We start from the raw sequence: 57,171 nt of genomic DNA, 5'->3' as shown, positions 1-57,171 counted from the left end.
CGCTCGGGAACCTGATCCCGGAGTGGAACGACTTCGCGTACCGCGAGGACTGGACCGCCGCGTCCGAGCGCCTGCACGCCACGAACAACTTCCCGGAGTTCACCGGCCGCCTGTGCCCGGCCCCGTGCGAATCGGCGTGCGTGCTCGGCATCAACCAGCCGGCCGTGACCATCAAGAACGTCGAAGTCTCGATCATCGACAAGGCCTGGGACAACGGCGGCGTCACCCCGCAGCCGCCCGAGCGGCTCTCCGGCAAGACCGTCGCCGTCATCGGCTCGGGTCCGGCCGGTCTGGCCGCGGCCCAGCAGCTGACGCGGGCCGGTCACACCGTTGCCGTGTACGAGCGGGCCGACCGCATCGGCGGTCTGCTGCGCTACGGCATCCCCGAGTTCAAGATGGAGAAGGTGCACATCAACCGCCGCATCGAGCAGATGCGCGCCGAGGGCACCAAGTTCCGCACGGGCGTGGAGATCGGCCGCGACCTGGACGCCGCGCAGCTGCGCAAGCGCTACGACGCCGTCGTCATCGCGGCCGGAGCCACGGTCTCGCGCGACCTGCCGGTGCCGGGCCGCGGCCTCAAGGGCATCCACTTCGCGATGGAGTACCTGCCGCTCGCGAACAAGGTGCAGGAGGGCGACTTCGTGGCGCCCCCCATCACCGCCGAGAACAAGCACGTGGTCGTCATCGGCGGCGGCGACACCGGCGCGGACTGCGTCGGCACCGCCCACCGCCAGGGAGCGGCCTCGGTCACGCAGCTGGAGATCATGCCGCGTCCCTCCGAGGACCGGCCGGCCGGCCAGCCGTGGCCGACCTTCCCCATGCTGTACAAGGTCACCTCGGCGCACGAGGAGGGCGGCGAGCGGGTCTACTCCGTCTCGACCACCCACTTCGAGGGCGACGAGGACGGCAACGTCCAGTCGCTGCACCTGACCGAGGTCGAGTTCGCCGACGGCAAGCTCGTCCAGAAGCCCGGCACCGAGCGCGTCCTGCCGGCGCAGCTGGTCACCCTGGCCATGGGCTTCACCGGCACGGACCAGGCCAACGGCCTGGTCCAGCAGTTCGGCCTGGCACTGGACGCGCGCGGCAACATCGAGCGCGACGCCTCGTACGCGACCAACGTGGACGGCGTGTTCGTCGCCGGCGACGCGGGCCGCGGCCAGTCGCTCATCGTCTGGGCCATCGCGGAGGGCCGTTCCGCCGCCCGCGGCGTGGACCGCTTCCTGACCGGCACGAGCGCGCTGCCGTACCCGGTCAAGCCGACGGACCGCTCCCTGACCGTCTGACCCACGGCCGGCCCGCGCCCCCGGCGCGGCCCCTCCCCCCGGGGAGGACCCCTCATACGGTCCGTACAACGGCGTACGGAACTCTGACACGGCGCCCGCCAAGTCCCCGACCAGGGATGGCGGGCGCCGTGGCGTCCCCTGCGCCTCGTGTACGGCCGGCGTCTTCCCACTCAGCCGGCCGGGCCGCCGGGAGCCGGTTCACCGCCGGGTGCGCCGGCGGACGGACGTGCGCCCGGCTTCCCGGCGGCCGGTTCCTCGGGTGCCGGTTCCCCTCCCGCCGGATCCTCGCGCACCGGTTCGTCGTCGTTGCCGCGTCGCAGGGTGCGCAGACCGTGCGACGGGGTCCACGACCGCACGACCAGCTCCTCGCCCTCCACCCCCACGTGGACGACCTCCGTCAGCTCGGCGTGGAACAAGTGGAAGGGGTGCGGGGTCTGCGTCTCCTCCGCGTACCGGTGCAGCTCGGGCGGGTCCACGAGCTCCACCGCGTGCCCGGAGATCCGTACGTCCCCGTCCGGCATCGTCTCGCCCGGACCCGGATTGGTGTGCAGGGCGAAACGGGGGTCGCGCTGCAGGTCGCGGGCCTTCATCGAGCCCGGCATCATGCCGAGCCACAGCTCCCCGCCGCGGATGTCGACGTTCAGCCCGGCCACCCGTGGGGAGCCGTCCTTGCGGAGGGTCGCGAGCACGTGGTGCGGGTACTGCGCGAAGCGGGCCCGGACGGTCGCCGCGAACTGCGGCTCCGTCGTCTCGAAGGCCGCCCAGTTGTTGATCGTCATACGTCCATCAAAGCGCCCGGGCCGGGCGGCCGCCGCTCAGACGCGCACAATGCCGGCGCCGCGCGCCGCCGCCAGCCAGGCCGGGAACTCGCCGACCAGGCGGTCGTACAGTTCCGCGTCCGACACCGCCCGCGGATCCGCCCCCGCGTGGAAGTAGCCGGCGTTGTCCACCACCCGCCGGGACGGCACGGGCAGGTCGTCCAGCCTGCGCAGGAAGTCGAACTGCGTGCTGCGCGTGTTGCCGAATCCGACGAACTGCCAGAAGAGCGGCAGCCGCGCCGCCTTGCACAGGTACTTCTCCGCCGCGAGCTTGTTCACGGGCCCGCCGTCGGTCTGGAAGACGACCAGCGCAGGGACCGTGGACCCCGAGTCCAGGTAGTGGTCGATGACCGCGTCCATCGCCGCGTGGTAGGCGGTCTTGCCCATGTGCCCGAGACGGGAGGCGATCTCGGTGACCCGGCCCTCGTGCCCGGCGAGGGAGATCTCCTCCACGGCGTCGACGTCCGTGGAGAAGAAGACCACCGGTACGCGGGCGTCGTCGTCCAGGTGCGCGGACAGTCCCAGCACCCGGTCGGCGAGGGCCTGCACGCTGCCGTCCTCGTAGTACGGGCGCATCGATCCGGAGTAGTCCAGGACCAGGTAGACCGAGGCGCGGCCGCCCGCCAGGCCGTGCTTGCGCAGACAGACCCCGGCGCTCTTGTAGAGGCTCACGAGCCCCGGAGCCGTTTCCTCGACTTCGCGGAGGTCCGTCGCGCTGTCCGTCATGGGCCCGAGACTACGTCAGCGCCCGTGTCCGCCGACCCTGGTGGGGAGGGCGATGTTCCGCACCGGCCCGCCGCGGGGCCTCCGGTCGCACGGGCGGCCGCCAGGGCATGACCGCCGATCGCGAAGAATGGGCGCATGACGACACGGGCCCGCTCCTTCGACGCCGCAGCCGCCCTCTACCAGGCGCACCGCCCCGCGTACCCCGCCGCGCTCTTCGACGCCGTCGAGGAGCTCACCGGGCGGCCGCTCGCCGGCTCGCGGGTGGCCGACATCGGCGCGGGGACCGGCATCGCCACGGAGCTGCTGCACGCCCGCGGAGCCGAGGTCGTCGCCGTGGAGCCCGGAGACGGGATGGCCGCCGAATTCCGGCGCTCGCACCCCGGCATCCCGCTCGTGCGCGGGGACGGCGACCGGCTGCCGCTGGCCGGCGGCGCCTTCGACCTCCTCACCTACGCCCAGGCATGGCACTGGACCGACCCCGCCCGCTCCGTGCCCGAGGCCCGCCGCGTGCTGCGTCCGGGCGGGGCGCTCGCGATCTGGTGGAACGACCTGGATCCGGCCGTCCCGTGGATCGCCGAACAGGGCGGGCGGCTGCGGGACTTCTTCGAGGGCGACGGAAGGCTCGGGGCCGGCGGGGCCGGAGGCGCCGGCCGCACCGGTGCGGACTTCCGCACCCTGCCGCAGGGGCTCGACGGCTTCACCACCCGCTCCGTACCGTGGTCCCGGCGCATCCGGCTGGAGGACCACCTCGCCAACCTCGCCAGCCACTCCGCCTTCCTGCTCCTGGGGGAGGCCGGCACCCGCGAGTTCACGGACGCCGAACGCGAGCGCCTGCTGGCGCTCTTCCCCGACGGGTCGGTCGAGGAGCGGTACGTGGTCGGCCTCAGCGTCGCCAGGGTGTGACGCCGCCAGGGTGTGACGCCGCCAGGGTGTGACGCCGCCAGGGTGTGACGCCGCCCCGGGGTGTCCACCGTCCTCGGAGCGGCGCGGGCCGCCTCAGCCTCAGCCGCCGGGACCGCCGGTGAGCGCCGCTCTCGCTTTGGACCGCCGCTCCCGCCGCGGACTACCGCTCCCGCGACCGGAGGACCTCCGCCCGGCACGCCGACGGCGTGCCCCACGCGTCCCGCAGCGGGCGGGCCTTGCGCAGCCACAGGGACAGGTCCAGCTCATCCGTGTAACCGATCGCACCGTGCAGCTGCAAGGCCGTCCGGGCCGCCCGGTACGAGGACTCTCCGGCCGCGAGCTTCGCCGCAGCCACGTCTCCCGCGGCCGTCGTCAGCGCCGCCGCCCACACCAGCGGCCGGGCGAACTCCAGACCCAGCAGAGTGTCCGCCAGCCGGTGCTTGACCGCCTGGAAACCGCCGATCGGCATCCCGAACTGCGTGCGCCGGCGGACGTGTTCCACCGTCCCGGCCAGCAGCGCCTCGCCCAGACCCAGGCACTGGGCCGCCGTCAGCAGCCGGGCCCAGCGCCCGGCGACCGCCGCCGCCCGGGCCACCTGCGGTCCCGCGGCCAGCAGTTCACCCCCGTCCGCCGGAAGGGACAGCCGCCGCGCCGGGTCCGTCGACGCCAGCACCGGGCCGCCCGCGCCGCCGGCCAGGCGCAGTTCGGCCGCCTCCGACACCGTGAAGCACCAGGCCGCCATGTCCGCGTCCAGCGCGTACGGGCCTGCGCCCGGCAGCGTCAGCGTCGCCGGGGCCCCGCCCGCGCCCAGGGCCGGCAGGAACCGCTTCGCCAGCGTCTCGTCACCCAGCTCCGCCAGCAGGACCGAGGCGGCCGCGGTCTCCACCACCGGCCCCGGCACCCCGGCCCGGCCCAGTTCCACGAAGCCCAGGGACAGCTCCGGCAGCAGTGGCCCCAGCCCGTCGTAGGCCTCCGGCACGGCCAGCGCGAACAGGCCCGTGGCGGCGAGCCGGTCCCACAGCGCCCGCCCCGGGCCGTGACCGCCCGCGGCCCAGGCCCGTACCGCCGCCGGGACGTCCGCGGCGCCCAGCAGGGACCGCAGCGTCCGCGCGAAGTCCGACTGCTCCTCGGTCGGCAGGAAGCGCATCAGCGGCGGCCCTTCGGAAGGCCGAGCAGCCGCTCGGCGATGATGTCGCGCTGGATCTCGTTCGTCCCGGCGTAGATCGGCCCGGCCAGCGAGAACACCCACGGCTCGGCCCACTCGCCCCCGGCCAGCTCCGCGTCGGCGCCCAGCAGGTCCAGTGCCGTCTCGTGCAGGGCGATGTCGTACTCCGACCAGAACACCTTGTTCAGGCTCGACTCCGCGCCGATCGTCCCGCCCGCCGCGAAACGGGAGGCGTTGGCCCAGGTGAACAGCTCGTAGGCGCGCGCCCCGACCAGCGCGTCCGCCACCCGGTCCCGCAGCGCCGTGTCCGCCGGATCGCCCGCCGCCCGCCACAGGGCGAGGAGACGCTCCGAGGCCGCCAGGAACCGGCCGGGGGAGCGCAGGGTGAGGCCCCGCTCGTTGCCCGTGGTCGACATCGCGATGCGCCAGCCCTGCCCGGGCGGGCCGATCACGTCCTCGTCCGGTACGAAGACCCGGTCCAGGAAGAGTTCCGCGAAGGCCGGCTTGCCGTCGAGACGGCCGATGGGCCGCACCGTCACCCCGGGAGAGCGCAGGTCGAACATCAGGTACGTCAGCCCCTGGTGCGGCCTCCGCGCGTCCGGATCGCTGCGGAAGATGCCGAAGGCGCGGTCCGCGAAGGCCGCCCGCGAGGACCAGGTCTTCAGTCCGGACAGCAGCCAGCCGCCCCCGGTGCGCACCGCGCGGGACGTCAGCGAGGCCAGGTCCGAGCCCGCCTCCGGTTCCGACCAGGCCTGGGCCCAGACCACCTCCCCGCTCGCCATGGAGGGCAGCACCCGCGCCCGCTGCTCCCGACTGGCGTGGTCGAACAGCGTGGGGGCCAGCAGGCTGATGCCGTTCTGCGTGACCCGGCCGGGCGCGCCGGCGGCCCAGTACTCCTCTTCGAAGACCAGCCACTTCACGATGTCCACGCCCCGGCCGCCGTACTCGCGCGGCCAGGACACCACCGACCAGCGCTCCGCGTGCAGGAGCGCCTCCCACGCGCGGTGCGCCGCGAAACCCTCCTCCGTCTCCAGGGAGGGCAGGGACTCGGCGGGTACGTGGGCGCGCAGCCAGTCCCGCGCCTCGGCACGGAAGGCCTTCACGTCCGCGCTCTGGGTCAGGTCCATTGGGACATCCTTCCCTAACAAGTGTTTGGTAGGTTAACGTACGGCCATGACCAGCGTCGAGGAATCCCGCACCGCCACCGCGCCCCGGTACGTCGCCGGGCACGGGCTGCTGGAAGGCCGCACCGCCGTCATCACCGCGGCCGCCGGCGCCGGGATCGGCGGCGCCACCGCCCGCCGCTTCCTGGAGGAGGGCGCCCGGATCCTGATCGGCGACGCCCACGGCCGCCGCCTGAAGGAGACCGAGGACGCCCTCGCCGCCGAGTTCGGCGCCGGACGCGTCACCTCCCTGCCCTGCGACGTCACCGACGAGGAGCAGGTCCGCGCCCTCTTCGCCCGCGCCGGGCAGGTCCACGGCGGCCTCGACGTCGTCGTCAACAACGCCGGCCTCGGCGGCACCGCGGCTCTCGCCGACATGACCGACGAGCAGTGGTCCCGCGTCCTGGACGTCACCCTCGGCGGCACCTTCCGCTGCACCCGCGCCGCCCTGCGCGCCTTCCGGGCCGCCGGCCGGGGCGGGGTCGTCGTCAACAACGCCTCCGTCGCCGGCTGGCGCGCCCAGACCGGCCAGGCGCACTACGCCGCCGCCAAGGCGGGGGTGATGGCGCTGACCCGCTGCGCCGCGCTGGAGGCCGCCGGCCTCGGCGTGCGGATCAACGCGGTCGCCCCCAGCCTGGCCATGCACCCGCACCTGGCGAAGGTCACCAGTGAGGAACTCCTGGCCGAACTCACCGCCCGCGAGGCCTTCGGCCGCTACGCCGAGCCCTGGGAGGTGGCCAACGTCATCGTCTTCCTGGCCAGCGGCTACTCCTCGTACATGACCGGCGAGACCGTCTCGGTCAGCAGTCAGCACGCGTAGGACCACAATGGGTGCGTGCCAACGAAGAAGCCGACGAAAAGACCCGCGGACGAGCTGCCGGGCAAAGCGCCCGACCGGCCGACCACTCAGAAGAAGCCGCAGGTGAGCGCCTCACCCGAGCGCCGCAGGGAACTCCTCGCCGTCGCCGCCGACGTGTTCGCCGCGCAGGGCTACGACGCCACCACCGTCCGCAAGATCGCCGACGCCGCCGGGATGCTCGCCGGCAGCCTCTACTACCACTTCGATTCCAAGGAATCGATGGTCGACGAGATCCTCTCCGCCTTCCTGACCGAGCTCTGGGAGGGCTACGACACCGTCCTCGCCGCCGGCCTCGGTCCCAGGGAGACCATCGAGGCCCTGGTCACCGAGTCCTTCCGGGAGATCGACCGGCACCGTGCCGCCGTCGCGATCTACCAGAAGGAAGCCCGCACCCTGTGCGTGCAGCCCCGCTTCCACTACCTGTCCGACTCGCAGCAGAAGTTCGAGAAGGCATGGCTGGGGACGCTGGAGCGGGGAGTCGCCGCCCGGGTCTTCCGCGCCGACCTCGACGTGCGCCTCACCTACCGCTTCGTGCGCGACACGGTGTGGGTGGCGGCCTCCTGGTACCGGCCGGGCGGACAGCACAGCCCCGAGGAGATCGCCCGGCAGTACCTGTCGATGGTGCTGGACGGGATCGCCCTGCGTACCTGACGCGCAACCGACCGGAGGAGACCGCGATGCCCGAGGCCTACATCGTCGATGCCGTACGCACCCCCGTGGGGCGGCGGGGCGGCGGCCTGTCCGCGGTCCATCCGGCCGACCTCGGCGCACACGTGCTGAAGGCGCTGGTCGAGCGGTCCGGCGTGGACCCGGCCGCCGTGGAGGACGTGGTGTTCGGCTGCCTCGACGCGGTCGGACCGCAGGCGGGCGACATCGCCCGCACGGCGTGGCTGGCGGCCGGCCTGCCGGAGGAGGTGCCCGGTGTCACCGTCGACCGCCAGTGCGGTTCCTCCCAGCAGGCGGTGCACTTCGCCGCGCAGGGCGTGCTCTCGGGGACCCAGGACCTGGTGGTGGCCGGCGGCACCCAGAACATGTCGATGGTCCCGATCGCCTTCGCCTCGCGCCGGGCCGCGGAGCCCCTGGGCCTCACGCAGGGCCCCTACGCCGGATCGGCCGGCTGGCGCGCCCGGTACGGGGACGCCCCGGTGAACCAGTTCCACGGCGCGCAGCTGATCGCCGCGAAGTGGGGCATCACCCGCCGGGACATGGAGGAGTTCGCGCTCTCCAGCCACCGCCGGGCCGTGCGCGCCATCGACGAGGGCCGCTTCGCCCGCGAGACGGTGGCCTACGGGGACGTCCGCGTCGACGAGGGTCCGCGGCGGGACACCACGCCGGAGAAGATGGCGGCGCTCGCGCCGGTGGTGGAGGGCGGCACCATCACCGCCGCGGTCTCCTCGCAGGTGTCGGACGGCGCCGCCGCGATGCTGATCGCCTCGGAGCGTGCGGTACGGGAACACGGGCTGCGCCCCCGGGCCCGCATCCACCACCTCTCGGTCCGCGGCGAGGACCCCATCCGCATGCTGTCCGCGCCGATCCCGGCGACGGCCCACGCGCTGAAGAAGACGGGCATGTCCCTGGCCGACATCGACCTGGTCGAGATCAACGAGGCGTTCGCCCCGGTGGTGCTGGCCTGGCTGAAGGCGACCGGAGCCGACCCCGCCCGGGTGAACCCCAACGGCGGCGCGATCGCCCTGGGCCACCCCCTGGGCGCCACCGGGGTGAGACTCATGACCACCCTCCTGCACGAACTGGAGCGCACCGGCGGCCGCTTCGGCCTCCAGACGATGTGTGAGGGCGGCGGCCAGGCCAACGTGACGATCATCGAGCGGCTGTAGCCGCCGCAGCCCCTTCCGGGGGCGCCCGTCCGGGTGAATCCGCCGCGCCCGGCCCCGCCCCCGCCGCCTCCTCCGCCTGCGTCCGCACCCGCCGACGCGGGCGGACGGACACGCGCGGGTACCACGAAGGACGCAGGTCACACGCCCGATTCGACAACGAGCCGTCGACATGTGCTAGCGTTTGAGGCGTTGCAGTTGTGGTACCCATGAACTTTATGTGCGCCTGACGGGAATGCTCCGCAGGCGCTTTTATTGTTTTGCCGGAATCTCCGGATGGGGCCCTTTGCCGCCTATTCAGGAGATTTAAAATGGCACTTGGCACCGTGAAGTGGTTCAACTCGGAAAAGGGCTTCGGCTTCATCGAGCAGGACGGTGGCGGCCCGGACGTCTTCGCCCACTACTCGAACATCGCCACCCAGGGCTTCCGTGAGCTCCAGGAGGGCCAGCGCGTGTCCTTCGACGTCACCCAGGGCCAGAAGGGCCCCCAGGCGGAGAACATCCTCCCCGCCAACTGACGTCACAGCATGCCGGGGTCCGCACCGTGAAGGTGCGGACCCCGGCTTGTCTGCTGTCTCGACTGTTTGTTTTACCTGCCGGTTTCAGGAGGGCATTTCCGCATGACCAGCTCCAGCTCCGCACGACCCAGCCGCCGCCCCACCCGGGGTCGAGGTGCGGCCCAGGGACGTCCGAAGGCTGGCGCGGGACGGCAGAAGTCCGCCCCCGTTGCCAGGCCCCAGGAATTCACCATGCCCGAACCGCTGACCCCGGCGCTCCCGCCGGTCCCCGCGTTCGAGGACATGGACATGCCCGAGGCGCTGCTGAAGACCCTCGCCGCCCAGGGCGTGACCGAACCGTTCCCCATCCAGGCCGCCACGCTGCCGAACTCCCTCGTCGGCCGTGACCTGCTCGGCCGCGGCCGCACCGGCTCCGGCAAGACGCTGGCCTTCGGCCTGGCACTGCTCTCCCGCACCGCCGGCCGCCGCGCGCAGCCGAAGGCGCCGCTCGCGCTGGTCCTCGTACCGACCCGTGAGCTCGCGCAGCAGGTGACCGACGCCCTGACCCCGTACGCGACGGCCGTCAACCTGCGCATCGCCACCATCGTCGGCGGCATGTCGATCAACCGGCAGTCCGGCGCCCTGCGCCGCGGCGCCGAGGTGCTCGTCGCCACCCCCGGCCGTCTCAAGGACCTCATCGACCGCGGTGACGCCGACCTCTCGCAGGTCGCCATCACGGTCCTCGACGAGGCCGACCAGATGACCGACATGGGCTTCATGCCGCAGGTCACCGCGCTGCTCAAGCAGGTCGAGGCCGGCGGCCAGCGGATGCTCTTCTCGGCGACGCTGGACAAGAACATCGACAAGCTCGTCAAGATGTTCCTGCACGACCCGGTCGGCCACTCCGTCGACCCCTCCGCGGGCGCGGTCACCACCATGGAGCACCACGTCCTGTACGTCATGGACGAGACCGACAAGAAGGCCGTGGCGACGCGTATAGCCGCCCGCGACGGCCGGGTGATCATGTTCGTGGACACCAAGCGTGCCGTGGACCGCATGGTCAAGAAGCTGCTGGCGGACGGCGTCCGCGCCTCCGGCCTGCACGGCGGCCGCTCCCAGCCGCAGCGCAACCGCACCCTGGACTGGTTCAAGACGGGCGAGGTCACCGCACTGGTGGCCACGAACGTCGCGGCGCGCGGCATCCACATCGACGACCTCGACCTCGTCGTGAACGTGGACCCGCCCACCGACCACAAGGACTACCTGCACCGCGGCGGCCGTACCGCGCGCGCCGGCGAGTCCGGCAGCGTCGTCACCCTGGTGCTCCCCGACCAGAAGCGGGACATGACCCGTCTGATGTCGGACGCCGGCATCTCCCCGCGCACCGCCCAGATCAAGTCCTCCGACGCGGAGCTGTCCCGGCTGACCGGCGCCAAGGAGCCCTCCGGCATCCCGGTGGTGCTGGACGTCCCGCAGCCGACCCCGCCGAAGCAGCGCAACGGTTCCGCGGCGGGCTCGGGCTCGGGTTCCGCCTCGCGCCGCCGTTCGGGTGGGCCCCGTACGGGCGCGGCCACGGGCGCCGCTCCGGCGGGCGGGGGCCGCGGCCGCCGTTCCGGCGGTGGCGCCTCCGGCCAGGCCCCGGCCCCGTCCGGTGCGGGCCAGGCCCGGCGCGGCCAGGGCGGGGGCGGCGCGGGTGCCGGTTCCGCCGAGCGCGGCCGCCGGGGCGGGGCGGGAGCCTCCGGCGGCGCTGCCGCGGCTTCCGCGCGCAGCCGGGTCGGCTCCGCCGGCCAGGGCCGCCGCCGCGCGGTCTGACCCCTCACGCCGTACCCCTGCGCCGGGCAGCTCACGAGCTGCCCGGCGCAGTGCTGTGTCCGGGCACGGCGCCGGTCACCACCACGGCCGGGCTGCGGCTCCCGGACCGCGGTGCGCCGCAGGCCGCCAGTGTCCGCAGGTCCGGCCCGGGCCCTCGCCCCGGGGACGGCCGGCGCGCGCAACAGCACGTGGCTCAGCCGGCCGGCGCGGTCCCTGCCCGAGGCCGCCGACCGGGCGGGGAACGGGGGAGAGCCAGGGAGGTAGCCCGACCCCCGGAGGACCCGACCCCCGGAGGACCCGGCCCGCGGCGGACCCGGCCGCCGGAAGGGCTCACTCCGGTGGGGGCAGGGCGTGGAGCGACTGCAGGGCTTCGAGTGTCTGTCGTGCCTCGGCCATGACGCGGGAGACGAGCTCCGCACAGGACGGGAGGTCCTCGATCACTCCCGCTACCTGGCCCGATGCCATGACCCCGAGGTCCGTACGGCCCTGGACCATGGACGCCTTCAGGAGCACGGGGGTGTTCGCGGCGAGCAGGACCTGGCTCCAGGACAGGTCCTTGCCGTGTTTCATCGCGAGGCCGTCCCGCACCATCTGCGCCCAGCTCAGACCGGAGGTCCGGCGGAAGCCGGCCGCGTGCCGGACCGCCCTGGCCAGCGTGCGGGCCCGCCCCGCCCGCTCCAGGGAGGCGACGAGCTCGGTGCGGAGCATGCGGTGCGGCAGGCCGTCCACGGCCGTGGTGACGGTGATGTCCTTGACCGTCGCCCGGAGGTAGTGGGCCTTCACGGCGTCCGGGACGGTGGAGTCCGAGGTCAGCAGGAAGCGGGTGCCCATGGCGATCCCGGCGGCCCCGTAGGCCAGGGCCGCGACCAGGCCGCGGCCGTCGCGGAAACCGCCCGCCGCGACCACCGGGATGTCCACGGCGTCGACGACCTGGGGCAGCAGCACGGTGGTGGCCACCTCGCCGGTGTGGCCGCCGCCCTCACCGCCCTGCACGATCACCGCGTCGGCGCCCCAGGCCGCCACCTTCTCGGCGTGCCGCCGGGCCCCGACCGACGGGACGACGACCACACCCGCGTCCTTGAGCCGTGCGATCAGCTCCCGGGAGGGTGCGAGCGCGAAGGAGGCCACCCGGACCCCCTCGTCGACGATCACCCGGACGCGCTCGGCCGCGTCCCCGGCGTCCGCGCGCAGGTTGACCCCGAAGGGGGTCCCCTCCGGGACCCGGGCCCTGACCTCCCGGACCGCCGCCCGCAGCTCTTCCACGGTCATCGTCGCCGAGGCCAGGATCCCCAGGGCTCCCGCATTCGCCGCGCCCGACACCAGACGGGGTCCGGCGACCCAGCCCATGCCCGTCTGCACGATCGGGTACCGGACCCCGACCAGCTCGGTGAATGCCGTCTCCACGGCCTCAGCCCCGCACTTCGCGCTCGCGCAGCCCCGCGGGATCGATCACTTCGCGGAGCAGCCGCAGCTCCTCGGCGGTCGGCTCCCGGGTGTACGGGACCTCGCCCTCGACCACCAGCGCGAAGCCGGTGGCCGCCCGCACCTGCTCCACGTCCACCCCGGGATGGAGCGACACGAGCCGCATCGTGCGGCCGGGCCCGGTGAAGTCGAAGACGCCGAGATCGCTGACCACCCGGGGCAGGCGGTGGTAGCGGGTCACCCCCGCCGCCTGCGCGCGGTCGTGGCCGACGCCGCTGACCATGTCGACGCGCTCGACGAAGACCCGGGGGGAGTGCCGCGGGATCCAGTAGCTGACCGGGTTGTTCAGGGTGTTGACGGGGGCGCCGCGCACGCCCAGCAGCTGGCGGGTCGGCCGTTCCCACGCGCCGATGCAGGAGATGTTCTGGTTGCCGAACCGGTCGATCTGGGCGGCGCCCATCATCACGTGCCGCCGGCCCCCGGTGACCATGGTGAGGTGGCGCCGGTAGGGGAGCCAGCCCTCCACCGTGCCGTCCAGGCCCACCAGCATCGCCTCGCCGTCGGTCAGCAGCAGGTCGGGGGCGAAGGTCCGCTTCGCGAGCCGCGCCCCGAAGGAGGGGATCAGGCCCATCGGGCTGGCGAGCACCTCGCCGTTGTCGCGCCAGGCCTCGGCGCAGGCGATCACGCAGTACTCCGGACGGCCGGTCACCGCTGTCCCTCCTGCCAGGTCCGCACGGCGGACAGGTAGTCGTGCTCGCTCGCCCCCGACAGGAACCGCTCGGCGAACTCCGGCCACGGCGTCGTCGCGTAGAGCCTCTGGAAGCCCTCGTCGCGGTCGTAGTCGGGGACGCAGGAGGTGAAGTGCGCCCCGCCCGGGGTCTCGACGACCCCGGTGACGCTGTGGCGGCTCACCAGGAGGGACTGCGGGGGTCCCGCCTTGGCCAGCTCCGCGCTCTCCACGAGCTGCTCGCAGCAGACGTAGGCGGTATCGGCGGCCTCGCAGAAGAGGTCGTCGAAGTACGGGTCCGGGCCCAGGTACTGGGCGTTGCCGCTGCGGTCGGCGCGGTTGAGGTGGACCAGGGCGGCGTCCATGCGCAGGGCGGGGACGGCGACGAACTCCTCCCCGTCGTCGTAGGGGGAGGTGACGGTGCGCAGCTCCGGATTGACCCGCATCACGTCGGAGCCGAGGCCGGCCCGGACGGGGAGGAAGGGGAGCCGGTTGGCGGCGGCGTGCAGGCCCCACATGAACATGGCCTCGTCGAGCTCGGTGAGGGCGAAGGCGGCGCGCTCCCGGGCGGCCCGGAAGTGGGGCTCCAGCGGGATCGAGTCGAGGGTGGCGAAAGGGGCGACGAGCCGGCGGATGCGGCCCGCAGCGGCCAGCAGCCCGACATCGGGGCCGCCGTAGGAGACCACGGTGAGATCGGTGATCCCGGACCGCAGCAGTGCCCGCACCAGGGCCATGGGCTTGCGCCGCGAGCCCCAGCCGCCGATGCCGATGGTCATCCCGCTGCGCAGCCGCCCCACCACCTCCTCGGGGGTCATGGTCTTGTCGCTCATGCGCGCTCTTCCTTCCCGAAGGTGTCGCGGACGCGGCCGGCGACCCCGCTGAGATTGGCCTCGAAGGTGAAGCCCTGCTCGAAGCGGTAGCTGCGGCGCACGTCGACCGGGTCGATGCCGTTGATGGCCGCCTTGGCCAGCCGGATCAGGGAGCCGTCCTTCTGTGCGATCTCCGCGGCCAGGCCGAGGGCTGTGGCGCGCAGTTCCCCGCGCGGGACCACCCGCCAGACCGAGCCGTGCGCGTGCAGTTCGGCGGCGGTCGCGGTGCGCGACGTGTAGTAGAGCGCGCGCATCAGGTGCTGCGGGACCAGCCGGGCCAGGTGCGTGGCGGCGCCGAGGGCGCCCCGGTCCAGCTCGGGAAGCCCGAAGGTGGCGTCCTCGGAGGCGACGATGGCGTCGGCGTTGCCCACCAGGCCGATGCCGCCCCCAAGGCAGAAGCCGTGGACGGCCGCGACGACCGGGACCTCGCACTCGTACACGGCCGCGAACGCCTCGTAGCAGCCCCGGTTGGCGCCGATCAGACAGGCGTGGCCGGTGTCGCGCTGCATCTCCTTGATGTCGACCCCGGCGTTGAAGCCCCGGCCCTCGGCGGCGAGGACCACGCAGCGGACCTCGGGGTCGCGGCCGGCCGCGCGCACGGCGTCGGCCAGGTCGTACCAGCCCTGCACGGGCAGCGCGTTGACGGGCGGGAAGTCGACCGTGACGAGGGCGATGCCCTTGCCGGGGCCGGAGGTGGAGACACCCATGGGCGGATCAGCTACCTTTCCACCAAACATTTGTTAGGTGAGGAAGGTAGCAGCCCATGGAGCTGGACGGGAGGGTCGCCGTCGTCACCGGAGGGACCCGGGGGGTCGGCGCCGGGATCGCCCGGGCGTTCCTCGCGGCCGGTGCGCAGGTCGTCGTCTGCGCGCGGCGGCCACCGGAGCAGCCGGTGGCCGCCGCCGGTCGGAAAGCGTCCTTCACCCCGGTCGACCTGCGTGACCCGGCCGCCGTGCACGACTTCCTCGGCGCCGTCGCCGGCCGCTACGGGCGGCTCGACTGCCTGGTCAACAACGCCGGCGGGACCCCGTACCGGCTGCTCGGGGAGGCGCAGGCGCAGCGGCACGCCAGGGTCGTCGAGCTCAACCTGCTGGCGCCGCTCACCGCCTCCCTCGCCGCCCGCCCGTGGCTGCGCGAGGCCCGCGGCTCGGTGGTGATGATCGGCAGCGTCAGCGGAACCCGGCCCTCGCCGGGGACGGCGGCGTACGGGGCGGCCAAGGCGGGGCTGGAGAACCTGGCCCGGTCCATGGCCGTCGAGTGGGCGCCCGAGGTGCGGGTGAACTCGCTGGTCCTCGGCATGGTGCGGACCGAGCTGGCGCACCTGCACTACGGGGACGAGGCCGGGGTCGCGGCGGTGGGCGCGACCGTGCCACTGGGGCGGCTGGCGGAGCCCTCGGACGTGGGGGAGGCGGCCGTCTTCCTGGCCTCCGAACGGGCGCGGTACGTGAGCGGCGCGAGCCTGCTCGTGCACGGGGGCGGGGAGCGCCCCGCGTTCCTCGATGCGGCAACGGCGAACAAGGAGAACTGAGATGACCGCAATCGCTGGACTGTGCACGGGGCGGGTCGTCATCGTGACGGGCGCCGGACGCGGGCTCGGCCGGGCGCACGCGCTGGCCTTCGCGGCGGAAGGGGCCCGGGTCGTCGTCAACGACCTGGGGGTGGGGCTGGACGGGCTGCCGGAGGCGGACGGGCCGGCGGCCCGGGTCGTCGCGGAGATCGAGGCGCTCGGCGGGCAGGCGGTGGCCCACGCCGGGGACGTCGCGACGGGCGACGGGGCCCGCTCCCTGGTCCGGTGCGCGCTCTCCTCCTTCGGACGGCTGGACACGCTGGTCAACAACGCCGGCTTCCTGCGGGACCGGATGCTGGTGAACCTGGAGGAGGACGACTGGGACGCGGTCGTGCGCGTCCACCTGAGGGGCCACTTCCTGCCGCTGCGCGAAGCGGCGGCGTGGTGGCGGGCGGAGGCCAAGGCCGGCCGCCCGGTGGCGGCCCGGGTCGTCAACACCTCCTCGGGGGCGGGCCTGCTGGGCTCGGTCGGCCAGGGCAACTACAGTGCGGCGAAGGCCGGGGTCCTGGGGCTCACGCTGGTCTCGGCCGCGGAGCTGGGGCGCTACGGGGTCCAGGTCAACGCGATCGCCCCGGCCGCGCGGACCCGTATGACGGAGCGCGCCTTCGTGCAGACCATGGCCCTCCCGCCGGAGGGCGGCTTCGACGTGATGGCCCCGGAGAACGTGTCCCCGCTGGTGGTGTGGCTGGGCTCCGACGCCTCGGCGGGGGTGACGGGCCGGGTCTTCGAGGCGGAGGGCGGCCGGATCACGGTGATGCAGGGCTGGCGGCCCGGCCCCAGCGCCGACCGGGGGGCGCGCTGGACCCCGGCGCAGGCGGGGGAGGCTGCGGCGAAGCTGCTGACCGCCGCCGAGGATCCGCTGCCGGTGTACGGGGCGTAGCGGGCGGCGTTCGGCCGCCGCCGGGGGGTTCAGGTCAACCTGACCCCCCTTCGCTCTGTCCGCGGGCGGGCGGGAAAGGGGAGCCGGGCTGATGGGCGGTGTGCCGCGAAGGGGCGGGGCATTGGTGAAACCGGCCAGCGAAAGAGGCCGGGGCCCATTGGCCACATCGAGTCCTTCCCAGTCCGCAAAGGCCGTGATGGGCTGTCCACGTCGAATTCCGCACGGTCGCACGGATGGAGAAACGAAATGCTCCGCAGACTGACCGTCGGCGCGGCGGTCGTGGCCTTGTCGGCCGTGGCCGCGCCCGCTCAGGCCGGCGGCCTTCCCACGCCGCCCGGCCGAATGACCGTCGATGTCGCCGGAATCAACGGATCGGGCTGCCCCCAGGGCACCGCCGACGTCGCCGCGGCCTCCGACAGCACGGCCTTCACCGTCACGTACAGCAACTACCTCGCCCAGGCGGGGGCGGGCGCCGGGGGCACCGAATTCCGCAAGAACTGTCAGCTCGCGCTGAGGATCCACGTACCGCAGGGCTTCACCTACGCCGTCGCCCGGGCCGATTACCGGGGCTTCGCGCACCTCCAGCGCGGGGCCTTCGGCCAGGAACGCGCGAACTACTACTTCCAGGGCGACGCGCAGACCGCCCGCACCACCCACCAGTTCAGCGGCCCCCACTCGGACAACTGGCAGGCGAGCGACCGGACCGAGTACGCGGACCTGGTCTGGGCACCGTGCGGCGAGGAGCGCAACCTCAACGTCAACACCGAACTGCGCGTCTACGCCGGGACGTCGAACCCCCAGGCCCTGAGCTTCATGAGCATGGACTCGACGGACGGCAGTGTCAGCACGGTCTACCACGTCGAGTGGAAGACGTGCCCGACGGGCTGAAGCCCGTCCCGCCCGCCACGGCGCGGGCGCGTCGAAGTCCGTCCTCGCCCGGCACGCGCGGGCGCGTCGAAGTCCGTCCTCGCCCGGCACGCGCGGGCGCGTCGAAGTCCGTCCTCGCCCGGCACGCGCGGGCGCGTCGAAGTCCGTCCTCGCCCGGTACGGCGCGAGCGCAGGAAACCCGAACCCACGGTCAGGAGTGACGCCCATGTCTCCTTCCCTGTCCCGCTCCCTCCTGGCGGCCGCCGCGGCCGCCACTCTGCTGGTCACCGCGCAGCCGGCCGGAGCCGTCGGCCACGGCCCGCTGATCACGGTGCCGCCCGACAAGATCGTCATCGAGCTCGCCACGGTGAACGGTTCCGGTTGCCGGGAAGGCACCGCCGAGGTGGCCGTGGCGCCGGACAACACCGCCTTCACCGTCACGTACAGCGAGTACCTCGCCCAGGTCGGCCCCGGCGCCCCGCCGACGGCATTTCGCAAGAACTGCCAGCTGAACCTCCGGGTGCACGTGCCCTCGGGATTCACCTACGCGATCCTCCAGGCCGATTACCGCGGATTCGCATTCCTCCAGCCCGGCGCGTGGGGTCAGGAAAAGGCGAACTACTACTTCCAGGGAATGTCGCAGACATTCCAGCGAACCCATCAGTTCAACGGTCCGCTCAATGACAACTGGCAGTCGAGCGACCGGACGGAGTACGCCGACCTGGTCTGGGCGCCGTGCGGGGAAAAGCGCAATTTCAACATCAATACCGAACTGCGCGTGAACGCGGGAACTTCCGGTCCGCAGACCGCCACCAGCTTCATGGCGATGGACTCCACCGACGCCGGCGTCAGCACCCTCTACCACCTGGCCTGGCAGGTGTGCCCGAGGCCGTAGCCGGGGCGCCGGGGCAGGAGCGGGGGGCCGGGGGAGGGGGTGTGTCCGCACCGGGCGCCCCTCCCGGGAACGGAAGCGGGCCCGGCCCCCTGGCGAGGGGTCGGGCCCGGCTCACTCGTGCGATGGGGTATGACTACCCGCTCTCGCCCCCGGTTGAACCGCCGCCGGCCCATCTGTTCGTCCGGCGGCCGGGTGAGTCCGGTCCGCGGGGGCGGCGGGGCGGGCCGGGGGCCTTCTGCCGCAGCGGTCAGGAAAGCTTGCCGTCGTAGTCCGGCAGCTTGACGGTCAGTTCGGCGTGGCCGCCCACCAGGTCGCCCGGGTTGTTCCCGATGTTGGCGATGACCGTGTAGCCGCGGGCCTCGATCTCGGCGCGCTTGCCCGTCTTGTAGGCGCTCACCTCGTCGAAGAGGTCGGGCAGGTCGCGGACGTAGAGGCCGGAGACCGGGTAGCCGACCGCCTTGAGATTGTGCTCCGTGAGCGAGTAGACGATTCCGGGCCGGGCGGTGACGAAGAAGACGGCCACCCCGCGGGCGTCGGCGTACCGGGTCAGCTCGCGGACCTTGGCGACGGCGGGGGTCGGGAAGGTCCAGAACCAGTGGAAGTCCGTCTCCAGCGAGGTGTTGTCGATGTCCAGCACGATCGCGGGCCGCTCCCCGGCGGGCGAGGTGGCGATGCGCCGTTCGATGGCGGGACGGGCGGCGTCGACGGCAGCGGCCACGTCCCGCTGCCAGCCGCCGTAATCGATGCCGAGGACCGCCGCGTTGCCGCCGGGCGCGGAGGCGGACAGCGGGCCGGGGGCGGGAGCCGGGGCCGACGCGGCGGACGCCTGGGCGGGCGCCGGTGCCGTGGCGGGGGTCGCGGCCGCCGCGGTGGCGGGCAGCAGGGCCAGGACGGCAGCCGCGACGGCCGCCGCGGAGGCTGCGGTACGGGTCGTACGGGTCGTACGGGTCGTACGAATGCGGCTGGTGCGGCGGGTGCTGCGCATGGGGACGCTCCTCGGTCACGCTTTTGGCATGGACGCGACCAGATTCGAGGAGTGGCGCTCCCATGTCTACTGGCCGGTAGGAAACTTCTGGTGGCCGCCCGGTAAATCCCGCGGCGGGGCGGGGCGGGGCGGGGCAAGGCGGGGCGGGTCAGGCGGGGCGGGGCGGGGCAAGGCGGGGCGGCGCCGCGTCCGCGCCGTTCCCGGATATCCGCCCGCTCAGGGCTCCGGGAGCCGTCCACCCCCTCAGGTATCGCACTCCAGCACCGTGCCGCACAGGCCGCACCGGGCCCTGAGCGGTCCGCGCACCGGGAGCCGCAGGCGCTGCCCGCACACCGGGCAGGGGAAGCTCACCCGCAGTCCCGTACCCGTCGCCGCCGTGGCCCCGGTCGCCGCCTCGGTGCCCGTCGCCGTTCCCGTCCCGGCCGTGCCCCGGTGCCGCTCGAAGGAGTACGCCGACCCGTCCGCGGCGGGCGTCCCGGCCCGCCGGTCCCTCGCGTACCGCCACCGGGCCGGCCGGCCCGCAGCCGCGAGGGGGGCCCGGCGCCGCTCCCGCCCGGCCAGGGCGCGGCCCCGCAGGTACGCCTCGTAGGCCTGCGGGCTGGTGAACCAGGGGGAGGGGTCCTCGCCGAAGAAGGCGGCGCGCCGGGCCAGTACGTAGCCGAACTCCTCCGGGGTCAGGTAGCCGAGCTTCTGGTGGGTGAGCGCGTCCTCGCGGTAGGCGTCGAGCAGCAGCCAGCCGGCGCCGAGGAAGGCCGCGGCGGTGTCGGTGAGGATCTCGTTCTCCGCGGTGGTGGGAAAGCGCAGGTCCAGACGGTGCAGCAGCACGTGGGTGACCTCGTGGGCCAGGGCGGCGGCCAGATCGCGGCGGTGGACGCGGAAGCGGTCATTCACCTCGACGAAGTACTCGGGGCCCGCGGCCAGTTCCACCGTGGCGGCGTCCCGCATCGGCCGGAACGCGACCACCACGCGCGCGTCGGGCAGCCGCAGGGCGCGCACCATCGCGGAGGCCACCCGCTGGGCCCCCAGGTGGAGGTCCTCCTCGGGTCCGAAGGCCGCGTCGGCGGCGGCGAAGCTCGTGCCGTAGGCGCGGATCCCGTCGGGGGAGAGCGTGCGGAACAGCGCCGTGACGGCGGCGCGGACGGTCTCCAGGTGCGCAAATCCGTGCGCGACCGGGCTGCTGTGCCTGCCGTTCTCCGTCATGCCGCCCCCATCGCCGGAAGTTGTCCGAAAACGCATTCTTGATGCCAGCCGCAGCGCGGATGTGTCATGGACTCGTCATTCACCCAATGGCACGCACGGCCCAACCCCCCACGAAAGGCAGTGTGTTGACTGTGAGCACCCTCATGAGATTCATGACGCGCACCCTCGCCGTCGGCGCGGTCGCCCTCGCGGCCGTCAGCCTCCAGCCCGGCTCCGCCACCGCATCGCAGGCACCCGTCGTCGGCGGCACCCGCGCCGCCCAGGGCGAGTTCCCCTTCATGGTCCGCCTCTCGATGGGATGCGGCGGGGCCCTCTACACCCAGCAGATCGTCCTCACCGCCGCCCACTGTGTGAACGGCTCCGGCAACAACACCTCCATCACCGCCACCGCCGGAGTCGTCGACTTGAACAGCTCCGGCGCCATCAAGGTCAAGTCCACCAAGGTCCTCCAGGCTCCCGGCTACAACGGCACCGGCAAGGACTGGGCCCTCATCAAGCTCGCCAAACCCATCAACCTGCCCACGCTCAAGATCGCCGAGACCAAGGACTACGACAACGGCACCTTCACCATCGCCGGATGGGGCGCCGCCCGCGAAGGCGGCGGCCAGCAGCGCTACCTGCTGAAGGCCGCCGTCCCCTTCGTCTCCGACGCCGCCTGCCAGAACGCGTACGGCTCCTCCCTCGTCCCGGGCGAGGAGATCTGCGCAGGCTTCGACCAGGGCGGCGTCGACACCTGCCAGGGCGACTCCGGCGGCCCCATGTTCCGCCGCGACAGTGCGAACGCCTGGATCCAGGTCGGCATCGTCAGCTGGGGCGAAGGCTGCGCCCGCGCCGGTTACCCCGGCGTCTACACCGAGGTGTCCACCTTCGCCGCCGCGATCAAGAGCGCGGCGGCCGGTCTGTAGCACCAGCCCCTCCGCCTTCCGGCCGGACACGCACCGGCCGGAAGGACGGGGTCCCGTGACCGTGACCTGCCCGTACGCCGGGTCGGCAGCGGTGCCACCGGGCCGCACGTCCGCAGCCCGGGCCCCCCGGCACCCTCCGGAGGGCCCGGCGTGCGGCTGCGGGGCGGCGTGCGGTCGCGGGGCGGCGTGCGCGCCGGTCCCACGGGAAGGGACCGGCGGTGGCGGCGGGCGATGGTGACGGCGGGGCAGGCAGCGCCTGACGGGCGGAGTGGTCATCGCGGACGACCAGGGCCCGGGCAGGGCCCCCCTCAGGACGATCCTCGAAAGCCGGCCGGACATCGAGGTCGTCGCCGGCCCGGCAGACGGCGAAGCCGCGCTCGCGGCCGTCGCCGGGCACCGGCCGGACGCGCTGCTCCTCGACATCCGCATCCGCCTCCGCCTCCGCATCCGCAGGCCGGAGCCCGACGGCCCGGAGGTCATCCGGCGCCCCGCGGGCGGGGACACACCGAGGATCGTCATCGTCACCACCTTCGACCTCGACGGATGCGTCCACGCGGCGCTCCACGGCGGAGCGTCCGGCTTCCTCCTGAAGGACGCCGGCCCGGCCATGCCGGTTGAAGCGGTCGGGCCGCGGGCGTCGGAGACCGTCTCGTCCCTTCCGCCATCACGGTGGGGCATCACGGTGCGGCTGCCGCGCGAACGGCCCCGAGCATCTCTGCGGTCCGGGGCCGCGCGCCGGCCGGGCGACCCGCTGGCCGAACGGGAGCGGGAGGTCGTGCGGTGCCTCGCGCCGGGTTCACGCACGCCGAGATCGCGTGCGAGGTGTTCGGGCCCCCCGTCCACGGTCAAGACCCACCTGACCAAGATCCAGGCCCAACCCGACGCCCGCAACCGCGTCGAGGTTACGAGGTGCACGGCTGGACTGCGGGCCTGGATGGTCTGCACGCTCGGATCAGCGCCGAGCCGGTCAGGAGAAGACCCTAGTGCGGCGCGGGGACCACGAGAGCGACGAACGCCACGAGGGCAACGGCTCCGGGCACGACGACGAGGCCGATCACGGTGGGAGTCAGCCGGTCCCGGAACTGCTTCGGGGGCCGGACCCGTGCGGTCTGGTCCGTGCTCAGCTCCCACCAGTTGACGACCCGCTGGAACTGCTCGTCGAAGTCGGGGGCGGGATGCATGTCGCTGCGGTAGAGCCCTGGCAGCGAACGACGCCGCCCGCCCTCCAGGAATATCCGGACCGCGTACGACGAGCCCTGGCCCTTGGTCTCGCGCACGTCGATCCACCGGATCTCGCGCCAGGGGTAGGTGCGGCCGTGCCCAAGGCCCCAACAGATGGTTATTCCGTCGGCCCCGACCCTGCTCCAGCTCCGGGACGACAGGAGGAGGAGCGGGGCGAGGAGGGCGATGCTTCCGCCCGTCAGCCAGGAGAAGCCCACCGCGCCGAGCGTGACGAACGCAGCGAACCCCTCGACGACCAGGACGACAAGTGCCAGAACCACGTACGACTTTGCGGGACGATTCCGGTCCATCGCACGGAAGTTCAGTTCGATCACACCCGGCACCCTACGCTTCCGGCCTCGGCGGCGAAACGGCCGGGCGGCCGCATCACTGGCAACCCGTCAGGAGCAACGGCACCCCGGCGGCCACTGCCCGGGCCAGCATCGCCTGGGCGAGCGCGGGCTTGGTGGCGAACGCGATCTCCTCGCCGATCCGGGCGTCGGCCCGACGCGCCGGATCCTCGGTCCATGCCGTGGGTAGATACAGCTCGCGGTCGATCAGCGCCCGACCGCGGGCGGAGGCGTAAGCGAGGAACACACCCGGTTGGCAGTTGTCGATCTTCTCCGGCGTGCCCGTGTGCTGCCTCTGCACTCCGGCGGAACGGACACCCTTCTCGCGAGGTGAGGTGTTCCAGGATGAAGTCGCGGACCTCGTCACGGACGACACCGACGTCCCCATCGGCCTGGTTCAGCAGCCGCTGTATGCCGTCCGGGCATCGCTCGCCGACTTGCTCAGCCGATGTCCAACCGTTCTCGCGTTCGAGCACAGCCAGAAGCCCCCGCATGTACTCCAGGACCCTGCGGCGTGGCTCTGATCTGCGGAAACAGTGGCGGATCCGAGCGTGCAGACCATCCAGGCCCGCAGCCCAGCCCTGCACCTCGTCAACCGTGACATCCCCACCCATGACTGGCTCAACGAGCGAGCCAGTCCATTAACTGGCTGCAGTATGGGCCTCTTGGGCCTCTTGGGCCTCTTGGGCCTCTTGGGCCTCTTCGGCCCTGTCCGCCCCAGCCGCCCGGACCACGCGCGGCGGGCCCGCGCTCGTGGCTCCCGGTGGGCCCGGCCCTTCCGCCCTGACCGCGCCCGTCACGCCCGACTACTCCGTCCCGGCGGTGCCTGCGGTGCTCGGCTCCTCCGCCCGGCTGCACCGATGGCGTCCGGCCGCGATGTGCGTGCGGTGCCGGGGTCGTCTGGCCGGGGTGTGCCTGCCCCGTTCGGGTCCCCTGCCGCGGCTGCGCCGGTGGCATTGCGCTCCTTCGGCCGGGCTGCGCCCGCGGGGCCCGGCCCCTCTGGACCGGTCGGCGTTCGAGCCGCGGGTTCCGGGGCGGTTCCCGGGACCCCTCGCCCAGCCACCGTGGCACGGTCGGTGAGCACGCGACCATCGCCACCGCCGTCCGGGTCGGCCCGCGCAGGGTCCCGGTCGGCCCCCGGATCCGCATCGCCGATGACGGCGGACGTCCCGCCAGACTCTCCGAGAAGGCCCGCGGACGGTCGCGGACTCGCCGGTACGACCGAGCGCGACGAAGCCCTCGGCGGCTCCTTCACCGCAGGTCCCACCCCCGAAGGCGGCCGGGTGGTCACCGCGACCCTGCCGCTCCGGCGGGCCGTCTCACGGAGCGATCGGCCGGGGGAATGACCCGCTCCTGCCACGTATTCTCGGGAACCATGAACAGCAGCGACATCGACAACGGCGCGGGCACGGCCGACGGCGCGATCACCGAGGACGTCAGCGCCGAGTTGGCCCGCCTGCGGGACAGCATCGACAACATCGACGCGGCCGTGGTCCACATGCTCGCCGAGCGCTTCAAGTGCACCCAGCAGGTCGGTCACCTCAAGGCACGCCATCAGCTGCCTCCGGCCGACCCGGGCCGCGAGGCCCGCCAGATCGCCCGCCTGCGCCAGCTCGCCGAGAACGCCAAGCTCGACCCGGCCTTCGCCGAGAAGCTGCTGAACTTCATCATCGCCGAGGTGATCCGCCACCACGAGACGATCGCCGCGGGCGAAGACGACCAGTAGGTCCCCGCCCGCCGCGGGCGAAGACGACCAGTAGGGTCCCCGCCCGCCGCGGGCGAACACGACCAGTAGGTCCCCGCCCGCCGCGGGCGAAGACGACCAGTAGGGTCCCCGCCCGCCCGCCCGCCCGCCCGCCCCCTTCGCCCGCGCCGGCCGCCGCACGTCCCGCCGTGGCCGCCCTGTCGGGCCCCGCCGGCGTCGGCAGGTACGGGCCTGTCCTGCGCGGCACCGGTCTGGACCCACCGGCCCAGCCGGCCTCCATGCCGGGCCGTCCCAGCGGGGCCCGCTCCGGGCCGTCCCGCCGGCCCCGGCCGCGCCGGCAGGTAGTGGGCATGACCCGCGCGGCATCGTCTCCTGCCCTGCCTGGCGCGGCCGCCCGGCCCCCCTCGGTTCCACACCGCGCTGGCGGGACCCGGTCCGGGGCCGCCCTGTCGGGCCCCGGCAGCGTCGGCCGGTGCGGACCTGTCCCAAGGGGCACCGGTCCGGACCCGCCCGCCCGGCCTCGGTTCCGGGCAGTCCCGGCGAGACCGGGTCCCGGGGCGCCCTGTCGGGCCCCGGCGGCGGGTAGCGGGCCTGTTCCGCGCGGCATCGTCTCCTGCCTGGCCTGCCCGCCCGCCCGGCCGGCCTCCGCTCCGGGCCGTCCCCAGGGCGGGACCCGCTCCAGGCCCGCCCTGCCGGGCCCCGGCAGCGCAGGCAGGAAGCGGGCTGTTCCGCGCGGCACCGTCTCCTGCCTGGCCTGGCCTGGCCTGGCCTGGCCCTGCCAGGCGCGGCCGCCCGGCCCCCCGCGGTTCCACGCCGCGCCGGCGGGACCCGGTCCGGACCCGCCCGCCCGGCCGGTCTCCGCTCCGAGCCGTCCCTACGGGACCCCGTCCGGGCCGTCCCGGCGGGACCCGCTCCGGGCCGTCCCGCCGGGGCCGGCAGCGGCGGCAGGTACCACCGTCGGCAGGTACCGGGGTCGGCCCCTCCGGGTGCTGCCGAGCCCGCCCGGCTCGGACCGGTCGACCCGCCCTCGTTCGCGCCGTGCTTGCGCGCACCGGCCTGCGCCGTGCTTGCGCGCACCGGCCTGCGCCGTGCTTGCGCGCACCGGCCTGCGCCGCGCGCCAAGCGGGACCCGCCCGGCCCCCCACCGCGGCGGCGGAGTGGCCGCGTCCGGCCGCCCCGGCGGTCCGCTCCGCGCGAATCCCGCCGCACCCCCTACGGCCCCCGCCTCCCACTGCGGCAGCATGGCCCCATGCCCGCACTGACACGCCACGAAGCGCAGCTCCGAGCCCGGCTCCTCGACGTCCACCACTACGCCGTCGCCCTCGACCTCACTGTCGGCGACGACACCTTCGACTCCACCACCGTCATCCGGTTCACGGCCCTCGCCGCAGGCGACACCTTCCTGGAGCTCAAGCCCGACGAACTGCGCTCCGCCGCCCTCGACGGCCACCCCCTCGACCCCGCGGACCTCGACGGCGACCGCCTCCCGCTCACCGGCCTCACCGAAGGCCCCCACGAGCTGCGCCTCGACACCCGCATGCGCTACTCCCGCACCGGCGAGGGCCTCCACCGCTTCACCGACCCCGTGGACGGGGAGGCGTACGTCTACAGCCAGATGTTCATGGACGACGTCCAGCGCGTCTTCCCCGCCTTCGACCAGCCCGACCTCAAGGCCGTCTTCGAGTTCACCGTCACCGCCCCCGCCCACTGGACCGTCCTCGCCAACGGCGTCACCACCCGCACCGGCGACCGGGACACGGACGGCGCCGGCATCTGGCGATCCGCCCCCACCCCCCTCATCTCCACCTACCTCGCCGCCGTCGCCGCCGGCCCCTGGCACAGCGTGAGCACCGAACACGCCGGCCTGCCCTTCGGCATCCACTGCCGCAAGTCCCTCGCCCCCCACCTGGACGCCGACGCCGACGAGATCCTGTCCGTCACCAAGGACTGCTTCGACCGCTACCAGGACAAGTTCACCGAGCCCTACCCCTTCGACTCCTACGACCAGGCCTTCGTACCGGAGTTCAACGCGGGCGCCATGGAGAACCCCGGCCTCGTCACCTTCCGCGACGAGTTCATCTACCGTTCCGCCGTCACCGACACCGAACGCCAGACCCGCGCCATGGTCATCGCCCACGAGATGGCCCACATGTGGTTCGGCGACCTCGTCACCCTCGCCTGGTTCGACGACATCTGGCTGAACGAGTCCTTCGCCGAGTACATGGGCTACCAGACCCTCACCGAAGCCACCCGCTTCACCGACACCTGGACCGACTTCGGCGTCACCCGCAAGTCCTGGGGCTACGACGCCGACCAGCGACCCTCCACCCACCCCGTCGCCCCCGACGACGTCCCCGACACCGCATCCGCGCTCCTCAACTTCGACGGGATCTCCTACGCCAAGGGCGCCTCCGCCCTGCGCCAGCTCGTCGCCTGGCTCGGCGAGAAGGACTTCCTGGCCGGCATCAACACCCACTTCGCCCGCCACAAGTTCGCCAACGCCTCCCTCGCCGACTTCGTCGACTCCCTCGCCGCCCACACCGAACGCGACGTCCACGGCTGGGCCGAGAGCTGGCTGCGCACCACCGGCATCGACACCCTCAGCCCGCAGATCGAGGACACCCCCGCGGGCGCCGCCGACGCCGGCGGCTGGACCCTCACCGTCGACCGCAAGGGCAGCCGCCCCCACCACATCGCCGTCGGCGTGTACCACAGCGACCCGGTCGACGACGGCGCCCTGGAACGCACCGAACTGCTCCACCTCGACGTCCCCACCGACGAGGTGCTCTCCGTAGGCGGCCCCCGCCCGGCGCTCCTCGTCCTCAACGACGGTGACCTCACCTACGCCAAGGTCCGCCTCGACGACACCTCCGTCGAGACCGCCCTGCGCTGCCTGTCCGCCATCCCCGACCCGCTCACCCGCGCCGTCGTGTGGAACTCCCTGCGCGACATGGTCCGCGACGGCGAACTCGATCCCGCCGACTACCTGGCGACCGCCGGAGCGCATCTGCCCGCCGAAAGCGACCTGGCCCTCGTCCAGGGCGTCCTCGCCTTCGCCCGCACCCACATCGCCACGCGCTACGTCGCCCCCGAGAAGCGGACCGACGCCCTGGCCACCCTCACCGGCATCGCCCGCGACCTGCTGCGCCGCACCGAGGACGGCTCCGATCCCGGGCTGCGCCTGACGGCCGTACGGGCCTTCGCCGACAGCGCCACCCAGCCCGACACCCTGGCCGCCTGGCTCGCCGACGACTCCGTCCCCGGCGGCCCCGAGCTCGATCCCGAACTGCGCTGGCGCATCCTCGGCCGCCTGGCCGTACTCGGCGCCGTCGGGGAGGACGACATCGACGCCGCGCTCGCCGCCGACCCCAGTGCCACCGGCGAGGAGGGCGCGGCCAGGTGCCGCGCCGCGCTCCCCTCGGCACAGGGCAAGGCCGCGGCCTGGGAACGCCTCTTCCGCGACGACAGCCTCTCCAACTACCTGTTCAGCGCCATCGCGCAGGGCTTCTGGCAGCCCGAACAGACCGATCTCGTAGCGCAGTACGTGCCCAGGTTCTACCCGGAGGCCGTCGCCCTGGCCGCCCGCCGCGGCCCGGCCATCGGCGAAGCGGCGGGACGCTGGGCCTTCCCGGCGTACGCCGTGGACGAGGCCAACATCCGGGCCGGCCAGGCATGCCTGAAGGATCCGGACATCCTCCCCCTCCTGCGCCGCAAACTGGTCGACCAACTGGACGACCTGACCCGCGCCTTCCGCATCCGCCACCCATAGCCCGGCCCGCGCAAACGGACCCGGCGGAGCGGCCCGGAGAACCGCGGCCCCCCACCCCTCCGTGGCTGCGCCACGCCCAGGGGCGGCCCCAGAAGGCCACCGGTCCCGGCCCTCTGGGTTCGGCCCTCTGGGTTCGGCCCCCCTGGGCCCGGCCCCCGGGTGCGCGCCCCCGCCCCCCAGGTGCGCGCCCCCGCCCCCCAGGTGCGCGCCCCCGCCCCCCGGTGCGTGCTCCCGCCCCCCGCCAGGGGACCGGTTTCGGACACGGCCTCCGCGGTGCGGAGTGGGCCGCGGGGGCGGATCTGTCCTAGAGGCGGGGCGGGGGAGGGCGTCTTCCAGGAGGGGTGGCCGCCGACAGGGAGTGGCCGGGAAGCGACCCCGGGCACACCCCGGCGGTTACCCCGTTCGGGCCCCCTCGTTGTACCGCCGGGTGCCCCGACCCATCGGACCCCGCACGCGCAGCACCCGGCACGGAAAGGCCCCCACCCCGCCCCACCCCCGGAGGGACCCCGCATGACAGCGCCGCCCGGCCCACCGCCCCCGCTCGCCGGCGGCCGCGACGGCGCCGACGCCCTGCAGCCCCTCCTCGACACCGTCCTCGAAGCGCTGCGCACCGGAGCCCGGGAGCGCGGCGGGCCGCTCCCGCCCGGCGGTCCCGACGCCCTCGCGGCCCGCGTCCAGGCCGCACTGGGAGACGTACTCCCCGAACACGGAACCGGAGACCACGAGGCGCTCCGGACCCTCGTGCACACCCTCGCCGCCGGCGCCGCAGACCCCGCCGACCCCCTCTGCGCAGCCCACCTGCACTGCCCGCCGCTCGCCGTCGCGGCCGCCGCCGACCTCGCCGCGAGCGCCCTCAACCCCTCCCTCGACTCCTGGGACCAGGCCCCCGCCGCCTCCGCGATCGAGGCCCTCCTCACCCGCACCCTCGCCGCCGAGTTCTACCCGGACGCCCCCCGCCCCGACGCCCTCGTCACCACCGGCGGCACCGAAGCCAACCAGCTCGCCCTCCTCCTCGCCCGCGAACGCCACGGCCCGCACCTGACCGTCCTGCACGGCGCCAACGCCCACCACTCCGTCCCCCGCGCCGCCTGGCTGCTCGGCCTCCCCCCGGCCCGCGCCCTGCCCACCCCCGCCGGCACCCTCGACCCCGCCCGCCTCGCCGAGGCCCTCGCCGCCACCCCCGGCCCCGTCCTCGTCACCGCCACCGCCGGCACCACCGACGCCGGACTCGTCGACCCCCTCCACCCCATCGCCGACGTCTGCGACCGCCACGGCGCCGACCTCCACATCGACGCCGCCTACGGCGGCCTCCTCGCCCTCAGCCCCCGCCACCGCGACAAGGTCGCCGGACTGGGCCGCGCCCGCTCCCTCACCATCGACCTGCACAAACTGGGCTGGCAGCCCGTGGCCGCCGGGCTCCTCGCCGTCCCCGACACCGCCGCGCTCACCCCCCTCGCCCACCAGGCCGACTACCTCAACGCCACCGACGACACCGAAGCCGGCCTGCCCGACCTCCTCGGCCGTTCGCTGCGCACCACCCGCCGCCCCGACGCCCTGAAGACCGCCACCACCCTGCGCTCACTGGGCCGCGACGGACTCGCCCGGCTCATCGACCGCACCTGCGCCCTCGCCCACCACCTCGCCGAACTCCTCGACGCCCACCCCGGCTTCGAACTCCACGCCCGGCCCACCCTCACCACGGTGCTCTTCCGGCCCACCCACGCCGATGACGACCAGGTCGCCACCCTGCGCCGCACCCTCCTGCACGACGGCCGCGCCGTCCTCGGCCGCACCCGCGCCGACGGCCGCCTGTGGCTCAAGGCCACCCTGCTCAACCCCCACACCACGGCGGGGGACCTGGACACCCTCATCGCCCTCCTGGAAGGCAGCACCCACCGATGACCGCCCAGCTCGATGCGCCCCACGACCTCGTCGGAATCGGCATCGGCCCCTTCAACCTGTCCCTCGCGGCCCTCGCCCACGGCCTGCCGCAGCAAGGGACGGGCGAACTCGCCACCGCCTTCTACGACCAGCGCCGCGACTTCCGCTGGCACCCCGGACTGCTCATCGACGGAGCCACCCTCCAGGTCCCTTTCCTCGCCGACCTCGTCACCCTCGCCGACCCGGCCAGCCCCTGGAGCTTCCTCAACTACCTCAGGCACAAGGAACGGCTCTTCCCCTTCTACTTCGCCGAGCAGTTCCACATCCAGCGCGCGGAATACGACGCCTACTGCCGCTGGGTCGCCGGCCGCCTCCCCGGACTCCACTTCGGCCACCAGGTCGACGCCGTCCGCTGGAACCCCGAACGCGACCTCTTCGAAGTCGACTACACCCGGCTCGACCCCGCCGGCGAGGCCGAAGCCCTCGGCCGCACCTACACCCGCAACCTCGCCCTCGGCGTGGGCACCGCCCCCCACATCCCCGAACCGTTGCGCCCCCTCGCCGAAGCCCCCACCGTCCCGGTCGTCCACTCCGCCGACTACCTGGACAACCGCCAGCGCATCCTCGGCGCCGAGCACGTCACCGTCATCGGCTCGGGCCAGTCCGGCGCCGAAATCTTCCTTGACCTGCTCCGCGCCCGCCCCGCCGGCCGGGAACGCCTCAGCTGGCTGGCCCGTACCCCCTCATTCGCCCCCATGGAGTACTCCAAGCTCGGCCTGGAACACTTCACCCCCGACTACACCCGCTACTTCCACTCCCTGCCCGAACCGGTCCGCGACCGCCTCGTCCCCGCCCAGTGGCAGCTCCACAAGGGCATCGACGCCGACACCATCGCCGCCATCCACGAAGAGCTCTACCGCCGCACCCTCGACGGCGGCTGGCCCGACGCCGTCCTCACCCCCGGGGTCAGCGTCCGCACCGCGGGACGCGTCGCCACCACCAAGGTCGAACTCCACCTCGAACACGTGGAGCAGGGCACCCGCTCCCGCCTCACCACCGACGCCGTCGTCCTCGCCACCGGCTACCGCGAGCGACCGCTCACCCGCCTCCTGGCCGGCCTCGACCCCTACCTGCGCAAGGACGCCTCCGGCCGCCCCCGCGTCGACGACCGCTACCGGATGATCACCGACCCGGCCGTCACCGGCAGCGTCTACGTCCAGAACGGCGAACGCCACACCCACGGCGTCGGCGCCCCCGACCTCGGCCTCGCCGCCTGGCGCAGCGCCGCCATCCTCAACACCCTCACGGGCAAGCAGCCCTACCCGCAGCCGGTACGGACCGCCTTCACCACCTTCGGCCTCGACCAGCGGGAGCACAGCCGCCCACGGCCCGTCGGCGAACTGCTCCCGCTGGTCGAACACCCCTGAGGCTGCTAGAAGACCGGCACGCCCCCGCGCGTCAACCGCCAGTCCACCGTGGCGAACTGCGCCGGGTCCACCGTCCCCTTCGCCTTCACCCACTGGATGATCGTGTTACGGATCTCGTCCGAGTTCGCCCACAACTGCCTGGCCTGCGGCACGTGCGGGAAGTTGCCGCCGCCCGAAGCCCGGTAGTTGTTCACCGCCAGCACGAACTGCGCCGCCGGATCCACCGGCTTCCCCTGGAACGACAGCCCCGCGATCCGCGAACCGGCCGGCTGCGCGATGTCGATGTCGTACGACAGCCCGTACACCGCGTCGTAGTTGTAGTCCGGCGTGCCCTCGGAGTTGGTCAGCTTCGCCGGATCCACCACGTCGCCCGGCGCCGTCCGCACGTAGTACCGCGCCGAGTACTCCAGGTAGTCCTTCAGCTGCGCCCCCGTGAGCAGCCGCGCCTCCAGGCTGTTCTCGAAGGGGTACAGGCCCGCCGCGTCCCTGATCGTCACCTGCCCGGCCGGGATCGACGCCGTCCGCGAGAAGCACGAAGCCTGCGACAGCACCGGCAGCGCCGCCCACTCCGTGCCCGCCAGCGCCCCCTTGACCGTCTCCGCCTGGACGTGGCTGATCAGGTCGATGATCGCGACGTCCTTCACCGGCCCGTCCGCCGAGGACATCGCCTGCGTCGACGTACCGATCACCTGGTTGACGTACGCCACGACCTTGCGGTGCTCGTCCGACAGCAGCCGGGTGATCTTCGGGTCCTCGGCGGCCGTGTTGGAGTTCAGCACCCGCGCCCCGACCTTCGCCACCGACCAGCAGCCCTTCGACCACGTCAGCTCGAAGTCGAACAGCGTCAGCCGCTGACCCCACTTCAGCGGCTCCGACAGCACGACGTCCTTGCCGGTCGCCTTGTTCTTCACCCGGTACTCGGGGATCTCCGTGTGCGCGTGCCCCACCAGGATCGCGTCGATCCCCGGCACCTGCTCCGCCACCAGGGCCGCCGCGTTCTCGATGTACGGCAGCTGGTCCCCGTAGGAAGAGGTACCGCTCGAACCGGAGTGCGCGGACACGATCACCACATCGGCACCCATCGAACGCAGCTTCGGCACGTACTTCGCCGCCTGCTCCTCCAGACCCGGGAACGTCATCTTCCCCTGCACGTTCGCCTTGTCCCAGATCGCGATGCCCGGGTTCGTCAGCCCCAGCACCGCCACCTTCACGTCCCGCCCGTGCGGAGTCCGCAGCCGGTGCATGCTGTACGGCGCGAAGGCCGGCCGCAGCGTCTTCGCGTCCAGCGCGTTCGCCCCCAGCAGCGGGAAGTCGCACTGCTCCTCGAACTTGCGCAGCACCGGGATGCCGTAGTTGAACTCGTGGTTCCCCAGCGCCGCAGCGTCATAGCCGATCGCGTTCATCGCCTGCGCCATCGGATGCACCGGGCCACGGCGCGCCGTGATCGGGTCCACCTTCGCGTAGTAGTACGAGAGCTGCGTGCCCTGGATCGTGTCACCGGCGTCGATCAGCAGCGTGTTGCACCGCCCCTTCTCCGCCCGCACCTGGTCCACCAAGGTCGAGATCTTCGCCAGGCCGACGTCGTTGTGCGCCTTGTCGTCGAACTCCTTGTCGGTGAAGTAGTCCCAGTTGAAGACGTTCCCGTGCAGATCGGTCGTGCCCATCACCGTGAACGAGTACGTCCGCGGCCCCGGCTGCGCGGCAGCCGGGGCACCCGCAGCCCCCGTCAACGCCACGGCCGCACCCGTCGCGGCCGTCGTGCCCAGAAAAGTCCTGCGGTCGAACGCCATGCCATCTCCCCTTGTGAGACCCGAACAACGCGCGTAGACAGCGCGCGTAGATTCTGACCCAGCGGTAACGGCCGGCAACACCCCCGCCAGGTTTCGATCCGATGACCACACCCGTACCGGCCCGAGGGCGACCAGTGGGACAGTGAAACCATGACTCAGGACGCATCGCACCAGCCCTACGGAACCCCCGAAGTCCCCCGCGTCGCCGTCCGCGGCGAAGCCCGTATCGAAGTCGACCCCGAGATCGCCCGCATCGGCATCACCGTCAACGCCCGCGGCACCGACCGGCGCAGCGCCCTCGAAGACCTCACCCGCCGCAACAACGCCGTCCTCGACCTCGTCAAGAGCTACGGCGAACCCGTCGAGAAGCTGGAGACCGGCGCCTTCTCCATCACCCCCGAACTCACCCGCCACGGCCGCGGCGAACGCGTCCGCGCCTACCACGGCCGCGTCCACATCACCGCCGAGCTCAACGACTTCACCACCCTCGGCGAACTCACCACCCGGCTCGCCGACCTCGAACTCACCCAGGTCGACGGCCCCTGGTGGGCCCTGCGCCCCACCTCGCCCGCCCACGGCCAGGCGCGCCGCCAAGCCGTCCTCGAAGCCGTCCAGCGCGCCCGCGAGTACGCCGAAGCCCTCGGCGCCCGCCTCGCCGCCCTCGTCGAACTCGCCGACCTCGGCGCCGAGAACGCCGTCCCCTTCCAGGCCGCCGCACCCGGCGCCGGGATGCGCACCATGGCCTTCAGCGGCTCCGAAGACGCCGGCGCCCCGGCGCTCGACCTCGAACCGCAGCGCCAGACCGTCTACGCCCAGGTGAACGCCCGCTTCACCATGACACCGCCCGAGCTCTGATCCCAGCCGGACATCACCCCATGGGGGTGCTCATCAGAGCACCCCCATGCACATTCAACAATTGTCAACAAGCTTTTTCCCAAAGGTTGTTGAGCGGACACCCGGAACCAATTTCCTACTCTCTGGTAGCGCAATAGGCTCGCCCCATGCGCCGAGCGAAAATCGTATGTACCCTGGGCCCCGCCACCGACTCATACGACCAGATCAAAGCCCTGGTCGAAGCGGGAATGGACATCGCCCGCCTCAATCTCAGCCACGGCACCTACGCCGAACACGAAGAGCGCTACCAGCGCGTGCGCAAGGCCGCCGACGAAACCGGCCGCAGCGTCGGCATCCTCGCAGACCTTCAAGGCCCGAAGATCCGCCTGGGACGATTTCGCGAAGGCCCCGTACTCCTTGAACGCGGCGACGAGTTCACCATCACCGTCGAGGACCACGAGGGCGACCGCCACACCTGCGGCACCACCTACGACGGGCTCGCCGCCGACGTGACCACCGGCGAGCGCATCCTCGTGGACGACGGCCGCGTCACCCTCGAAGTCACCGCCGTCGACGGCCCGCGCGTCCGCACCACCGTCATCGAAGGCGGCATGGTCTCCGACCACAAGGGGCTCAACCTCCCCGGAGTCGCCGTCTCCGTCCCCGCCCTCTCCGCGAAGGACATCGAAGACCTCCGCTGGGCCCTGCGCACCGGCGCCGACGTCATCGCGCTCTCCTTCGTGCGCAGCGGCCGGGACATCGAGGACGTCCACCGCGTCATGGACGAGGAGGGCCGCCGCCTCCCCGTCATCGCCAAGATCGAAAAGCCGCAGGCCGTCGAGAACATCGACGACATCGTCGCCGCCTTCGACGGGATCATGGTCGCCCGCGGCGACCTCGGCGTCGAAATGCCCCTGGAACAGGTGCCGATCGTCCAGAAGCGCGCCGTCAAGCTGGCCAAGCGCAACGCCAAGCCCGTCATCGTCGCGACCCAGATGCTCGACTCGATGATCGAGAACTCCCGCCCCACCCGGGCCGAGGCATCCGACGTCGCCAACGCCGTCATCGACGGCACCGACGCCGTCATGCTCTCCGGTGAGACCAGCGTCGGGAAGTACCCGGTCGAAACGGTGCGCACCATGTCCCGCATCGTCGAAGCCGCCGAGGAGGACATCCTCGCCAAGGGGCTGCCGCCGCTGACCGACCGCAACAAGCCGCGCACCCAGGGCGGAGCCGTCGCCCGCGCCGCGGCCGAGATGGGCGACTTCCTCGACGCGAAGTTCCTCGTCGCCTTCACCCAGAGCGGCGACACCGTCCGCAGGCTCTCCCGCTACCGCTCGCCCATCCCGCTGCTCGCCTTCACGCCCGACCCGGCCACCCGCTCCCAGCTGAACCTCACCTGGGGCGTGGAGACCTTCCTCGGCCCGCACGTCGAATCCACCGACGCGATGGTCGCCCAGGTCGAGGAGGAACTGCTGCGGATCGGTCGCTGCGTCCCCGGCGACGTCGTCGTGATCACCGCCGGCTCGCCCCCCGGCGTCACCGGCTCCACGAACCTCGTCCGCATCCACCACATCGGCGACGCCGTCCGCTAGCCGGCCCCGCCGCACCGCGTCGGGCCGCACCGCCCGACGCGGACACCGGCCGCCCGCCCGACGACGCCTGCGGGTCCCCTCCCGTCCCCCGTACGCCTCACCCTCGGCCGACTCCAGGTCCCGGCGGCCTCCCCTAGTGCTTGGGCCCGATGTGGGCGTCCATGAGGGCGACGGAGTCCTTGCGCGCGACGGACACGTTGAGGGGGTCGCTCCCGCGCGCGAGGATCGTCCACCGGACGCCGACCTTGTCGAGGGTGTCCGTGCAGAGCCTGCGGATGTCGTCCGACCTGTTGGTGAAGAAGTACCGCGGGTACTCGTACCGTTTGCCGTTACGGACGGTCCAGTTGGTGATCCGGCAGCCGTCGGAGTGGATCAGTCCCCGGACGAACTCCCAGGGGTACGTGTCCACGATCTCCTGTTGCCATGGTTCGAGGGCGATGCGCCGCTCGTGCTTCCTGCCCGGCCCGTGCTGCGGGAACAGGCACGTCCAGTGGCGCCCGTAACTGGTCACGTTGACGCAGCCTTGGCGCTGAAGGACGTGCACCTTGTCGGACGGGCGGACCGCCAGGATCGCTGCGCGGCATTGTTCGATGAGGCCGGGCCAGGCGTCTGCGCAGGCGATACGGAGGTAGTGGCCGCCGTGCGGGTGTGAGCTTATGCAGCCGTCGCCGAGGTAGAGACCGAGGAGATAGGCGTAGGCGGCCCTGTCGGCCGGTCCCGTGCAGGGTGCGGTCTGATCGGGACGGCAGAGGGGTTCGACGCGGACGCGCCAGGCGCGGATCGCGGCGCGGGATATACCCGTTTCCCTGCTGACCGAGTTCATGCTGCGGCCGCTGCTCAGGAGTGCAAGGGCGCGCTTGCGGGTGTCCATGTCGTACATGCGCGCGACGTTGCCGCGCGCGTTCCGCCCACGTCGCGCATGTCGACTCTGCGCCGCTGAAAAGAGTGAAGGTCACGCATTTACGCGTGACCTTGGAAAGGAAGGAAAAGTGCCCCGGGTCGGACTCGAACCGACACTGAATGGGTTTTGAATCCATTGCCTGCTGCCAATTGGGCTACCGGGGCCCCGCGAATCCAAGGTTAACCCCGACCCGCTGCCTGACCACCTTACCGCAGCTGGGTAGGCTCGGGGGAGCAGTAACGCCCCGCATCAAGGAGCCCCCCGTGACCGCCGAGCACGAGTCGACGCCCACGCCCGACGCCGACCAGTCGCACGTTCCGCCGCTGACGACTCGCGTCGTCATCGCCGAGGACGAGGCGCTCATCCGCCTGGACCTGAAGGAGATGCTGGAGGAGGAAGGGTACTGCGTCGTCGGCGAGGCCGGGGACGGCCAGACGGCCGTCGAGCTGGCGCGCGAGCACCGTCCGGACCTCGTCATCCTCGACGTGAAGATGCCCGTCCTGGACGGGATCTCCGCCGCCGAGAAGATCGCGGAGGAGTCCATCGCCCCCGTGCTGATGCTCACCGCCTTCTCGCAGCGCGACCTCGTCGAGCGGGCCCGCGACGCCGGTGCCATGGCGTACCTCGTGAAGCCGTTCAGCAAGAGCGACGTCGTACCGGCCATCGAGATGGCCGTCTCCCGCTTCGCCGAACTGAAGGCGCTGGAGAAGGAGGTCGCCGACCTCTCGCTCCGCCTGGAGACCCGCAAGCTCGTGGACCGGGCCAAGAGCATCCTGCAGACCCAGTACGGGCTCACCGAGCCGGCCGCGTTCCGCTGGATCCAGAAGACCTCCATGGACCGCCGCATGTCCATGCAGCAGGTCGCCGAGGCGGTCATCGAGGACGCCGAGGAGAAGAAGAACGCCGCCAAGGGCTAGCTGCCCTGCCCTGCCCGGACTCGGGCAGGGCGCCGGCCGGGCTCGGCCGCCCGGCCGGCGGGCTCCCTACCGCGGGGCGATGGGCAGCCGGCGCTTGTGGTCGGTGAGGCGGTAGCGGCGGACGATGGTCGCAAAGGCCCGCTCGTCCACCGGCTTGCCCTCCAGGAAGTCGTCGATCTCGTCGTAGGTCACGCCGAGGGCGTCCTCGTCGGCCTTGCCCGGGTCGAGGGTCTCCAGGTCGGCCGTCGGGACCTTCCACACGAGCTCGGCGGGCGCCCCCAGCGCGTCCGCGACGGCGCGCACCCGGCGCTTGGTCAGGCCGGTCAGCGGGACCAGGTCCGCGGCGCCGTCGCCGAACTTGGTGAAGAAGCCGGAGACGGCCTCGGCGGCGTGGTCGGTGCCGACGACCAGGCCGTCGTGGGCGCCCGCGACCGCGTACTGGGCGATCATGCGCTGGCGGGCCTTGATGTTGCCGTGGGCGAAGTCCTGGTGGTGCGCGTCGCGGAAGGTGACGTCGGCGGCCAGCGCTGCGTCGAGCGCGGCGTCGCTCGCGGGCTTGATGTCCACGGTCAGGACGCGGTCGGCCCGGATGAAGGCGAGCGCGAGCTGCGCGTGGTGTTCGTCGGCCTGGACGCCGTACGGCAGCCGCATGGCGTAGAAGCGCGCCTCGTGGCCCGCGGCGCGGGCCCGCTCGACGGCGAGCTGGCAGAGCCGGCCCGCCGTGGTGGAGTCGACGCCTCCGCTGATGCCGAGGACGAGGGCGCGCAGCCCGGTGGTGGTCAGGCGTTCGGCGAGGAAGGCCACGCGGCGCTCGATCTCCTGCGCGGCGTCGAAGGTCTCGGCGACCTCCAGTTCCCGGGCGATCTCCTCCTGCTGGGCGATGGTCGCCGGCTCGCTCACGTCTGCTCCTCGTTCCCGTGGGTGTGGTGCTGTCGCGGCCACCTTACCGAGGTGGCGGGGGGTGGCCGGGGCGGGACCGGAGTGGGCGGCGACCTGTCCGGGGGGAGGGGCCGGCGGTGTCCGGACGTGCGTGAGGCCCGTCTCCCCCCGAGGGGAGACGGGCCTCACGGTCTGGCGGGCTCGGTCAGTCCTCGCCGAGGTAGGCCTTGCGGACGTCCTCGTTGTGGAGCAGCTCCTGGCCGGTGCCGGAGAGCACGATCTTGCCGATCTCCATGACGTGCGCGCGGTCGGCCAGCGACAGCGCCGCCTGCGCGTTCTGCTCGACCAGCAGGATGGTGGTCCCGGTGGCCTTGAGCTCGGAGATGGTCGCCATGATCTTCTGCATCATGAGCGGGGACAGGCCCATGGAGGGCTCGTCCAGCATGAGCAGCTTGGGCTGGCACATGAGCGCGCGGCCCATGGCGAGCATCTGCTGCTCGCCGCCCGAGAGGGTGCCGGCGGCCTGCTTGCGGCGCTCTCCCAGGATGGGGAAGAGGTCGTAGGCGCGCTGGATGTCCTTCTCGATGCCCTCCTTGTCGGTGCGCAGGAACGCGCCGAGCTGGAGGTTTTCGGTGATGGTCAGCCGGGGGAAGATGTGGCGGCCCTCGGGGGAGTGGGCCAGCTTCATGGCGACGATCTTGTGGGCGGGGACGTTGGCCAGCGGGTTGCCGTCGAAGGTGACGCTGCCGCCGCTGGGCTTGAGGAGCCCGGAGAGGGTGCGCAGCGTGGTCGTCTTGCCGGCGCCGTTGGTGCCGACGAGGCAGACGATCTCGCCCTCGTTGACTTCGAAGGAGATCCCCTTGACGGCTTCGATCTTGCCGTAGGCGACTTTGAGGTCTTCGACCTTGAGCAGTGCGGTCACTTGGCCTCTCCTTCCGTGCTGGTGGTGCTGGTGGTGCTGCCCGCTTCGGCTTCGGCCGCCGCGGGGGTTCCGGCGTCCGCGTCGGCGTCCGCTTCGGCGTCCGCGTGGGCGTCCGCTTCGGCGGCGACGACGTCCGTGTCCGCCTCGACGGGTGCGACGGTTCCGGCGGCGGCTTCCGCGGCCTCGACCTCCGCGACCTCGGCAGCGCCGGGGTCGCCCTCGAAGGGGGTGCCGAGGTAGGCGGCCACGACGCGTTCGTCGCCCTGGACGACGGAGGCGCTGCCCTCGACGAGCTTCTCGCCCTGGACGAGACAGGCGACGCGGTCGCAGAGGTTGAAGATGAAGCGCATGTCGTGCTCGATGACGAGGACGGCGATGCCCATGTCGCGGATGGCGAAGATGAGTTCTTCGGCCGCGCGGGTTTCCTGCGGGTTCATGCCGGCGGTGGGCTCGTCGAGGAGCAGGAGGCCGGGGTCGCTGGCGAGAGCGCGCGCGATCTCCAGCTTGCGCTGCTCGCCGTAGGGGAGGTTCCGCGCGAGGTGGTCGGCCTTGTGGGCCAGCCCGATGAACTCCAGGAGTTCCATGGCGCGTGCCTCGGAGGCGGCTTCGGCCTTCTTGAAGCCGGGGCCGCGCAGCAGGGCCGACCAGAGCCCTTCCTTGGTCCGGGTGTGGCGCCCGACGAGGACGTTCTCCTTCACCGTCATGTTGGAGAAGAGCCGGATGTTCTGGAAGGTACGGGCGATGCCCGCCTGGGTGACGAGGTGGGGCTTGGGCGGCAGGACGGTGCCCTTGTAGCTGACGGTGCCCTCGGTGGGGACGTACAGCCCGGTCAGGCAGTTGAAGAAGGTGGTCTTGCCGGCGCCGTTGGGGCCGATGAGGCCGACGATCTCGCCCGCGTTGACCTTGAGGTCCACCGAGCGGACGGCGGTGAGGCCGCCGAAGCGCATGGTGACGCCGCTGGCTTCGAGGACGGTCTCGCCGGTCGTGTTCGGGGTGGCGGTGGTGGTCGTGGTGTTCGTCGTCATGGCCGTTATGCCCCCGCCTTGGCGGTGGCCAGGTCCGCGGGGACCTGGTCAGCGGTGTCGTCGTGGTACTCGAGCTTCGCGCGCTTGTTGGCGATGAGGCCTTCGGGGCGGAAGCGCATGAGCAGGATGAGGGCGATGCCGAAGCCGAGCAGCTGGTAGTCCTGGAGGAAGGCCAGCTTGGCCGGGATCAGGACGANCAGGAAGAGCAGTGCGGCGCCGAGGATGGGGCCGCGGACGGTGCCCATGCCGCCGAGGATGACGGCGGCCAGGAGGAACGCGGAGTTCGGCGGGACGGGTCCGGCGAAGACGTAGTTCTCGGGGACGACCGTGGTGTTGACGTGGGCCTGGATGGTGCCGGCGAGGCCGGCGAGGGTGGCGCCGAGGGCGAAGGCGATGAGCTTGACCCGGAAGCCGTTGATGCCCATGGCGGTCGCGGCGGTCTCGTCCTCGCGGATGGCGACCCAGGCGCGGCCGATGCGGCTGTTGGTGGCGCGGGCGAAGATCAGGATGACGAGGGCCATCACCAGCAGCATCAGGAGGTAGTAGTTGGCGTAGGCGCCGAGCACCACTCCGAAGACGGTGTGGGATTCACCGAAGTTGTATCCGAAGACCTCCAGGTGGGGGATGTTCGGAATGCCGTTGGGACCGTTGGTGATCTTCGGCCCGGAGACGCCGTCCAGGTTGCCCATGGCGATGCGGAAGATCTCTCCGAAACCGAGGGTGACGATGGCGAGGTAGTCGCCGCGCAGGCGCAGGGTCGGGGCTCCGATGACCACGCCGAAGACCAGCGAGGCCAGGGCGCCGACGAGGACCGCGAGCAGGAAGGGGATGTGGATGTCGAAGGCGGAGGATGCCGCTCCGGAGACCAGGGCCGCGGTGTACGCGCCGACGCCGAGGAAGGCGACGTAGCCGAGGTCGAGGAGGCCGGCGAGGCCGACGACGACGTTGAGGCCGAGGGCGACGGTCGCGAAGATCAGGATGTTGACCGCGATCAGGGTGTACGTGTCGCCGCTCTGCTGGATGAACGGGAAGCCGACGGCCGCGGCCATGGTGGCGATCAGCGTCACCTGGCGGTTGTTCGCGGTGATCGCCTGGAGGCGGTCGATGAGCCCGGACTTGAGCAGGGCGACGGCCGCGAACAGCACGACGATGAGGTAGGCGACGAAGAGCTGCGGCTCCTTGTCGTCGGTGTCGATGCCGTAGGTGACCACGAAGAGGCCGACCGCGAAGACGCCGGCGATGACCAGGATCTGCGCCCAGGAGGGCAGCTGCCTGGCGGGGGCCGCCTTGCGGGTGTCGTCGGGGAGCTTGTACGCGGCCAGGGCCGGGACGAGCGAGCCGACGAGCGCGACGTAGGCGCCGGGTTCCAGGTTGACGACGCCGCCGAGCACCCAGCAGATGGCGATGACGGTGAACCAGGTGGCGGCGAAGGTGCCGAGCGCGAGGAACCAGACGGCCTTGCGGGAGCCGGCGGGGGTGAGCCAGCCGAGGCCCTTGACGCCGAGCGCGGAGAGCGCGTGGACGAGGGTGAGGGCCGCCCCGATGAGGCTGATGAACTGCAGTCCGGCGGGGCTGGCGTAGTAGGTGAGGTCGCCGGGGAACTCCGCCGTCCAGGTCCACGCGAGGAACGCGCTGACGATGGTGAGGAGGCTGCCGCCGATGACCGCGTAGAGGAGCCCGGCGGGGGCGGGGCCCTGCTTCGCGGGGGCGGTCTGCGGGGTGGTGTTGGTGGTCATGGTTCTCACGCCCGATCCGCGACGCGCTCACCGAGCAGGCCTTGTGGCCGCACGAGGAGGACGACGATGAGGAGTACGAACGCCCAGACGTTGGACCAGGCTCCACCGCCGAGCTGCTGCATGCCGGGGATGTCTTCGATGTAGGCGATCGACAGGGCTTCGGCCAGGCCGAGTACCACGCCGCCGACCATGGCGCCGTAGATGTTGCCGATGCCGCCGAGGACGGCCGCGGTGAAGGCCTTGAGCCCGAGGATGAAGCCCATCTCGAAGTTGATCTGGCCCTTGTCGAGGCCGTAGGCGACGGCGGCGACGGCGGCGAACGCGGCACCGATGGCGAAGGCCATGACGATGATGCGGTCGGTGTTGATGCCCATCAGCTTCGCGGTGTCGGGGTCCTGCGCCGTGGCCTGCATGGCGCGGCCGCTGCGGCTCTTGGAGACGAAGACGCCGAGGGCGAGCATGCACAGCGGGGCGAGGATGAGGACGAAGGCGTCCGCACGCTGGATCGCGAGACTGTCGGTGAGCTTGAAGGCCTCGCCCTTGAACTCGGGGAAGCTGACTGCCTTCTTGGCGTCCGGGTAGAACTGCCAGACGAGCTGCTGGAGCGCGATCGAGAGGCCGATTGCGGTGATGAGCGGGGCGAGCCGGGGGGCGCTGCGCAGGGGACGGTAGGCGAAGCGTTCGGCTGCGGTGGCGACGGCGACGGAGGCGAGTGCGCCTCCGACGATCATGACGGGGATCGCGATCAGCAGGGAGGTGCCGGTCGGGAGGGCGGCGTAGGCGGTGAGCGCGCCGAAGCCGCCGATCATGAAGATCTCGCCGTGGGCGAAGTTGATGAGCTGGACGATGCCGTAGACCATGGTGTACCCGATGGCTATGAGGCCATAAAGGGCACCGAGGGCAAGGCCGTTGGCCAGCTGTTGCGGCAGTTCGTGCACCGCAGGGCCTCCGATGAGCGTGTCGGATAAGACTCCGCGCGAGGGCGCTGTTTGCGCCCTCGCGCGGCTGGTTCTTTGATGACGGGGCGGGTCGGTCGGACGGACCGGCCCGGTTCTACGGGATTACTGGTTGAACGTGTCGCTCTTGACGTCGACCCACTTGCCGCCCTCGACCTTGTAGACCGTGAGCTGCTTGTTGGTGGTGTCGCCGTACTCGTCGAAGGCGACCTTGCCGGTCACGCCTTCGAAGGAGACCTTGCCGAGCGCCTCGACGACCGCGGGGCGGGCGTCGGCGGGGAGCTTGCCGTTGTTGGCGGCGACGACGGCCTTGACGGCCTGGATCAGGGCCCAGCCGGCGTCGTAGGAGTAGCCACCGTAGGCGGCGTAGGGGTCCTTGTAACCGCCGGCCTTGTAGTCCTCGATGAACTTCTTGGCGGTGTCCAGCTTCTCGACCGGGTAGCCGATGGAGGTGGAGAGGTCGCCCTCGTTCTCCTCACCGGAGGCGGTGATGAAGGCCGGGTCCTGGATGCCGTCGCCACCCATGGTGGGGATCTTGGCGCCGGTCTTCTTGATCTGGTCGGCGAGCAGGCCGCCCTCGGGGTACTGGCCGCCGAAGTAGACGGAGTCGGCGCCGGAGGACTTGACCTTGTCGGCGGTGGAGGAGAAGTCGGTCTCCTTCACGGTGACGTGGTCGGTGCCCACGACCTCGCCGCCGAGCTTCTTGAACTCGTCGGAGAAGATCGCGGCCAGGCCGGCGCCGTAGGTCTGCTTGTCGTCGACGACGAAGACCTTCTTCTTGCCGGCGTCCTTGAAGAGGTACTGGGCGGCGAACTTGCCCTGGACCACGTCGGTGGCGGCGGTGCGGAAGTAGGTCTTGAAGGGGCGCTTGAACTCGCCCTTGCCCCAGTTGTCGCCCTGGCTGAGCGAGGGGTTGGTGTTGGCGGGCGAGACCTGGGCGAGGTTCGCCGAGGCGAAGACGCCCTGCATCTGCTGGGAGACGCCGGAGTTCAGCGGGCCGACGACGCCGACGACGTCCTTGTTGCCGACGAGCTTGGTGGCGTTGGCCTGACCGGAGGCGGGGACCGCCTGGTCGTCGAGGCCCTCGACCTTGAACTCGATGCCGGGGACTTCGTTGTTCTTGTTGGCCGTTTTGGCCGCGAGGTCCACGGAGTTCTTGATGCCCTGGCCGAGCGCGGAGAGCGAGCCGGTGAGCGGGGCGTCGACGCCGATGACGACGACGGTCTTCTTGCCGCTGCCGTCTTCCTTGGTTCCTCCGTCGCGCGATCCGCAAGCGGTGAGGGTCAGTGCTCCCGTGGTGATCACGGTGGTGAGGACGAGCAAAGAACGGTGTCGCACGATTCTTCCTTTCCCTGGCGCGGCCCTCTGAGGTCGAGGTGCCGTGAGGTCGCCGGGCCGCACTGGGAGGTCCACGGCCGTGCTGGGTCGCGCCTTGCGGCGCGGTGACTGGCCGTGACTCTAGGCCCGAGGTGGCGAGTGCGGGGAGCAGGGAAAGGAGGATGTGACTCTCTTGTTATGCCAAGGCCAAGAATGTGCGGTGGGAGTGTGGACAGATCGGGCGTTTAGCGACGCCGGAGAATGTCCGCATCGTGAGAATTACCTGTTCCCCTAAGGGGCTTGAGGCCCTCATGCACCTGTCTTAGATCAAATTGAGCCGAATGTCGCTGCGTGTGTCCGAAAGAATCCGCCGGGTGGCCATTCCCTAGGGAATAGGGGGATTCCGTGGGGCATTTTCGTAACGCAGGGTGAAGGGCGGGCGGGGGGCCGCCCCGGCGCGGTGATCTTGCTTCCGGCGGGGGAGGGCCTGTCACCTGCGGTTCGGCCCCGCGGGGCGAGTGCCCGGAAGTCGGACAGCGCACCCGGGATTCCGGTGACCCCGGTCACGTTGAGGGCCGCCAGTTCTCCGAACTCCAGGTCGCACCGTCCTGTTCGGCGCAGCGCCGGGCGACGAGCCGCTCCATCAGCTCAAGTGCCTTGTCCCGGCCGGATGTTCGCTCCTCGGCGCGGCCCGCGGCGACCGCTTCCTCGTGGATGGCGTACTGGTCGTTGGAGAGGCCCTTCTGTTCCCAGTCCAGACCGGACCATTTGGTGCCCAGGAGGGTCTCCTTCGCCCAGTAGGACACCAGGCTCGTGCAGATTTGGGCGGGTGAGGAGGGGCCGGCGGAGGGGTCCGCGGAGGGGCCCGCGGAGCCTGCGGCGGGAGGCGGGGCGGAAGGAGAGCATCCGGTCAGGGCGAGCGCCGCGAGGAGGGCGCGGGCGGCGTACCGGACCGCTGGGCGTGGCTGGGTCCCCATGGGGGGAAGGTAGGCGGTCACCAACGGTGACACAACAGCCCGCGGCGCCGGGCACGCGGACTGGCGGATTCCGGGCGGGTCCGCGGGCGGGTCCGCCGGGCGGGTCCGCCGGGCGTTCCGCAGGTCCGGACCGCGGGGGCGGGGGCGGTCCGGGCCTGCGGGGCGGGTCAGGCTCCGGCCGGGGCCCCGGCGGCCGGGCCGGCGTCGCGCAGCAGGCACGTCAGGCGGGCCGTGCAGACGCGCCGGTCCTGCTCGTCGCTGATGACGACCTCGTAGGTGGCGGTGGAGCGGCCCCGGTGCACGGGGGTCGCGACACCGGTGACCAGTCCGGAGCGCACGCCCCGGTGGTGGGTGCAGTTGAGGTCCACGCCGACGGCGACCTTGGTGATGCCGCCGTGCATCATGGCGCCGACCGAGCCGAGCGTCTCGGCGAGCACGGCGGAGGCCCCGCCGTGCAGCAGGCCGTACGGCTGGGTGTTGCCCTCGACCGGCATGGTGGCCACGACCCGCTCGGCCGACGCCTCCAGGATGCGGATGTCCATCCGCTCCCCGAGGTGGCCCGCCGAGAAGAGCGAGGGCAGGTCGATGCCCAGAGCCGTGTACTCGTCCAGGACCTCCTGCGGGAACTTCACGTGGTGCTGCTCGCCCATGGGCCGGCTCCGTTCGTCAACGCTCGTTAACCATCTTGTCCTGGGGTCGTTCTATCAGGCCGGTTCGAAGCGGACGACGACGGACTTGCTCGCCGGGGTATTGCTGGTGTCGGCGGTGGCATCGAGCGGGACCAGCACATTGGTCTCCGGGTAGTACGCGGCCGCGCAGCCGCGCGCGGTCGGGTAGTGCACGACGCGGAAGCCGGGCGCACGCCGTTCTACGCCGTCCTTCCACTCGCTCACCAGGTCGGCGTAGGAGCCGTCGGCCAGACCCAGCTCGGCGGCGTCCTGCGGGTGGACCATGACGACGCGGCGGCCTGCGGTGATCCCGCGGTAGCGGTCGTCCAGCCCGTAGATGGTGGTGTTGTACTGGTCGTGGCTGCGCAGGGTCTGCAGCAGCAGCCGACCCGCCGGGACCCGGGGGTACTCCACCGGCGCGGCGGTGAAGTTCGCCTTGCCGGTGGCGGTGGGGAAGCGGCGCTCGTCGCGCGGGGCGTGCGGGAGCCGGAAGCCTCCGGGCCGGGCCGCGCGGGCGTTGAAGTCCTCGAAGCCGGGGACGACGCGGGCGATCCGGTCGCGGATGGCGGCGTAGTCCCCTTCGAACTCCTCCCACGGCGTCCGCGAGCCCTCGCCGAGGACGGCGCGGGCCATGCGGGCCACGATCGCCGGCTCGGAGAGCAGGTGCGGGGAGGCGGGGGCGAGGTTGCCGCGGGAGGCGTGGACCATGCCCATGGAGTCCTCGACGGTGACGAACTGCCTGCCCGAGCTCTGGACGTCCTTGTCGGTCCGGCCGAGGGTGGGCAGGATCAGGGCGCGCCGGCCGGTGACCGCGTGGGAGCGGTTGAGCTTGGTGGAGACGTGCACGGTCAGCGAGGCGCGGCGGATCGCGGCCTCGGTGACCTCGGTGTCGGGGGTGGCGCCGACGAAGTTGCCGCCCATGGCGAAGAAGACCTTGGCCTCGCCGTCGCGCAGGGCCTGGATGGAGCGGACGACGTCGAAGCCGTGCGCCCGCGGCGAGCTGATGCCGAACTCCAGGTCGAGGGCGTCGAGGAAGGCGGGCGCGGGGCGCTCGAAGATCCCCATGGTGCGGTCGCCCTGCACGTTGGAGTGCCCGCGGACCGGGCAGACGCCGGCGCCGGGGCGGCCGATGTCGCCGCGCAGCAGGAGGAGGTTGACGACCTCGCGGATGGTGGCCACGGCGTGCTTGTGCTGGGTGAGGCCCATGGCCCAGCAGACGATGGTGCGCCGGGAGGCCAGGACCATGGCGAGGGCGGCCTCGATCTCGGGCCGGGTCAGGCCGGTGGCGGCGAGGGTCTCGTCCCAGTCGGCTTCCCCGGCGGCGGCCGCGAACTCCTCGTACCCGTGGGTGTGTTCGCGGATGAACGCCTCGTCGGTGGCCCCGCCCGCCTCGATGACCAGCTTGTTCAGGAGGCGGAAGAGGGCCTGGTCGCCGCCGATGCGGATCTGGAGGAAGAGGTCGTTCAGGGCGGTGCCCTTGAGCATGCCGAGGGGGGTCTGCGGGTTCTTGAACCGCTCCATCCCGGCCTCGGGCAGCGGATTCACCGAGATGATCTTCGCGCCGGCGGACTTGGCCCGCTCCAGGGCGGAGAGCATGCGCGGGTGGTTGGTGCCCGGGTTCTGCCCGGCGACGATGATCAGCTCCGCCTGGTGGAGGTCTTCGAGGGAGACGCTGCCCTTGCCGATGCCGATGGTCTCGTTCAGCGCGGAGCCCGAGGACTCGTGGCACATGTTGGAGCAGTCCGGCAGGTTGTTAGTGCCGAATTCGCGGGCGAAGAGCTGGAGGAGGAAGGCGGCCTCGTTGCTGGTGCGGCCCGAGGTGTAGAAGACGGCCTCGTCGGGGGAGCCGAGCGCGGTCAGTTCCTCGGCGATGATCGCGAAGGCCCGCTCCCAGCTGACCGGCTCGTAGCGGTCTGCGCCCTCGGGGAGGTACACCGGCTCGGTGATGCGGCCCTGCTGGCCGAGCCAGTAGCCCGAGCGCTCCGCGAGGTCGGCGAGGGGGTGCTCGGCGAAGAACGCCGGGGTGACCCGGCGCAGCGTGGCCTCCTCCGCGACGGCCTTGGCGCCGTTCTCGCAGAACTCCGCGGTGTGCCGCTGGTCGCCCTCGGGCCATGCGCAGCCGGGGCAGTCGAAGCCGTTCTTCTGGTTGACCTTGAGGAGCGTGCGGGCGGTACGGGCCAGGCCCATCTGCTGCTGCGCGATCCTCAGGGTGTGCCCGATCGCGGGCAGCCCGGCCGCCGCCCGCTTCGGAGGCGCGACCTGCGGCGCGTCCTGTACCGGATCACCTGCGGGCGGCTTGGCGGCCATGTCGCTCCCCTTCGAGCAGTCTTCGCGTACACATCGCGTGCGCGTCCGATCCTGTCACGCTCCCCCCACGACGCCGACGCCGGAATTGTCGGCGGGGGCGCCTAGGATCGGGGACGTGGCAGATTCAGCATCGAAGAAGACCGACCAGACGACCGCAGCGGACCGCCCCCGCCTGATGCTCATGGACGGGCACTCCCTGGCGTACCGGGCGTTCTTCGCGCTGCCCGCGGAGAACTTCACGACCGCGACCGGCCAGCCGACCAATGCCATCTACGGCTTCGCGTCGATGCTGGCGAACACGCTGCGCGACGAGGCGCCCACGCACTTCGCGGTGGCGTTCGACGTCTCGCGCAAGACGTGGCGTTCGACGGAGTTCCCCGAGTACAAGGCGAACCGCTCCAAGACCCCCGACGAGTTCAAGGGGCAGGTCGAGCTGATCGGCGAGCTGCTCGACGCGATGCAGGTGCCGCGCTTCGCGGTCGACGGCTTCGAGGCCGACGACGTGATCGCGACGCTGGCGACGCAGGCGGAGGCCGCCGGCTTCGACGTGCTGATCGTCACCGGCGACCGCGACTCCTTCCAGCTCGTCTCCGAGCACACCACCGTGCTCTACCCGACCAAGGGCGTCTCGGAGCTGACGCGGTTCACGCCGCAGAAGGTCGAGGAGAAGTACGGCCTCACCCCCCGGCAGTACCCGGACTTCGCGGCGCTGCGCGGCGACCCGTCCGACAACCTGCCCGGCATCCCGGGCGTCGGTGAGAAGACCGCCGCCAAGTGGATCATGCAGTTCGGGTCGTTCGCCGAGCTCGTGGAGCGCGCCGAAGAGGTCAAGGGCAAGGCCGGGCAGAACTTCCGGGACCACCTGGAGGCCGTCAAGCTCAACCGCGTCCTGACCGAGATGGTCAAGGACGTGGAGCTGCCCAAGACCCCGGCCGACCTGGTCCGCGCCCCGTACGACCGCTCCGCGGTGACCGGCGTGCTGGACGTACTGGAGATCCGCAACGCCTCGCTGCGCGAGCGGCTGCTGGCGGTGGACCCGGGCGCGGCCGAGCAGGAGGCCGCCCCGGCCCCGGCCGCCGGGGTGGAGCTGGACGGCTCCGTGCTGGGCGCCGGGGAGCTCGCTCCGTGGCTGGAGGCCCGCGCGGGCGCCCCGCTCGGCGTCTCCACCGTCGACAGCTGGGCGCTGGGCCAGGGCAATGTCAGCGAGATCGCGCTGGCCGCTGCGGACGGCCCGGCCGCCTGGTTCGACCCGTCCGACCTGGACGAGGCCGACGAGCAGGCGTTCGCGGCCTGGGCCGCCGACCCGGCCCGTCCCAAGGTGGTGCACAACGCCAAGGGCCTGATGCGGGTCTTCCCCGAGCACGGCTGGGCCCTGGCGGGCGTCACCATGGACACCGCCCTCGCCGCCTACCTGGTCAAGCCCGGCCGCCGGTCCTTCGCGCTGGACGTGCTGTCGAACGAGTACCTGCACCGGGAGCTGGCCCCGGCCGCGGCCGACGGACAGCTCGCCTTCGGCGCCGACGAGACGGCGGAGGCGGAAGCCCTGATGGCGCAGGCCCGCGCCGTCCTCGACCTGGGCGAGGCCTTCACCGGCAAGCTCGCCGAGGTCGGCGCCGTGGAGCTGCTCCACGACATGGAGCTGCCGACCTCCGAGCTGCTCGCCCGGATGGAGCGCGCCGGCATCGCCGCCGACCGCGACCACCTGGAAGGCATGGAGCAGCAGTTCGCCGGAGCGGTGCAGCAGGCGGTGAAGGAGGCGCACGCGGCCGTCGGCCACGAGTTCAACCTCGGCTCGCCCAAGCAGCTCCAGGAGGTCTTCTTCGGCGAGCTCGACCTGCCCAAGACGAAGAAGACCAAGACCGGCTACACCACGGACGCCGACGCGCTGGCCTGGCTGGCCAAGCAGACCGACCACGAACTCCCGGTGATCATGCTGCGCCACCGGGAGCAGGCCAAGCTGCGCGTCACCGTCGAGGGCCTCGTCAAGACCATCGGCGCCGACGGCCGGGTGCACACCAGCTTCAGCCAGACCGTCGCCGCGACCGGACGGCTGTCCTCCACCGACCCCAACCTGCAGAACGTGCCGGTGCGCACCGACGAGGGCCGCGCCATCCGCCGCGGCTTCGTCGTCGGCGAGGGCTTCGAGTCCCTCATGACCGCCGACTACAGCCAGATCGAGCTGCGCGTCATGGCCCACCTCTCCGAGGACGAGGGCCTGATCGAAGCCTTCGCGACCGGCGAGGACCTGCACACCACCGTCGCCTCCCAGGTGTTCGGGGTGGAGCGGTCCGCGGTCGATGCCGAGATGCGCCGCAAGATCAAGGCCATGTCGTACGGCCTCGCCTACGGGCTCTCCGCCTTCGGCCTCGCCCAGCAGCTGAACATCGAGCCCGCCGAGGCGCGCGGCCTGATGGAGACCTTCTTCGAGCGGTTCGGCGGGGTCCGCGAATACCTGCAGCGCGTCGTCGACGAGGCCCGGGCCACCGGCTACACGGCGACGGTCTTCGGCCGCCGCCGGTACCTGCCCGACCTCAACAGCGACAACCGCCAGCGCCGCGAGGCCGCCGAGCGGATGGCGCTCAACGCCCCGATCCAGGGCACCGCGGCCGACATCGTCAAGGTCGCGATGCTGCGCGTGGACAAGGCGATCGCCGAAGCCGGGCTGAAGTCGCGGATGCTGCTCCAGGTCCACGACGAAATCGTGCTGGAGATCGCCCCCGGCGAGCGCAACGAGGTCGAGGAGCTGGTCCGGCGCGAGATGGGCGCCGCCGTCGACCTGCGGGCGGCGCTGGACGTGTCCGTGGGCGTCGGCTCCGACTGGGAATCCGCCGCGCACTGACCGCCGTGAGCGGTGTACGCCCGCGCCGCGCCCGTCCTCTCCCTATGGGGTGGGGGCGGGCGTCCGCGTGTGGTCGTCGTCCTCGCGGTCGCGGCCCCGGACGTGGCCGGGGGTGCGGCGCCCGTCGGGGGCGCGGTCGCCGCGGTGCCGGAGCCGTACCAGGACCCCGAACAGCAGCAGGGCCACGGCGAGGCCGCCGCCCGCCCCGAAGCAGACGGTCGGAATGATGTCGAGCGGGGTGCGGATCCGGTCGAAGAAGGTGAAGTAGCGGATCACGCGCAGGGTGACCCCGGCCGCCACGCACACCACGACCAGCGCGAGAGCGCCCCAGACCTCCCCCCGGCCGAGCACCGGCACCGATGCGGGGACCGCAGAGGGCGCAAGCCGGCGCAGCGCGGTCGCGGTGAACCAGAGCAGTGCGCACGCCGCGCAGGCCGAAGTGCCGTACTGCAGGTACGAGTAGAGGGGCAGGCCGAAGGCGAGCGGCTCGCCGAGCCGGGGCAGGGCGTTCGTGCCCCAGCGGTCCGGGTGCGTGAAGCTGTCCCAGACGACGTGCGTGAGGGAGCCGGCCACCGCCGACAGGTAGAACCACAGGGCCCACGAAGGGAGTCGGCGGTCGCGCCGGCGCTCGCCGCGCACGAACGCGTGGACCGGACCGCGCAGGCCGCGCGGCAGGAGCGCGACCAGCGGCTCGCGCAGCAGCAGCCAGCACCCCACCAGGGCGGCGGTGAGCGCGGCGTCCGCGGTGAACACGCCCGGCAGCGAATGCGTGAAGGCGCCGTAGCCCATGACCCCTTGGACGACCGCGTCGGCGAAGTAGAAGGTGTCCGGTGCGAACGAACCGAAGACCAGTGCCGAGGCGACCAGCGGACCCCGCGCCCGCCCGGTCCGGTGGACGGCCGGAAGCACGGCGGCCGCGTGGCTGAGGGTGAACGGCATGGCGACTCTCCTGGGATTCCGGTCCGGACAGTATGCGTGAGGTGCACCGGCACGTGGGGATGTGGTGAATTCCGCCGCACGGTCCGTGCCCTGTGCAGGGAGTTGGCGTAGGGTCGCGCGGATGTCGAACGGGAGTCCAAGGGGAGGGGCCCGGCTGATGACGGCTCGCAGGTACGGACGAAGGCTGCGCAGGGGCGGGGCGGCCGTTCTGGTCTCGGCGCTGGTGGCCGCCGCGGTGACCGCTTCCCAGGGACCGGCCGGCGGGAGCACGGACCGGATATCCGCCGCCGGAGAGGGCAGCCCGCGGCCCCTCCCGGCAACCGGGAGCGGAGGTGACTCCTCCTTCCTCGCCGAACTCCCGCCGCCTTCCGGGCCCGAAGCGCAGACCGTACCGGCGCCGGCCGCCGGGACGGCGGCCGGCGCCGGTGGGGCCGCGGAGCAGCGGGCGGGCGAAGACGCGGACGAAGACGCGGGGGCAGGCGTGGGCGCAGGCGTGGGCGCGCAGGGGATTCCGGCGAGCGTGCTGGCGGCGTACCTGTACGCGCAGAAGACGGTGGGGCGCAGCGATCCCGGGTGCGGGCTGCGCTGGCAGCTCCTGGCGGCGATCGGCAAGGTCGAGTCGGCTCAGGCGGGCGGCGGCCGGGTGGACGCGGCCGGAACCACCCTGCGGCCGATCCTCGGACCGGTGCTCGACGGGGCGGGCTTCGCGAACATCCCGGACACCGACGGCGGGGCCTACGACGGCGACGCCCGGTACGACCGGGCGGTCGGGCCGATGCAGTTCATCCCCTCCACCTGGGCGGCCTGGGGCCAGGACGCGGACGGCGACGGCCGGCGCAACCCGGAGAACGTGTACGACGCGGCCCTGGCCGCCGGGCGCTACCTGTGCGCGGGGACCCGGGACCTGCGTGTGGTGGCCGACCTGGACCGGGCGGTGCTCTCCTACAACCGGTCCGCGCAGTACCTGCGGACGGTGCGGTCCTGGTTCGCCTACTACCTCAAGGGGACGCACGAGGTGCCGGACGCGGGCGGCACGGCCGCCGGCCCGCCCGCGCCGAAACCGACGCCCCCGCCGGCCCCGACGCCCCTGCCGACGCGGCCGGGGCCGCGGCCGGAGCCGAGCCCGACGCCCACGCCGACGCCCACCCCTACGCCGACGCCCAAGCCGAACCCGACGCCGACGCCGACGCCCAAGCCGAGCCCCACCCCGACGCCCACCCCGACGCCCACCCCTACGCCGACGCCGACGCCCAAGCCGAGTCCCACCCCCACCCCCACCCCCACGCCCAAGCCGAGTCCCACCCCCACCCCCACGCCCACGCCGAGCCCCACCCCGAAGCCGAAGCCGAAGCCGAAGCCGAAGCCGACGCCGACCCCGACAGCCACTCCCTCTCCCGCCCCGAAGCCGAGCCCGACCGCCCTCCCCCGGCCCGTCCCCACGTCCACCCCGGAGCCGGGTCCGTCCTCCAGCGGCCGTACCACAGCCGCCCCGGGCACCTCGGCTTCCGCGCCGACGGGCCCCGCGCCCGCGCCGGGCACGTAGGGGGCGGCGGCGGGCGGTCGCCGCGCCGGCGCAGGTCACGGCGGCCCCGCGATCCCCGGCCCAGACGGTTCTCATCTCGCGCCCGCGTTGCTACGGTGCCCGCGCCCTGACGCTCTATCAGATTCCGGAGGCCCGGCATGCGCGCACTCACGGCCGCCGCCGGCGGGCTCGTCCTCGCGGTGCTCTTCGTCCTCGCCGTCACGGCGCTCGGCGCGCCCGGAGGCGAGACCTCGCCCAGGCCCCTGCTCACCACCGCGCCCCCCGCGCCCGGACAGTAGAGGAGGGCCCGGCCATGCGACGCAGAGCGAGCCTCGTCCTGCTGGCCCTCGCCGCGTTCTGCGCGGCCCTCGCACCGCTGCTGCGCTGGTACGCGTACCCGCGGCTCGCGAAGATCCCGCCGAACCAGTACCAGGAGGTCGTCCTGGAGGCGAGGGACGCGACCCTCCTCGACTACGCGGGAGGCATGCAGCCCAGGAAGGTGGACAAGGTCACGATCGTCCAGACCCTCAAGGGCAACGTGGAGGCGTCCGAGGAGATCGAGGCGAGCGCCGGCAAGGACGTCGTCGTCTGGGACACGCTGTCCTACATCATCGGGCCGGACGGCAAGATGGTCTCCCGGATACCCGAGCGCTACATCTTCGACGCGCACACCCAGGAACCGGTCCACGCCACCGGGGAGATGGTCGACGAAGACCCGGTCGAGCGCGAGGGCATCGAGTTCAAATGGCCGTTCTTCACCGAGCCGCGCGACTACCTGTACTTCGACGCGCAGACCCGCACCTCCTCGCCGGTCCACTACGTCGGGCCGCGCACGTACAAGGGGATGGACGTCTACTACTTCGAGCAGACCGTCCCCTGGACCAAGGTCGCCATGCCGAAGAAGATGCCGATCGAAGGCATCGACCCGGCGACGATCGAACAGACCACCGGCACCAGCCTCTGGTACACGGTCAAGGCGATGTTCTGGGTCGACCCGGTCACCGGCGCGCCCGTCAACGCCGAACAGGACATCCAGCAGGAAATGCGGGGCGGCATCGCGGCGAACGGCCCCGACGGCAAGCTCACCGCCTTCGCCGGGCACGTGAAGATGCGCGCGGACTACGCCGAGCACACCCTCGAACTCGTCGCCGCGAACCGCTTCAAGGTCCTCGTACTGCACACCTACGCGCCCATCGGCCTCGCGGCCGGCGGACTGCTGCTCCTCGGGCCGGCCCTGTGGCTGGAGGCGCGCGGCCGCCGCCGGGATCCGCGGCCCGGCCGCGGCACGGAGCCCGAGCCCACGGCCGGGGTCAGCGCCTGAGGCGGGCGTTGGTGTGGCGGGTGGGCTCGGCGGTCGCCGGGTCCTGCGGCCACGGGTGCTTGGGGTAGCGGCCCCGCAGCTCGGCGCGCACGGCCCGGTAGCCGCCCTGCCAGAACGAGGCCAGGTCGGCGGTGACGGCCGCGGGCCGGCCGGCCGGCGACAGGAGGTGGATCAGGACGGGCACGCCCGCCACCCGCGGCGTCTGGGCCAGCCCGAACAACTCCTGGAGCTTCACCGCGAGCACCGGCTGTTCACCGGAGTAGTCCACCCGGATCCGCGACCCGCTCGGCACCTCCAGCCGCTCCGGAGCAAACTCGTCCAGCCGGGAGGCCTCGCCGGTGGCCCAGGGCAGCAGCCGGTTCAGGGCCTGCCCGGCCTCGATCCGGCCGAGGTCCGCCCGGCGCCGGGCCCGCGACAGCTCGGGCTCCAGCCAGTCACCGGCCCGCTCCAGCAAGGCCGCGTCGTCGGCGACGTCGGGCCAGCCTCCGCCGAGCGTCCGGTGCAGGAAGCCCAGCCGGGCCCGCAGTGCCTGCGCGTCCGGGGACCAGCGCAGCAGGCCGAGCCCCTCGGCGCGCAGCCCGTCGAGCAGCGCCTCCCGGACGAGCGCCCGATCGGGATCGCGCAGGGCGCGCGCGGACAGCTCGACCGCGCCGAGCCGCTCCACGGTCCGCGCGACGAGGTCACCGGCCTCCCAGCGCACCTCGTCCCCGCGCTCCAGCAGGTGCCCCGCGGCGCCGCGGGCCGTCTCCTCGTCGAGTACGGCGGCCAGGCGGACGCGGGCCGAAGCGGAATGCGGGGTGCGGTCCGCGACGGCGACCGCCAGCCAGGGCGCGCTGCGCAGGGCGGAACCTTCGCCGAGCTCGGCCCCGGTTCCGGAGGCCATCAGGAAGGCGCCGGCGCCTCTGGCCCTGGCCACGCGTTCGGGGAAGGCCAGCGCCGCGATCAGGCCGGCGGCGGCGTCATCGGGGACGGCTGCGCCCCCCGCCCCGCCCGCGCCCGGGACGCGGGGCTCCGGGGAGGAGGTCCGTGCGGCGGAGTCCGGGCGGGCGGCACGCTCCAGGCGGGTGGCCTCCGTGCGCCAGCGGGCCGCGTAGCCGTCGGTTGCCGCGCGGGCCCGGCGCCAGGCGGCGGCCAGGTCGTCCCCGTACTCCCGCGGCGGCTCCTCGCTGAGCAGCGCCACCACCTCCGCGGCGCGGCGGACGCCCAGCGACGCGCCCCCGTCGAGCAGGGCCCGGGCCAGCCGCGGGTGCAGGCCCAGCCGGGACATCCGCAGGCCGCGCGGCGTCGGCCGGCCCGCGCCGTCCACCGCGCCGACCGCCACCAGCACCTCGCGCGCCGCCCCCATCGCCCCGGCGGGCGGCGGGTCCAGCAGCGCCAGCCCCGCCGCGTCCGGGTCGCCCCAGCACGCGGCCTGCAGGGCGAACTGCGCCAGGTCCGCGATGCGGATCTCCGGGGAAGGGAAGGCCGGCAGGCGCGCGTCCTCGGCCTCGCTCCAGCAGCGGTACACCGTGCCGGGCGCCTCGCGCCCGGCCCGGCCCGCCCGCTGGCGGCCCGCCGCGCGGGAAGCCCGTACGGTCGCCAGCGCGCCCAGCCCGCGGGCGTGGTCCACCCGCGGCTCGCGGGCCAGCCCCGAGTCCACCACCACGCGCACCCCCGGCACCGTCAGGCTCGACTCCGCCACGGCGGTGGAAAGGATCACGCGCCGGTGCGCGGCCGGTGTGAGCGCCGCGTCCTGCACGGCGGCCGGGGCCCGCCCGTGGACCTGGAGCACCTGCGCGTCCACCGCGCCCAGCTGCCCGGCCACCCGGGCGATCTCACCGACGCCGGGCAGGAAGCACAGGACGTCGCCCCCGCGCTCCGCCAGGGCCCGGCGCACCACCGAGGCCACGTGCGCCAGCTGCGCCGGGTCGACCCGCATCCCGTGCGGCGGCCGCACCGGCCGGGCCGGTGGCGCCCAGACCGTCTCCACCGGGAAGGAGACCTCCGCGGCCTCCACCA

Annotated in this window: 46 protein-coding genes, 1 tRNA gene and 4 pseudogenes (2 of these 51 only partly in view); 24 read left to right on the top strand and 27 right to left on the bottom strand. The window is 72.7% G+C overall.

Annotation, left to right across the window (positions count from 1 at the left end):
• Positions 1-1,283: the 3' portion of a glutamate synthase subunit beta gene (locus AMK16_RS13620; protein ID WP_073914245.1), read on the top strand. The gene continues 178 nt to the left of window position 1, outside the view; the window shows 1,283 of its 1,461 coding nt (coding positions 179-1,461); its start codon lies off the left edge, out of view; the stop codon is at positions 1,281-1,283.
• A 281-nt stretch (positions 1,284-1,564) separates the two neighbouring features.
• On the opposite strand, the pseudogene AMK16_RS13615 reads toward AMK16_RS13620, so the two are convergent.
• Positions 1,565-2,062 (bottom strand): annotated as a pseudogene (locus AMK16_RS13615) (pyridoxamine 5'-phosphate oxidase family protein); the annotation flags it as partial.
• A gap of 36 nt (positions 2,063-2,098) precedes the next feature.
• The gene (locus AMK16_RS13610; RefSeq protein ID WP_073914243.1) at positions 2,099-2,827 is read right to left on the bottom strand and encodes a VWA domain-containing protein; all 729 of its coding nucleotides are present in this window, start codon (positions 2,825-2,827) and stop codon (positions 2,099-2,101) included.
• 135 nt (positions 2,828-2,962) lie between these two features.
• On the opposite strand from AMK16_RS13610, the gene AMK16_RS13605 reads away from it, so the two are divergent.
• Positions 2,963-3,730, top strand: coding sequence for a class I SAM-dependent methyltransferase (locus AMK16_RS13605; RefSeq protein ID WP_073914240.1), 768 nt, complete (start codon positions 2,963-2,965; stop codon positions 3,728-3,730).
• Positions 3,731-3,890: 160 nt separating this feature from the next.
• On the opposite strand, the gene AMK16_RS13600 is transcribed toward AMK16_RS13605, so the two are convergent.
• Entirely contained in the window at positions 3,891-4,877 is a 987-nt protein-coding gene (locus AMK16_RS13600; RefSeq protein ID WP_073914238.1) for an acyl-CoA dehydrogenase family protein, read from the bottom strand.
• The gene (locus AMK16_RS13595; protein ID WP_073914235.1) at positions 4,877-6,022 is read right to left on the bottom strand and encodes an acyl-CoA dehydrogenase family protein; all 1,146 of its coding nucleotides are present in this window, start codon (positions 6,020-6,022) and stop codon (positions 4,877-4,879) included. Before AMK16_RS13595 ends, AMK16_RS13600 begins: the two co-directional genes overlap by 1 nt.
• Before the next feature lie 46 nt (positions 6,023-6,068).
• Here AMK16_RS13595 and AMK16_RS13590 point away from each other — a divergent pair, with 46 nt between their 5' ends.
• The 5 genes from AMK16_RS13590 (at position 6,069) to AMK16_RS13570 (ending at position 11,058) form a co-directional block, all read left to right on the top strand.
• Positions 6,069-6,878, top strand: coding sequence for an SDR family oxidoreductase (locus AMK16_RS13590; RefSeq protein ID WP_073914233.1), 810 nt, complete (start codon positions 6,069-6,071; stop codon positions 6,876-6,878).
• Positions 6,879-6,932: 54 nt separating this feature from the next.
• The gene (locus AMK16_RS13585; RefSeq protein WP_073915919.1) at positions 6,933-7,568 is read left to right on the top strand and encodes a TetR/AcrR family transcriptional regulator; all 636 of its coding nucleotides are present in this window, start codon (positions 6,933-6,935) and stop codon (positions 7,566-7,568) included.
• Between the two features lie 26 nt (positions 7,569-7,594).
• Entirely contained in the window at positions 7,595-8,752 is a 1,158-nt protein-coding gene (locus AMK16_RS13580; RefSeq protein WP_073914230.1) for an acetyl-CoA C-acetyltransferase, read from the top strand.
• Between the two features lie 308 nt (positions 8,753-9,060).
• Complete coding sequence (locus AMK16_RS13575) at positions 9,061-9,267, top strand: cold-shock protein (protein WP_030707191.1); 207 nt, start codon at positions 9,061-9,063, stop codon at positions 9,265-9,267.
• A gap of 102 nt (positions 9,268-9,369) precedes the next feature.
• Positions 9,370-11,058, top strand: a complete 1,689-nt coding sequence (locus AMK16_RS13570; protein WP_073914228.1) for a DEAD/DEAH box helicase — start codon at positions 9,370-9,372, stop codon at positions 11,056-11,058.
• Positions 11,059-11,388: 330 nt separating this feature from the next.
• Here the strand turns inward: AMK16_RS13570 and AMK16_RS13565 are convergent, their stop codons facing one another.
• The 4 genes from AMK16_RS13565 to AMK16_RS13550 are packed head-to-tail and all read right to left on the bottom strand — an operon-like array spanning position 11,389 to position 14,783.
• Positions 11,389-12,462 carry an NAD(P)H-dependent flavin oxidoreductase gene (locus tag AMK16_RS13565; RefSeq protein WP_073914225.1) on the bottom strand — a complete coding sequence of 358 codons (1,074 nt, stop codon included), beginning with the start codon at positions 12,460-12,462 and terminating at the stop codon, positions 11,389-11,391.
• Between the two features lie 4 nt (positions 12,463-12,466).
• Positions 12,467-13,189, bottom strand: coding sequence for a CoA-transferase subunit beta (locus AMK16_RS13560; RefSeq protein ID WP_107417134.1), 723 nt, complete (start codon positions 13,187-13,189; stop codon positions 12,467-12,469).
• Positions 13,186-14,037: a CoA transferase subunit A gene (locus AMK16_RS13555; protein ID WP_073914222.1), complete on the bottom strand. Its 852-nt coding sequence runs from the start codon at positions 14,035-14,037 to the stop codon at positions 13,186-13,188. Before AMK16_RS13555 ends, AMK16_RS13560 begins: the two co-directional genes overlap by 4 nt.
• Positions 14,034-14,783 carry an enoyl-CoA hydratase family protein gene (locus AMK16_RS13550; protein ID WP_073914220.1) on the bottom strand — a complete coding sequence of 250 codons (750 nt, stop codon included), beginning with the start codon at positions 14,781-14,783 and terminating at the stop codon, positions 14,034-14,036. The genes AMK16_RS13555 and AMK16_RS13550 overlap by 4 nt, the downstream gene beginning before the upstream one ends.
• A 56-nt stretch (positions 14,784-14,839) precedes the next feature.
• Here AMK16_RS13550 and AMK16_RS13545 point away from each other — a divergent pair, with 56 nt between their 5' ends.
• The 4 genes from AMK16_RS13545 (at position 14,840) to AMK16_RS13530 (ending at position 18,285) form a co-directional block, all read left to right on the top strand.
• Positions 14,840-15,604, top strand: a complete 765-nt coding sequence (locus AMK16_RS13545; protein WP_073914217.1) for an SDR family oxidoreductase — start codon at positions 14,840-14,842, stop codon at positions 15,602-15,604.
• Positions 15,605-15,614: 10 nt separating this feature from the next.
• Positions 15,615-16,523 carry an SDR family oxidoreductase gene (locus AMK16_RS13540; protein WP_073915911.1) on the top strand — a complete coding sequence of 303 codons (909 nt, stop codon included), beginning with the start codon at positions 15,615-15,617 and terminating at the stop codon, positions 16,521-16,523.
• Positions 16,524-16,769: 246 nt separating this feature from the next.
• A complete protein-coding gene (locus tag AMK16_RS13535) occupies positions 16,770-17,411 on the top strand; it encodes a DUF4360 domain-containing protein (RefSeq protein WP_073914215.1) in 642 nt (213 codons plus the stop codon).
• Positions 17,412-17,628: 217 nt separating this feature from the next.
• Entirely contained in the window at positions 17,629-18,285 is a 657-nt protein-coding gene (locus AMK16_RS13530) for a DUF4360 domain-containing protein (RefSeq protein WP_073915907.1), read from the top strand.
• Positions 18,286-18,532: 247 nt separating this feature from the next.
• Here AMK16_RS13530 and AMK16_RS13525 read toward each other — a convergent pair whose 3' ends face one another.
• Positions 18,533-19,270 carry an HAD family acid phosphatase gene (locus tag AMK16_RS13525; RefSeq protein ID WP_073914212.1) on the bottom strand — a complete coding sequence of 246 codons (738 nt, stop codon included), beginning with the start codon at positions 19,268-19,270 and terminating at the stop codon, positions 18,533-18,535.
• A 243-nt stretch (positions 19,271-19,513) separates the two neighbouring features.
• A complete protein-coding gene (locus tag AMK16_RS13520) occupies positions 19,514-20,470 on the bottom strand; it encodes a hypothetical protein (RefSeq protein WP_073914210.1) in 957 nt (318 codons plus the stop codon).
• 152 nt (positions 20,471-20,622) lie between these two features.
• Between AMK16_RS13520 and AMK16_RS13515 the strand changes: the two genes are divergently transcribed.
• Together AMK16_RS13515 and AMK16_RS38305 are read left to right on the top strand one after the other, a co-directional pair.
• The gene (locus AMK16_RS13515) at positions 20,623-21,375 is read left to right on the top strand and encodes a S1 family peptidase (protein ID WP_242438720.1); all 753 of its coding nucleotides are present in this window, start codon (positions 20,623-20,625) and stop codon (positions 21,373-21,375) included.
• A 268-nt stretch (positions 21,376-21,643) separates the two neighbouring features.
• Positions 21,644-21,970 (top strand): annotated as a pseudogene (locus AMK16_RS38305) (response regulator); the annotation flags it as partial.
• A 385-nt stretch (positions 21,971-22,355) separates the two neighbouring features.
• On the opposite strand, the gene AMK16_RS37185 reads toward AMK16_RS38305, so the two are convergent.
• Positions 22,356-22,931, bottom strand: coding sequence for a hypothetical protein (locus AMK16_RS37185; RefSeq protein ID WP_242438719.1), 576 nt, complete (start codon positions 22,929-22,931; stop codon positions 22,356-22,358).
• A 76-nt stretch (positions 22,932-23,007) separates the two neighbouring features.
• Positions 23,008-23,560: pseudogene (locus AMK16_RS37180) on the bottom strand (IS701 family transposase); the annotation flags it as partial.
• A 761-nt stretch (positions 23,561-24,321) separates the two neighbouring features.
• On the opposite strand from AMK16_RS37180, the gene AMK16_RS13495 reads away from it, so the two are divergent.
• From AMK16_RS13495 to AMK16_RS13480, 4 genes are all read left to right on the top strand, one after another.
• Positions 24,322-24,672 carry a chorismate mutase gene (locus AMK16_RS13495; RefSeq protein ID WP_073914196.1) on the top strand — a complete coding sequence of 117 codons (351 nt, stop codon included), beginning with the start codon at positions 24,322-24,324 and terminating at the stop codon, positions 24,670-24,672.
• A gap of 1,228 nt (positions 24,673-25,900) precedes the next feature.
• Positions 25,901-28,420 carry an aminopeptidase N gene (pepN, locus tag AMK16_RS13490; RefSeq protein WP_073914194.1) on the top strand — a complete coding sequence of 840 codons (2,520 nt, stop codon included), beginning with the start codon at positions 25,901-25,903 and terminating at the stop codon, positions 28,418-28,420.
• Positions 28,421-28,930: 510 nt separating this feature from the next.
• Positions 28,931-30,322 carry a pyridoxal phosphate-dependent decarboxylase family protein gene (locus AMK16_RS13485; RefSeq protein WP_073914191.1) on the top strand — a complete coding sequence of 464 codons (1,392 nt, stop codon included), beginning with the start codon at positions 28,931-28,933 and terminating at the stop codon, positions 30,320-30,322.
• The gene (locus tag AMK16_RS13480) at positions 30,319-31,728 is read left to right on the top strand and encodes a lysine N(6)-hydroxylase/L-ornithine N(5)-oxygenase family protein (protein ID WP_073914189.1); all 1,410 of its coding nucleotides are present in this window, start codon (positions 30,319-30,321) and stop codon (positions 31,726-31,728) included. Before AMK16_RS13485 ends, AMK16_RS13480 begins: the two co-directional genes overlap by 4 nt.
• 5 nt (positions 31,729-31,733) lie before the next feature.
• Here the strand turns inward: AMK16_RS13480 and AMK16_RS13475 are convergent, their stop codons facing one another.
• Positions 31,734-33,518, bottom strand: coding sequence for a bifunctional metallophosphatase/5'-nucleotidase (locus AMK16_RS13475; protein ID WP_073914186.1), 1,785 nt, complete (start codon positions 33,516-33,518; stop codon positions 31,734-31,736).
• A 150-nt stretch (positions 33,519-33,668) separates the two neighbouring features.
• Between AMK16_RS13475 and AMK16_RS13470 the strand changes: the two genes are divergently transcribed.
• A complete protein-coding gene (locus AMK16_RS13470; RefSeq protein WP_073914185.1) occupies positions 33,669-34,373 on the top strand; it encodes an SIMPL domain-containing protein in 705 nt (234 codons plus the stop codon).
• 146 nt (positions 34,374-34,519) lie between these two features.
• Positions 34,520-35,947, top strand: a complete 1,428-nt coding sequence (gene pyk, locus AMK16_RS13465) for a pyruvate kinase (RefSeq protein ID WP_073914182.1) — start codon at positions 34,520-34,522, stop codon at positions 35,945-35,947.
• A gap of 133 nt (positions 35,948-36,080) precedes the next feature.
• On the opposite strand, the gene AMK16_RS13460 is transcribed toward pyk, so the two are convergent.
• On the bottom strand, positions 36,081-36,827 hold the full coding sequence (locus AMK16_RS13460) for a transcriptional regulator (protein ID WP_073914180.1): 747 nt from the start codon (positions 36,825-36,827) through the stop codon (positions 36,081-36,083).
• Positions 36,828-36,937: 110 nt separating this feature from the next.
• A tRNA-Leu gene (locus AMK16_RS13455) sits at positions 36,938-37,012 on the bottom strand.
• Positions 37,013-37,111: 99 nt separating this feature from the next.
• On the opposite strand from AMK16_RS13455, the gene AMK16_RS13450 reads away from it, so the two are divergent.
• Positions 37,112-37,765: an ANTAR domain-containing response regulator gene (locus tag AMK16_RS13450; protein ID WP_073914176.1), complete on the top strand. Its 654-nt coding sequence runs from the start codon at positions 37,112-37,114 to the stop codon at positions 37,763-37,765.
• Between the two features lie 66 nt (positions 37,766-37,831).
• Here AMK16_RS13450 and nadE read toward each other — a convergent pair whose 3' ends face one another.
• From nadE to AMK16_RS13405, 10 genes and pseudogenes are all read right to left on the bottom strand, one after another.
• On the bottom strand, positions 37,832-38,665 hold the full coding sequence (gene nadE / locus AMK16_RS13445; protein WP_073914173.1) for an ammonia-dependent NAD(+) synthetase: 834 nt from the start codon (positions 38,663-38,665) through the stop codon (positions 37,832-37,834).
• Positions 38,666-38,849: 184 nt separating this feature from the next.
• Entirely contained in the window at positions 38,850-39,566 is a 717-nt protein-coding gene (locus AMK16_RS13440) for an ABC transporter ATP-binding protein (protein WP_073914170.1), read from the bottom strand.
• The gene (locus tag AMK16_RS13435) at positions 39,563-40,591 is read right to left on the bottom strand and encodes an ABC transporter ATP-binding protein (protein ID WP_073914168.1); all 1,029 of its coding nucleotides are present in this window, start codon (positions 40,589-40,591) and stop codon (positions 39,563-39,565) included. The genes AMK16_RS13440 and AMK16_RS13435 overlap by 4 nt, the downstream gene beginning before the upstream one ends.
• A 5-nt stretch (positions 40,592-40,596) precedes the next feature.
• A pseudogene (locus AMK16_RS37175) lies at positions 40,597-40,787 on the bottom strand (branched-chain amino acid ABC transporter permease); the annotation flags it as partial.
• 1 nt (position 40,788) lies between these two features.
• A partial coding sequence (locus AMK16_RS13430; protein WP_242438757.1) for a branched-chain amino acid ABC transporter permease occupies positions 40,789-42,327 on the bottom strand: 1,539 nt, incomplete at its 3' end.
• A gap of 5 nt (positions 42,328-42,332) precedes the next feature.
• Positions 42,333-43,265 carry a branched-chain amino acid ABC transporter permease gene (locus tag AMK16_RS13425; RefSeq protein ID WP_073914163.1) on the bottom strand — a complete coding sequence of 311 codons (933 nt, stop codon included), beginning with the start codon at positions 43,263-43,265 and terminating at the stop codon, positions 42,333-42,335.
• A 123-nt stretch (positions 43,266-43,388) separates the two neighbouring features.
• Positions 43,389-44,621: a branched-chain amino acid ABC transporter substrate-binding protein gene (locus AMK16_RS13420; RefSeq protein ID WP_073914160.1), complete on the bottom strand. Its 1,233-nt coding sequence runs from the start codon at positions 44,619-44,621 to the stop codon at positions 43,389-43,391.
• A gap of 542 nt (positions 44,622-45,163) precedes the next feature.
• Entirely contained in the window at positions 45,164-45,577 is a 414-nt protein-coding gene (locus tag AMK16_RS13415; RefSeq protein WP_073914157.1) for a hypothetical protein, read from the bottom strand.
• 167 nt (positions 45,578-45,744) lie between these two features.
• Positions 45,745-46,227 (bottom strand): PaaI family thioesterase, encoded by a 483-nt coding sequence (locus tag AMK16_RS13410; protein WP_073914155.1) that lies wholly within the window; start codon positions 46,225-46,227, stop codon positions 45,745-45,747.
• Between the two features lie 54 nt (positions 46,228-46,281).
• Positions 46,282-48,552, bottom strand: coding sequence for an FdhF/YdeP family oxidoreductase (locus AMK16_RS13405; RefSeq protein ID WP_073914152.1), 2,271 nt, complete (start codon positions 48,550-48,552; stop codon positions 46,282-46,284).
• Positions 48,553-48,667: 115 nt separating this feature from the next.
• On the opposite strand from AMK16_RS13405, the gene polA reads away from it, so the two are divergent.
• The gene (gene polA / locus AMK16_RS13400) at positions 48,668-51,391 is read left to right on the top strand and encodes a DNA polymerase I (RefSeq protein ID WP_073914150.1); all 2,724 of its coding nucleotides are present in this window, start codon (positions 48,668-48,670) and stop codon (positions 51,389-51,391) included.
• Between the two features lie 42 nt (positions 51,392-51,433).
• Here polA and AMK16_RS13395 read toward each other — a convergent pair whose 3' ends face one another.
• Positions 51,434-52,330, bottom strand: coding sequence for a DUF4184 family protein (locus AMK16_RS13395; protein WP_073914147.1), 897 nt, complete (start codon positions 52,328-52,330; stop codon positions 51,434-51,436).
• A gap of 157 nt (positions 52,331-52,487) precedes the next feature.
• Between AMK16_RS13395 and AMK16_RS13390 the strand changes: the two genes are divergently transcribed.
• The 3 genes from AMK16_RS13390 (at position 52,488) to AMK16_RS13385 (ending at position 55,173) form a co-directional block, all read left to right on the top strand.
• Positions 52,488-53,873, top strand: a complete 1,386-nt coding sequence (locus tag AMK16_RS13390) for a lytic transglycosylase domain-containing protein (RefSeq protein WP_107417133.1) — start codon at positions 52,488-52,490, stop codon at positions 53,871-53,873.
• A gap of 137 nt (positions 53,874-54,010) precedes the next feature.
• Positions 54,011-54,151, top strand: a complete 141-nt coding sequence (locus AMK16_RS35010; RefSeq protein ID WP_107417132.1) for an SPW_0924 family protein — start codon at positions 54,011-54,013, stop codon at positions 54,149-54,151.
• A 14-nt stretch (positions 54,152-54,165) separates the two neighbouring features.
• Positions 54,166-55,173 carry a DUF3068 domain-containing protein gene (locus AMK16_RS13385; RefSeq protein WP_073914145.1) on the top strand — a complete coding sequence of 336 codons (1,008 nt, stop codon included), beginning with the start codon at positions 54,166-54,168 and terminating at the stop codon, positions 55,171-55,173.
• On the opposite strand, the gene hrpB is transcribed toward AMK16_RS13385, so the two are convergent.
• A protein-coding gene (gene hrpB, locus AMK16_RS13380) for an ATP-dependent helicase HrpB (RefSeq protein ID WP_073914142.1) crosses the window boundary here: on the bottom strand, positions 55,163-57,171 show its 3' portion. Its footprint extends 541 nt past the window's final position; only the last 2,009 of its 2,550 coding nucleotides appear in the window; its start codon lies beyond the right edge, outside the window — the gene reads right to left on this strand; it ends in the stop codon at positions 55,163-55,165. The genes AMK16_RS13385 and hrpB overlap by 11 nt on opposite strands.

Origin of the sequence: Streptomyces sp. CB00455, from assembly GCF_001905445.1 — a bacterium.
Classification (GTDB): domain Bacteria; phylum Actinomycetota; class Actinomycetes; order Streptomycetales; family Streptomycetaceae; genus Streptomyces.
Note: the sequence above shows the minus strand (reverse complement) of the source record. Positions and strands in the feature narration are given on the sequence as shown.

Bases quoted from the DNA above. Each gene is read 5' to 3' on its own strand.
- AMK16_RS13475 (WP_073914186.1), bottom strand. From the start codon at position 33,518: ATGGCGTTCGACCGCAGGACTTTTCTGGGCACGACGGCCGCGACGGGT.
- AMK16_RS13590 (WP_073914233.1), top strand. From the start codon at position 6,069: ATGACCAGCGTCGAGGAATCCCGCACCGCCACCGCGCCCCGGTACGTC.
- AMK16_RS13580 (WP_073914230.1), top strand. From the start codon at position 7,595: ATGCCCGAGGCCTACATCGTCGATGCCGTACGCACCCCCGTGGGGCGG.
- AMK16_RS13460 (WP_073914180.1), bottom strand. From the start codon at position 36,827: ATGTACGACATGGACACCCGCAAGCGCGCCCTTGCACTCCTGAGCAGC.
- AMK16_RS13385 (WP_073914145.1), top strand. From the start codon at position 54,166: ATGCGACGCAGAGCGAGCCTCGTCCTGCTGGCCCTCGCCGCGTTCTGC.
- AMK16_RS13550 (WP_073914220.1), bottom strand. From the start codon at position 14,783: ATGGGTGTCTCCACCTCCGGCCCCGGCAAGGGCATCGCCCTCGTCACG.
- AMK16_RS13485 (WP_073914191.1), top strand. From the start codon at position 28,931: ATGACAGCGCCGCCCGGCCCACCGCCCCCGCTCGCCGGCGGCCGCGAC.
- AMK16_RS13395 (WP_073914147.1), bottom strand. From the start codon at position 52,330: ATGCCGTTCACCCTCAGCCACGCGGCCGCCGTGCTTCCGGCCGTCCAC.
- AMK16_RS13390 (WP_107417133.1), top strand. From the start codon at position 52,488: ATGACGGCTCGCAGGTACGGACGAAGGCTGCGCAGGGGCGGGGCGGCC.
- AMK16_RS13525 (WP_073914212.1), bottom strand. From the start codon at position 19,270: ATGCGCAGCACCCGCCGCACCAGCCGCATTCGTACGACCCGTACGACC.
- AMK16_RS13410 (WP_073914155.1), bottom strand. From the start codon at position 46,227: ATGGGCGAGCAGCACCACGTGAAGTTCCCGCAGGAGGTCCTGGACGAG.
- AMK16_RS13480 (WP_073914189.1), top strand. From the start codon at position 30,319: ATGACCGCCCAGCTCGATGCGCCCCACGACCTCGTCGGAATCGGCATC.
- AMK16_RS13605 (WP_073914240.1), top strand. From the start codon at position 2,963: ATGACGACACGGGCCCGCTCCTTCGACGCCGCAGCCGCCCTCTACCAG.
- AMK16_RS13520 (WP_073914210.1), bottom strand. From the start codon at position 20,470: ATGACGGAGAACGGCAGGCACAGCAGCCCGGTCGCGCACGGATTTGCG.
- AMK16_RS35010 (WP_107417132.1), top strand. From the start codon at position 54,011: ATGCGCGCACTCACGGCCGCCGCCGGCGGGCTCGTCCTCGCGGTGCTC.
- AMK16_RS13610 (WP_073914243.1), bottom strand. From the start codon at position 2,827: ATGACGGACAGCGCGACGGACCTCCGCGAAGTCGAGGAAACGGCTCCG.
- AMK16_RS13595 (WP_073914235.1), bottom strand. From the start codon at position 6,022: ATGGACCTGACCCAGAGCGCGGACGTGAAGGCCTTCCGTGCCGAGGCG.
- AMK16_RS13570 (WP_073914228.1), top strand. From the start codon at position 9,370: ATGACCAGCTCCAGCTCCGCACGACCCAGCCGCCGCCCCACCCGGGGT.
- AMK16_RS13575 (WP_030707191.1), top strand. From the start codon at position 9,061: ATGGCACTTGGCACCGTGAAGTGGTTCAACTCGGAAAAGGGCTTCGGC.
- AMK16_RS13545 (WP_073914217.1), top strand. From the start codon at position 14,840: ATGGAGCTGGACGGGAGGGTCGCCGTCGTCACCGGAGGGACCCGGGGG.
- AMK16_RS13495 (WP_073914196.1), top strand. From the start codon at position 24,322: ATGAACAGCAGCGACATCGACAACGGCGCGGGCACGGCCGACGGCGCG.
- AMK16_RS13515 (WP_242438720.1), top strand. From the start codon at position 20,623: ATGACGCGCACCCTCGCCGTCGGCGCGGTCGCCCTCGCGGCCGTCAGC.
- AMK16_RS13435 (WP_073914168.1), bottom strand. From the start codon at position 40,591: ATGACGACGAACACCACGACCACCACCGCCACCCCGAACACGACCGGC.
- AMK16_RS13535 (WP_073914215.1), top strand. From the start codon at position 16,770: ATGCTCCGCAGACTGACCGTCGGCGCGGCGGTCGTGGCCTTGTCGGCC.
- AMK16_RS13470 (WP_073914185.1), top strand. From the start codon at position 33,669: ATGACTCAGGACGCATCGCACCAGCCCTACGGAACCCCCGAAGTCCCC.
- AMK16_RS13415 (WP_073914157.1), bottom strand. From the start codon at position 45,577: ATGGGGACCCAGCCACGCCCAGCGGTCCGGTACGCCGCCCGCGCCCTC.
- AMK16_RS13555 (WP_073914222.1), bottom strand. From the start codon at position 14,037: ATGAGCGACAAGACCATGACCCCCGAGGAGGTGGTGGGGCGGCTGCGC.
- pepN (WP_073914194.1), top strand. From the start codon at position 25,901: ATGCCCGCACTGACACGCCACGAAGCGCAGCTCCGAGCCCGGCTCCTC.
- AMK16_RS13600 (WP_073914238.1), bottom strand. From the start codon at position 4,877: ATGCGCTTCCTGCCGACCGAGGAGCAGTCGGACTTCGCGCGGACGCTG.
- AMK16_RS13405 (WP_073914152.1), bottom strand. From the start codon at position 48,552: ATGGCCGCCAAGCCGCCCGCAGGTGATCCGGTACAGGACGCGCCGCAG.
- pyk (WP_073914182.1), top strand. From the start codon at position 34,520: ATGCGCCGAGCGAAAATCGTATGTACCCTGGGCCCCGCCACCGACTCA.